Here is a 55,320-nt window from a genome sequence, read left to right as displayed (position 1 = left end):
CGACTAGCTTCCGGTGGGCGGCCTCGTCGAGATGTCAGCTCGAATAGGTCTGGCAGGCGGCTCTCTTCTGTTCGTAACTGCTCACCGCGTTTGAATCGCAGCCTCAGCCCGGCGTACGTCTGGATACGCGCCGGGTCGACGGACTTCTCGGTCTCGTACTGTGACTCGCTCATGGCGCCTCCTTCAGCGTCGGGGCGCCAGTTTACGGCGTAAGTGCGAGTCCGCTACAGTGCTGCCATGCCGGAGAGACTGCTGTGCTTTTCCAGCTGGTGGCGCTTCCGATGCCAGCTTGTGCGAGGGCACCAGGGGTTGCACACGTCGACGCAGGGCCAGGACCAGGCGACGTTGGAAGATGCGGCTTCCGGCCCATACTTTTTCGACTCGGCCTTCAGTTCGGCGAACGATCTGCGCACGTGTCTTCCACGCAAATCGACCGTGAACTGTGCTGCTGCCAGTCCGGTTTGAGCTTGCTCCTGAGCGTCGGGTTCACACGCACGTGAACTCAGCGCGGGTGGTGCTGCAGGTCCCGTCGACAGCGCCACCCGCGCCTCAGAGTCCTGCAGAACGGCGCACCTCGTCAGAGCGCGCCACTCGTTCGTGGACAACGTCGGACGGGACATCAGTATCCGGCAGGAACACACCGCCGGAGGCAGCTCCGGTTCCAGGCGCAGAAGCACCGACCGCTTCCGCCGCAGCCGGGGGTCAGCTTGTCCGGATCGAGTCCGCTTCGTCGGGATCGGGCGTCTCGATAGCCGATCGACTTCCGGACGGATTTGGTCAGGGGTCTTGGAACAGCGCGGTCGCGGTGCGTGTCAGGTGGTTGGTGAGGAGTGATGCCGCTCGATCGGCGTTCCGCTCGAGGCATGCCTGTTCGAGGTCGAGGTGCTCCTGCGCACCGTTGCGTCCTGGCTCCACCTCGCCTGACCATCGACGGATCACTTCGCTCGAGTCCCATAGTCGCTCGAACGTCTCGAGCAGGATCGTATTGCCGCATCCGGACAGCAGCGTCGCGTGGAAGCCGTGATGCGCATCAGCCCAGGCGTCTGACACTCGGCCTGTCACCTCGTCCATGACTGGGGTCCGCGACAGTGCATGGTGGCTCGCGCGCACACTTGCTTCCCATCGGAGGTCGCCTCGCTCGATCGCGAGCCGCAGCGCCTGAGGCTCGAGGACGAGCCGGGACTCGACGACATCCCGCCACCGCTGCGCGTTCGCAGCAGGAACGGTAAAGCCCCGGTTCGGGAGCCGATCGACCAGACCTTCACCGACGAGACGCAGAAGCGCTTCCCGTACGACCGCGAGGCTCACGGTGAACGACGCCGCCAGCTCCGCGGGACGCAGCGGCTGCGTCGGCCGGTAGTTCCCCTGGAGGATGCCGGTCCGGAGCGCGGCATACACCTGCTGCGAGCGAGACGTCACGGGTGGCTGGAACGAGTACATACTATGAGCATACCTGTCGATAATCGATTATGTGTATTGTGATCGATCGCACGCACCACGCCTCGCTGATTGGACCCTCATGCACACCAACGACCCGTTCGCCCGACTGCCCGAAGCCGCGACCTTCACGGTCACTAGCCCGTCCGTTGGAGACGGCCAGGAGCTGCCGTCGATGCACCTTTCGGCAGGACTGCCCGGAGGCCGAGACAGGTCTCCGGAGCTGACGTGGTCAGGTGCGCCCACGGGGACGCAGAGCTATGCGGTGACGATGTACGACCCTGATGCTCCGACCGGATCAGGGTTCTGGCACTGGGCAGTCGCCAACATCCCTGCCGACACCAACCACCTGCCAGAAGGGGCGGGTTCCGTCGACAGTGCGGCTCTCCCGAGCGCTTCGTACCAGATGCCGAACGACGCACGAGTGCCGGGATTCCTCGGAGCCGCTCCGCCCGCCGGACACGGCCCGCACCGCTACTTCATCACCGTCCACGCTCTGGACATCGCGGACATCGCGGTCCCAGTCGACGGCACTCCCGCCTACCTCGGCTTCGTGATGTCGGGCCACACTCTCGGCCGCGCAACACTCATCGCCACCGCAGAAACCCCGGCCGGGAACTGATGATTCCAAGGGGAGCGTCTAGCCAGACTCGGCGCTCCCCTGCAGGGCTGTCGAGCGTCCGATAGCGGATGGCCTACCGGACGGCGTGACGCAGAGCGGGAGCATCACTGAGAGTGCCGGTGGGGCCGCGGGCCTCGGATGGTCAGTGGCGGCGGGCTCCGTCGAGATCTGCACGAACGTTGGCTGGCTCTGCGGAGAGCGGCAAGTTCGCCGTGTCCCCGGCGCCGTCGAGAGTGTCGTCGGGGTCGGCCGGGATGGCGTCGAACACCGGCGCGAGGTCGTCCTGCTCGGGTCCATGGTCGGCGACAAGCTCGAACGTCTTCCGCAGGGCGGTGGGGGTGGTGAGGCTTTCGACGAGGACGCGGGCGATCTCGTGTCGGGCGATGACACCGCCTGCAGGCGTGCCGCTTTGGTGAGTGTCGCCCTGGCGGGGCGCGATTTGGAGTTGGTCGTCGTCGTTGTAGTCGAACCAGCCGGGTCGGACGATCGTGTAGTCGTTGCCGCTGGCGCGGACGAGTCGCTCACCGCGCCGCTTCCACTGGGAGCTGTCGCGGAGAGCGGTGACTCCGATGGTGGTCATCAACGCGATGCGGACGGGCCGGCCATCGAGGGCGTCGAGGACGTTCCACACGGCGCCGTAGTTGACGGCTTCGGCGTTGCTGTTGTCGCCGTGCGTGAAGATCACCGCGTCGATCTCGGCGACGGCGTCGCGGAGGGTGGATGCGTCGGTGAGGTCGCCGAGGACGATCTCAGCACCTTGGGCGAGGCCCTGCGCACGGTGCTTCTTCCGTGCGAGAGCGCGGGTTCGGTGGCCGGCGTCGATGGCGGTCTGGACGACGTGGCGTCCGACGCCGCCAGTGGCGCCGACGACGAGGACAGTGAGCTGGTCGGTCATGGCGGTGCCTTTCAGGCCAAGCCGGCGGCGCGGAGCCATCGGTCAACGTCGGAGCCGGCGGAGGTGTCGCGGACCTCTTCACCGCGGACGGCGAGACCGTCGTGGAACCGGGCTCCGGTGTTCAGCTCGCGGTAGAACGATGCGGTACTCCCGAGGCCGCTGACGGCGTAGGTGACGAACGGGTACACGTCCTTGCCGCGGAGGCCGGCGTTCTCCGCGAAGGTCGCCATGATCATCGGCGGCTGCACGTTCCAGATGGGACTGCCCAGCAGGACCCGCCCGTACTGGCTGAGGTCGGGGAGGGGCCTTGCGATCGCGGGGCGAGCGTCGCTGTTCTGCTCGTCGACGTTCCGCGAGACGGTGGGATCGTACCGGTCCGAGTACGCCTCGGCGGCTTCGATCCGGTACACGTCGCAGTCGATGCCGTCGCGGATCAAGTTCGCGAGGACCTCGGTGTTACCGACGTCGAGGGTGCGGCGGCCGCCGTTCCAGTAGTTCTCCCCCGCGCGGGAGAAGTACACCAGCAGCGTCGCGGCGGAGGCACTTCGTGCGGGGGTGCTGGGTGTGATCATGGTGCGGCTCTCACGGTCGGGGGTGGTGCAGGCGGCCAGCAGCCCCGCCGCGGCTGCGCTGATCGCACCGGCCGCGGCGGTCCGCAGGAGCTGCCTGCGGGTGGGCTGCTGGCTAGTCATGACGGCTTACGCCTCGGCGCGACCGGTGAGCCAGCGCACCATGTCGGGGTCGACGTGGGAGAAGAACTGGGACTCGCCGGCTTCGAGCTCGGCGATCTTCGCCATCTGCTCGTCGGTGAGCTCGAAGTCGACGACGTCGAGGTTCTGCTGCATCCGCTCGGGCTTGACGGACTTCGACACGACCACGACGCCGCGCTGGACGAGCCAGCGGAGCACGACCTGCGCGACGGACTTGCCGTGCGCGTCACCGATCTCGGACAACACCGGGTTGGAGAAGAGGTCGTTCTTGCCTTCCGCGAACGGTGCCCAGGCCTCGAGCTGAACGCCCTCGCCCTGGAGCAGTTCCTGGTAGTCGGCCTGCTGGTGGAAGGGGTTGGTCTCCATCTGGTTCACCGCGGGCACGACGTCAGCGAACGCGATGAGGTCCACGATGCGGTCCGGGCCGAAGTTCGAGACACCGATGGCGCTGGCCCGACCGTCCTTGTGGGCCTGCTCCAGAGCGCGCCACTCGCCGTAGATGTCACCGAGTGGCTGGTGGATCAGGAACAGGTCCACGGAGTCCAGGCCGAGCTTCTGCAGCGACGTCGTGATCGCCTCGCGGGCGCCTTCCTCGCCGCGCCGCTGGATCCACAGCTTCGTGGTGATGAACAGTTCCTCGCGGGCAACGCCGCTCGCGGCGATGCCGCGGCCGACTGCTTCCTCGTTGCCGTAGGAGGCGGCGGTGTCGATGAGGCGGTAGCCAGCCGTGATCGCGTCGACGACGGCCTGCTCGGTGTCCTCGGCGGGGATCTGGAAGACGCCGAAGCCGAGCTGCGGCATCGCCGCGCCGGTGTTCAAGGTGACAGTGGGGATCGTGCTCATGAGGGGTTCCCTTTCTCGAAGCGGAGTCAGTGCTGCGCCGACGGGCTGTCGGTGCGGCGGAGGACGAAGACGGCGCCGATCGCGGTGATGACCACGAGGGCGGCGATGACGAGGTAGTCGACGCGCAACCCGGTGAGGAACACGGCGCTGGCGTTGACGATGGAGCCGAACACGGCGACGCCGAGTGAACCACCGAGCTGGCGGGACGTGTTCAGCACGCCGCTGGCGGTGCCGGCGAGGTGTGCAGGGGCGACGTCGAGCACCAACGCCGCGATCGGGGGGACGGTGAACCCGCCGCCGACACCGACGACCGCCATCAGCGCGGCGACAGCCCACACGGGTGCATCGCCGGGCAGGAGGACCAGTCCGACCAGGCCGGCGGCCATGCCGATCAGGCCGATGACGACGGGGAAGACGTGCCCGAACCGGGCGGCGATCTTCGACACCTGCGAGTTCGTGATCGCGGTGATCCCCGTCATCGGCAGGAACAGCAGCCCGGCCATCAGCGCGGATGCGCCACGGAACTGCTGGAAGTAGAGGCTCTGCAGGAACACCAACGCGTAGAAACCGGCCATCGAGATGAACGCGACACCGAGCGCGACGCTGAGGCTGCGGGATCGGAACAGCGCCAGCGGCACCATCGGGTGGGTGCTCCGCGACTGCACCCACACGAACGCCGCCAGCGCGACGACGGCGAAGGTGAAGCCACCGAGGACGAGGGGCTGGGTGAAGCCGATGTCGCCGCCCTCGATGCACGCGAACGTCAGTGCGGCGAGGCCGATGATCGCGGTGACCTGCCCCGGCACGTCGAACCGGGCGCGGCGGCGAGGGGACGGTGCCACCACCCGGAGCGCCAGGAGCGCGGCGACTCCCACGGGGATGTTGAGGAAGAAGATGATCCGCCAGTCGACCGCGGCGAGCAGGCCCCCGACGATCGGGCCGGCGGCCGCGGCGACGGACCCGCCGACAGCCCACATGCCGATCGCGTGAGCACGCTGCCGGGCGTCGTGGAACGCTTCCCGGATCAGGGACAGCGACGTGGGGGTGACCATCGCTGCGCCGACGCCCTGCACGAGGCGGGCGATGATGAGCACCGGCAGGGACGGTGCGAACCCGCACGCCACCGACGCGGCGACGAAGAGGACCATGCCCCACCCGTAGGTGGCGCGGCTGCCGATCCGGTCGGCGACGGTGCCGCCGAAGAGCAGCAGCGCGGAGAACATCAGCGTGTAGCCGCTGACGATCCACTGCAGATCCGACAGGGTGCCGCCGAGGGCTCCACGGATCGCGGGGAGGGCGACGTTGGTGACCTGCGCGTCGAGGGTGACGACCGCGAAGCCGAGCATCGCGGCGATCAGCGCCGCACGCTTCACAGCCGGCGTCAGTTCCACCGGAACGATCGGCGTGGAATCGGTGTGCACCGTGGTCATGGCTTCTTCCGAGGTGTCGTGTCCGCAGCGGTCGCTGCCGGTGAACCCATGCAACAGCGGTCCCGGAGCGGGGACCAGGCAGCGCCGTACGGTGTACTGGCAGTGTCTGTCTCCTCCGCGAGGCCCCGGCCTACGCTGACCGGCATGGACACCGGGACAGAAGCCAGCGACTTCCTCCGCACCCGCCGTGCCCGGATCACTCCCGAGGCCGTCGGGCTCACCGCATCCGCGACCGGGCGCCGCGTGAAGGGGCTGCGCCGGGAAGAGGTCGCGATCCTCGCCGGGGTCAGCGCCGAGTACTACAACCGGATGGAACGCGGCAAGCTCGCCGGCGTCTCCGAGTCCGTCCTCTACGCAGTCGCCCGCGCCCTCCAGCTCGACGAGTCCGAAGAGCAGCACCTGTTCGACCTCGCCCGCGCCGCGAACGCCGAGAACGCCCTCACCCGTCCCGCCCCGAAGCGCACCCCCGCCAAGTACCGAGCCAGCGTTCGCGCGCAGCGGCTCCTCGACGGAATGAGCGACCTGCCCGCCTACGCCCGGAACGGCCGCACCGACATCATCGCGATGAACCAGCTCGGCGCCGCCCTCATGCCGGGGCTGCGCCCGACAGGGAAGGAGCCGGCGAACATCGCCCGGTACATCTTCCTCGACCCCTCGTCGCAGGAGTTCTACGCCGACTGGGAACGCGTCGCCCGGGACATGGTCGCCGCGTTCCGCATCGAAGCCGGCCGCACCCCCTTCGACCGGGCCCTCACCGACCTCATCGGCGAGCTGACCACCCGCAGCACCCCGTTCCGCACCTGGTGGGCGTCGCACAACGTCCGCTTGCACACCAGCTCCACCAAGAGGCTGCACAACCCCACGGTCGGCGAGGTCGAAGTCACCGGCGAAGCGCTCACGCTCGCCAGCGAACCGGACATCACGATCATCACCTACGTCACCGAACCGGCCTCCGTGTCCGAGGAACGCCTCCGCGTCCTCGCGAGCTGGGCTGCCAGCAACACCACGACCGCAGTGACCACCAAGACCGAGTGACAGCGGTGGGCTCGCCCACCGCTCGCCGCATCCGCTCGACGGCCCGGCAGGACCTGCCGCTCATCGACGCGTCCATCGAAAGGACCCACCCGTGAAGTACACCCGCCTCGGCAACTCCGGACTGCAGGTCAGCAGCATCGCGCTCGGCTGCATGAGCTTCGGCGACCCCGCCAGCGGCCACCTACAGTGGTCCCTCCCCGAGGACGACGCGCTGCCCTACTTCCGGCAGGCACTCGACCTCGGCATCACCTTCTGGGACACCGCCAACGTCTACTCCTACGGCGACTCCGAGCGGATCGTCGGTGAAGCGATCCGACAGTTCACCAACCGCGACGAGATCGTCCTCGCCACCAAGGCGCACTTCTCCGACAAGCCCGGCACCGGGCCGGGCCTGCACGTCGCCGGCCTGTCGCGGAAGGCGATCATGCAGCAGATCGACGCATCTCTGACGCGGCTCGGCACCGACTACGTCGACCTGTACCAGATCCACCGCTTCGACCCGGAGACCCCGATCGAGGAGACGATGGAAGCCCTGCACGACGTCGTCAGGGCCGGCAAGGCCCGCTACCTCGGCGCGTCCGCGATGTGGACGTGGCAGTTCGCCAACATGCAGCACGCCGCGGACCTGCACGGCTGGACCCGGTTCGTGTCGATGCAGGACCAGTACTCCCTGCTGTACCGGGAGGAAGAGCGTGAGATGTTCGGTCTCCTCGCCGACCAGGGCGTCGGCAGCATCCCCTACAGCCCCCTCGCGAAGGGCCGCGTAGCCCGCCCCGCTGGCGAGCAGACCAAGCGCTCCTCCGACGACCCGGTCGGGAACGGCTTCTTCGCCGACACCGAACGCGACCGTCCGGTCATCGACGCCGTGCAGAAGATCGCTGAGGCCCGGAACGTGCCGATGGCGCAGATCGCGATGGCATGGGTCCTCAACAACCCGGTCGTGAGCGCACCCATCATCGGCGCCACCAAGCCCCACCACCTCGACGACGCGGCCGCGGCGGTCGACATTGACCTCACTACGGACGAGGTCACCGCCCTGGAGGAGCACTACACGGTCCGTCCCGCCGGCGGGTTCTGACCCATACCCGCTAGGTACGACCTGAAGGAGTAACCGTATGTCCAACATACCGTTCGATCAGCCCTTCCCCCTCGGGAAACCCAATGAGGCTCTCGCCGAGTACTTCACCGCCCGGAGCTGGGTCGCGCCCCTGACCGACGGACCGCTTACCGTCTCCAACGTCTCATTCGAGCCGGGCTGTCGCAACAACTGGCACATCCACCACGGCGGCGATGGTGGTGGTGACCAGATCCTGCTGTGCACCGCCGGATCCGGCTGGTATCAGGCAGACGGATCCGAACCGGTCAGCATGACCCCGGGTACCACCGTCCGCGTCCCGGCCGGCACGAAGCACTGGCACGGTGCGAAGGCGCACTCCTGGTTCTCCCACCTCGCCTTCATCACCCCCGGACCCGACGTCAGCAACGAATGGCTCGAACCCGTCGCCGATGACACTTACAACGCCCTGCCACTAGGAGACGACGCCCGCTAATGCGCGTAGCGGTCCACTGGCCGTGATGAGAGCGGCCCCGAACCTGCGGGGCCGCTCTTGGTCATCGGATCGGGTCAGCGGGCGTTGAGGACGTCCTGGAGCACGGTGGCGGCGGTCATCCCCGCGGGCCATCCGGCGTAGAACGCAAGGTGAGTGGCAACTTCCGCGAGTTCCTCCGCGGTCAAGCCGTTGTCCAGAGCGAGTTCAAGGTGCGACCGGAGCTGATCGGTTCGCCCGGAAGTCGTCAGCGCAGCGACCGTGATCAGGCTCCGGTCGCGGGGCGATAGACCTGGTCGGGTCCAGACATCTCCGAATAGCACCTCGTCCGTGAGTTCAGCCAGCTTCGGTGCGACCTCCCCCACTAGCTGCTGCGCTCTGCTTTTCTCCTGGGCCATGCGGATGCTCCTGTTCCCACCCGTGTTGGGCGCTCGTTCCGGACGCTACCCACTGGTGAGGAGCCGAAGAAGGCACAAGCAGTACACGTCTCGGCGACGCAGCGATCAAGCTCGGCACGGATTTGTCGCCGTGACCGCCGCTACGCTGCGGCGCGGAATCGGCGGCTGAAGTGTTGGCCGGACAGCACTGTGTCGCGCGCGGCCATCAGTCGTTGTTGCGCGTAAGAGTCCAGAGCTCTGGGGGCGTCCAACCAGCCGTCGTTCAGTGTGGGGTCAGCGACGATGGCCGCGGCGAGGGTCTCGGCGTCGTGGAGGGCCTCGGTGAATCCACTCCCGGTCATGGGAGTTGCAACGTGGGCGGCGTCGCCCACGATCGCGAGGCGGCCGTGGGAGAGCACGTCGGGGACGTACTCGCTGATGGGGGTCCCGATCACTCGGCCCGCGTCGAGGCTCGCCTGCATGAGGTCGGTCCAGGTCGAGGACCAGCGTCCCCGGCCGAGTCGGGCAAGGGACTGGCCAAGGTCGGCCGGGACTTCGCTTACGGCCACGGAGTGGTGCACGATGCCATCGCGGACGTGACCGCCACGGGTGAGGAGGTCGTTGTGGGTGTTGTCGTACACGGCCCATCCGACGGTCCGGTGCCGCCGGCGGCGGTCACCATCTTCGCCGGGGAAGCTGCCGCCGAGGAGCATGGCGGTGTCGTCGCCGAGGAAGGCATTGCGGTCGAAGGTGCGGTGTCCACGAAGCTGGTCGGGGAGGTTGCGTTCTTCGATGGTCGCGATCCACACGAGGTAGCCGGCGAATGCGGCGTGTCGGTGGTGGGGGGCGACCGCGGCGCGCACGACGCTTCTGTGCCCGTCCGCGCCGATGACGATATCGGCCCGGTACACGGCCCCGCTGTCGGTCACTACCCACGAGGACGTGTTGTCCTGGTCGGCTGTGATGGCGCGCGCCTGGTGGATGACAGTGACCCCTGGGTCGTGGTGGACGGCGGCGTAGAGAGCGGTGAAGATCGTGTGCCAGGAGTGCATGCCACCGGACAAAGTCGTCGGTACCCGCGGTGTCCCGGGGGCGAGGCCCCAACCGGTGACGCGCTCCACGAGCCCGTCGGAGACGAAGATCCCGCCGCCTCTGCTGCGGTCGGGGCCGCTGCGTTCGAGGAGGGTGACGTGAACACCGACGCGGGAGAGCGTCAGCGCTGTCATGAGGCCTGCGAGGGAGCCGCCGACCACGATTGCAGTCGGGGCATTAATGGGGGACGTGGTCGTGACCTTCCTCAGGGGCGGTGTCGGGGTTCAATGCTCAGCGGCGGCGTCGAGATCATGGCGGATGTGCTGGGGTTCGTCCGTGAAGGGCATCGTGTCTCGGTCGTGGACGCCATCGATAGCGCCGGGCTGGTCGGGGTCCAGGGCGGCGAACACGGAGCCGAGGTCGTCTTGCTCGGGGCCGTGCTCGGCGACGAGTTCGAGGGTTCGATCGCGAGCCTCAACGTTTGTGAGGCTGTCGATGAGGACGCGGGCGATCTGCCGGCGGGCGATCGCACCGTCATCCGGTGACCCGGTCCACCGGGTATCGCCCTGGCGCATGACGATGCACAGCTGGTCGGCATCGTTGTAGTCGAACCAGCCAGGTCGGACGATCGTGTACTCGTTGCCGCTGGCACGGACGAGGCGTTCACCGCGTCGCTTCCAGTCGGTCATGTCATTGCGGACCGTGACACCGATCGACGTCATCAACGCGATCCGGACGGCTTTGCCGTCGAGGGCGGCGAGGACGTTGCGGACCGCGCCGTAGTTCACGGCCTCACCATCGGAGCTGCCGTGAGTAAACACCACCGCGTCGATACCGGCGACCGCGTCGCGGAGGGAGGACGCATCGGTCAGGTCACCAATGACGACCTCGGCAGCAGGGTCGAGGCGGCGGGCGCGACGAGCGGACCGGGCAAGGGCACGGGTGGTGTGGCCGGCGGCAACGGAGTACGCCACGACGTGCTGACCGACGCTCCCGGTGGAGCCGACGACGAGGACGGTGAGGGGTGCGTTGGTCATAGGGATTCCTGTTCAGGGGTGAGGCCAGCGGCACGGAGCCGCCAGCCTCACGGGTGGGATGGTGCCTGCTCGATCGATCAGAAGAAGGTCGGTTCGCGGGGCGTGTAGGGCCCCTCGAGCGCCGAAATCTCGTCATCGGTGAGCGTCACCTCGAGCGCTGCGACGGCGTCGGTGAGGTGCTTATCCTTCGTTGCTCCGATGATCGGGGAAGTGATCACGGGGTTCTTCATGACCCACGCCAGAGCGACCGTCGCCATGGACACACCACGGTCAGTAGCGATGGCCTCGACGGCGTCGACGATGGCCTTGTCGGACTCGAGGAACAGGGGCCGGCCGAACTGGTCGACGGTCGGGTACGACTTGGCGCGGGTGGTGCTCTTATCACCCCAAGGCCGGGCGACGATGCCCCCGCCGAGGGGGCTCCACGTCAAGCTCCCCACGCCCTGGTCGGCGAGCAGACCCTGCATCTCGCGCTCCTCTTCGCGCTGGACGAGGTTGTACTGGTCCTGCATCGACACGAACGGCGTCCACCCGTTCAGCTGCGCGGCGGTCTGCATCTTGGCGAACTGCCATGCCCACATGCTCGACGCGCCCAGGTAGCGGACCTTCCCCGCCTTGACGACGTCATGGAGGGCTTCCATCGTCTCCTCGACGGGAACCTCGGGGTCGAAGCGGTGGATCTGCATCAGGTCGACGTAGTCGGTGCCGAGCCGGGTGAGCGATGCGTCGACTTGCTCGATGATCGCCTTGCGGGACAGGCCGCCGCCGCCGGGGTTCTGTGACATGGGCCAGTAGATCTTGGTGGCCAAGACGATCTCATCCCGGTTGGAGTACTGGCGGATGGCGCGGCCGACTATCTCCTCGGAGGTGCCCATGCCGTAGACGTTGGCGGTATCCCAGGTGGTGATGCCGAGTTCGACGGCCTTGCGGAACAGCGGGGCGGCGCCGTCTTCGCCAAGGGACCAGTCGGCCATCGGGTTCGGGTCACTGAAGCTCATGCAGCCGAGCGTGATGCGGCTGACCTTCAGGCCGGAGGTGCCGAGGCGGGTGTATTCCATTGCGGTTGTCCTGTCAGACGGTGAAGCGGAAAGGGATGCGGGCCGGTGGGGCGGCTGTGGGCCGCCCCACCGGGGAAGGTCAGGCCTCGGGGATCTCGAAGGCGTAGGCCTCGCGGGTGATCGACTCGACCGGCGGGCCGCTGCGGACACCAGTGTCGAGGGCGTCGATTGCGGCGAGCTCGTCGGCGCTGAGTTCGAAGTCGAAGACGTCGAAGTTCTCGGCGATGCGGGCGGCCTTGGTCGACTTCGGGATCGCGGAGCGACCCTCCTGGACGTGCCAGCGGAGCATGACCTGCGCCGGCGACTTGGCGTGCTCGGCCGCGATCTCGCCGAGGGTGGTGTTCTCGAGGGCACTGTTCTGGCCGGGCACGTAGGTGGTGATCCCGCCGATGGGCGACCACGCCTGCGTCAGGATGCCGTGCTGGGCGTGGAGGGCCTGGAGGTCCTTCTGCTGGAAGTAGGGGTGCAGTTCGATCTGGTTCACGGCCGGGACGACGGTCGTCTCGGCCAGAAGCTTCTCGAGCAGCTCGGTGGTGAAGTTGCTGACGCCGATCGCGCGGATCTTCCCATCAGCGAGCAGCTGCTCGAGGGCCTTGTAGGCGGCGATGGTGAGGTCGAACTCGGACGGGAGCGGCTGATGCAGGATGACGAGGTCGATGGTGTCGACGCCGAGCTTCGCGGCGCTCTTCTCGAACGCGTGCAGCGTGGCGTCGTAGCCGTAGTCGCTGATCCAGATCTTCGTCTCGATGAACACCTCCTCGCGGGGCACGCCGGAGGTGCGGATGCCCTTGCCGACCTGGGCCTCGTTGCCGTACGCGGCGGCGGTGTCGATGTGGCGGTAGCCGATGCGAAGCGCCTCCGCGACGGCTGTGACGGTGTCCTCGGGCGGGGTCTGGAAGACGCCGAGACCGATCGCGGGGATCTCGACGCCGTTGTTCAGGGTGATGGTCGTGTTGGTCATACTTCGACGGTACGAGCCGAACCCGTTGAGGTGAGAGTCACCAGCATTCGCCCCCAGTCTCCGCGGTTTGGGGGCGAACAGCAGTGACTCCCAGCGGGCGATGTTGCTCGGCTAACGTCGGCTGCATGGACAGCCAGAACGACGTGCAGCAGTTCCTCACCGCCCTGCGCGCACGCCTCACCCCGGAAAAGGCTGGACTCACCGTCTTCGGCGGCGAACGCCGCGTCCCCGGGCTCCGCCGGGAAGAAGTTGCCCAGCTCGCCGGGGTCAGCACCGCGTACTACACGCGCATGGAGCGCGGAGATCTCAGTGGCGTGTCCGAAAGTGTTCTGTTCGCCCTCGTCCGTGCCCTGCAACTTGACGAGGCTGAGACGGCGCACCTGTTCGACCTCGCCCATGCCACGACCGGCGTCCGACGCCAGGGCCGCGCCAAGCCGCCCGCCCGGGTGTCTCCCCTCGTCGCGCAGCTACTTGACACCATGGGCGACGTCCCCGCAGTCGCCATGAATCGGATCACGAGCCCCGCCGGGTCCAACGCCCTCGGACGCGCCCTGCTGCCCGATCTGTTCCCCACAGACGGAACACCGTTGAACAGCGCCCGCTACCTGTTCCTCGATGAACGGGCGCAGGACTTCTACATCGACTGGGAGAACAGCGCGCGCGAAGCCGTCTCCGCGTTACGTCTACTCGCCGGCCAAGACCCCACCGACAAGGCCCTGATGGGACTCGTCGGCGAGCTCGCCACCCGCAGCTCCGACTTCCGCACCTGGTGGGGCGGACACACCGTCCGCACCCACGCCACCGGCACCAAGCGGATCAACCACCCCGTCGTCGGCGAGATGACACTCTCCTACGAAACACTGACCCTGCCATCAAGCGACGGAGTCGTCATCGCCGCCTACCTCGCCGAACCAGGCTCATCCTCCGCCGACGCGTTGAACATGCTCCGCAGCTGGGCCGCCCAACCCGCACAAGCTACAGACGCCGCCGGCCGCACACCGTCTCGGTAGACGATCGGCTATCGGACAGCGTCTCGGCTCCTGTGGGATCCTGCCGATATGCGCTACCGGCTGATGAACGAGTACAGCGTCGACTGGCCGCTGTGGGACGACGATGGCCCTTGCAACGCCGGAACACCGTCCTTCTCGCCACAGCTTGAGCACGAGATCCTCGAGTGGGCCCGCGACTTCACCGAGAACTACGGCATCGAAAGCGGCTGGCCCACTGAAGCGGCTGCCCGCTCCCATGAACGCCAAGGACGTCGTCTGCTGCTGCTCGTCGAACGAGAGCTACCGGAGGGAGACGACGTGGTGCTCGGCTACTGGGAGACCAACAAGCGCAAGGGGTTGTAGACCCCGGAGCCGTCCGGTCAGGCATCCTCGACCGGGCGTATTCAGGATGCAGTCGCTCATACACTCGCACGATGACCCCTTTGCTTGATGAGCCGACCTGGCACCAGCCGTCGACGAAGCCTGCCAGCGACGTCAATAGATCGGCTGTGCAGCGGTGGCTCGATGCCTACGTCGCCGCGTGGAAGTCGTACGACCCTGACGACATCGCCGAGCTATGGTCCGAGGACGCTGTGTGGCACTACCCGTTCGAGATCCGCGCGACGGGCCGGGACGCGATCGTTGCGGAGTGGATGGCGGAACGTGACGCCTTCGTCGGGGAACGGTTCGATGCCCGCTACCGCCCGGTGAGCCTTGACGGGGACACCGCTGTCACGCACGGACGCACCGTCTTCTACGCGGACGAGGGTGACGAAGTGGCGACTGCCTACGACAACATCTGGTTCCTCCGCTTTGGCAGGGACGGTCGATGCTCCGAGTTCCACGAGTGGTACGCGGGCCGCCCAGAGGACGAACCCGATCGAGCCGTCCCCCAGCGTTAGGCCGGACCACTCAAACGCGAGGTATCGAAGGCAGCCGTCTCGATAGCCGATGGTCAACCGGACGCACGGCTAGAGCGAGCCCGACCCAGCGCACGCACGAGACGACGAAGCTCTGGTCGGACGGCAGGGGTCGCCGGATGAGGAACAGGTTCGGAGAGTGCTTGCTCGTAGGCGGCAAGCCACACGACTGCTCGCAACTGGTTCCGGTTCCCGAGCACGGCATGCCGCACCGAAGGCATGATCAGCAGGATCGCGAAGGCCGCCAAGACAAGAGCTGCAATCGCGAACGCGACTGTCCCCGCCCATCCACTCGAACTAAGTGCTGCGGATCCCACAGGGATCCGGGCCAGCATCACGGCGAGGATCGTGACCGTCGCTGCTTGCAGCGTAAGGACGAGCGTTGTCTCTTGGTCGGCAGCGCGAGAGCGGAGCTCTGCGAGGACCAGCAGCTGGACGGCATCGCCATCACGCACGAACGCGTCGAGCTTCTCGCGAGTGACAACGGTGTCGTCGTGAAGGTGCCGAGCAACCTCAGGCCGGTCGCTCAGTTCAGGTCGCTTCTTCACGACGCCTCACCCGACTTCCGACGCCGCCCTGCGAGAGGTTCGCTGTCTCGGCGAAGCGCTCGATACACAGTGGTGCGACTGACGCCGAGGACGTCACCGATTTGCGCCACGGTCATGTCTTGCTGCTCGTAGAGGCGACGCGCGGTGCGGACCTGGTCCGGCGAGAGACGCGGAGGGCGACCACCAGTGCGTCCTCGAGCACGGGCCGCGGCGAGGCCGGCATGCGTGCGCTCACGGATCAGGTCCCGTTCAAACTCAGCCAGTGCGGCGAAGACGTGGAACACGAGTCGACCGCCAGGCGAGGTGGTGTCGATGGTCTCCTGCAGTGACCGGAAACCGACACCCCGCTCCCCCAGCGCCTGGAGCTGGTCAATGAGGTGCCGGATCGAGCGGCCCAGGCGATCAAGACGCCAGACGACCAGCGTGTCGCCCGGGCGGAGCTGATCGAGGAGCTTTGTCAGCTCGGGACGGTGCTCGAGAGAGCCGGACATCGTGTCAACCCACACCCGATAACAACCAGCCGCGTTCAACGCATCAAGTTGCAGCGATGCATCTTGATCGGTCGTCGACACTCGCGCATACCCAAGGAGCTCTCCCATGCTCAAGAACGTAACGGAACTCGTCACGCATGCACGGTAGCGACTCATAGAAACCGGCACTGAGTATCGCTACAAGAATCGCCGGTCGAGCACCCTTCGCTGACCCGGCCTCGCCTCGTGTGCCACAAACGGTCGTATTCGTACAGTCCCTATTTGTCGGCGACACGCGGTATCTTCCTGAGCATTGCCCACGTCAGGAGCTTCTGTGTCAGAGTCGACCGCCGCGCCCATCGGTGCCCACTGGATCCGCGCCGCGCTCCAGGTCAACCCCTTCTCCTATGACGGGCGCAACGCTCCTTCGAACTTCTTCGACAGCGAAGCCGACTACAACGAAGCCCTTCTCGCTGAGTGTGTGTCGCTCGGCATATCGCTCATCGCAGTCACTGACCACTGGAAGGTGGACTCCGCCGCGGGCCTCATCGATGCAGCGAAGGAGAAGGGCATCGTTGCGCTTCCTGGGTTTGAAGCCAACTCCTCCGAGGGCGTCCACATCCTGGTGATCTTCGATGCCGACGCAGACTTCTCCTCCATCAACGCTTCCATCGGGCGATGCGGCGTCATGCCGGGTTGCGCAAACGGAACCCCCGGGGACCCGTACGCACAGATCATGCAGAAGATGAGCGAAGACGATGCGCTCGTCATCCCGGCGCATGCCAATGTGAAGCCCGCCGGACTCCTCACCACTCGCTCGGGCCAGCCCCTTGCGGCGATGATCCAAGCACCCGACCTCCACGCGATCGGCATCACACCGACCGCCGAGCACACACGCGACCAGACTGCGGTGATCGACGGAACTGGGATCTTTGCGCGCCCCCATCCTCTCGCCGTCATTCACGCGGACGATGTCATGGGTCCCCGCCAGCTTCGAACCGAAGGGGCGAGCTCCTGGTTCAAGGTCAGCGCACCCACGCTCCGCAGTCTCAAGCTCGCGGTGCGAACCCCCGCCACAAGAATCTCAGTGACCGATCCCACGATTCAGCCGCGCACGAGAATCAAGAGCGTCTCGTGGACTGGCGGCTACCTCGGCGGCGTAACCGTGCCGATCTCTGAGGACCTGACCGCACTCATCGGAGGTCGCGGCGCCGGCAAGTCAACGATCATCGAGAGCATCCGTCACGCGCTTGCACTCGAGCCGATCACCCCTCAGGTGAAGGCGGATCACAAGAGCATCGTCTCATCGGTTCTCCACGGAGGCACGATCATCCGAGTCGAGATTGAAGCGGTCAACCCGCTCCCGAAGCGTTTCACGATCGAACGCGAGATCCCCCACCCGCCTGTTGTCCTCGACGCTGCGGGAACGCGGACCAACCTGTCACCCGTTGAAGTCCTCGGACCGGTGGAGATTTTCGGCCAGCACGAGCTTGCGGAGTTGTCGGGCAGCACCGAACGCGTCGCCGAGTTGGTTCGCAGGTTCAACGGAGAACTCGGCGACGACGCCGACATGCTACGCACGCTCCAGTCGTTGCGGACGAACCGCGAGGACCTTATTCGTGCCCAAGACGCTCTCGACGCTCTCGACGCTGAGCTGGCCCGCACACCCGGGCTGAGCGAACAGGTGGCCCACTACGAAACGACAGACGTGCCAACGAAGCTCGCTGGCCAACAACGACTCGGACAAGACGCAGCCCTGTTCTCGGAAGGTGCCCGCCGAGTCGACGCAGTCGACGTGGCCCGCAGCGGCTTGACCCAAGCGCACGCACTGCGGGACCTTGCCGCGCCCCTTGCCGACGTCGAAGACGCACCCCAACGTCAGCATTTGAACCGTGTGGTGCAAGCAGTCACCCAGTTGCAGGTCCGCATGGACGAGTTGCTCAACGAGATGTCAGCCGCCGTGTCGACGTCACGTGATGAGATCGCAGCCGCCCGTCTCGCTTGGGAAACGGTCACGGAGGATGAGAAGGCGTCGTACGGCGAAGTCATGCGTGAACTACACGAGCGCAACCTCGACCCCGACACCTTCGTCACTATCAAGGACGAGCTCGACAAGCTACTGACGGCCGAACCACGCCGGGCCGCTCAGCAGAAGGACCTCGAGAAGCTCCTGTCCACGCGTGAAGCTCTGCTTGTCGAACTTCGCAGCCATGAGACACAACGAACCGAGCGACTCCACGCCGCGATCGGCGCCGCGAACGCAGCCACCGGCGGCGTCGTGGTGGCGCGTCCCACGGCTACGACCGAACGCAGCCACGTTCTCAACGTCATCAAGCCCTACATCGCCACACAGCGCACGCAGATCTCTGCTGCCATCAACGCCGACTCCTTCTCACCGCGAGCCCTCGCAGCAGCCATCCGCGGTGGGACCGAGGCGCTCAACGCGCTCGACATTCGCGGAGCTCAAGCAGCCGCACTCGTCGCCGCAGGCGAACGGCTTGCCCGCGAGCTCGACGAGCTACGCATTGAACTGGCCGTCGAAGTGCTGCTCCAAGTCAACGGCACCGGGCTCCGATCGATGGACCAGCTCTCAAAGGGACAGCGGGCCACCGCACTGCTCCTCCTGCTGCTCGCCGCATCCAACGCTCCCCTGATCATCGACCAGCCGGAAGATGACCTGGACAACAATTTCGTCTACCGAGGCGTGGTCACCAAGCTGCGCGCGCTCAAGGGCAAGCGCCAGATCATCGCCAGCACCCACAATGCGAACGTCCCCGTCCTCGGTGACGCCGAACTCATCGTCGCCCTCGAGAGCGACGGCACTCACGGTCGCCCCTCGACCGGCGGCATCGGCTCACTTGACGACGCGGCCATCCGCGGACTTGCCGAGAACATCCTCGAGGGTGGTCCAGCCGCTTTCAACGCTCGTCAGCACCTCTATGGCTTCTGACTGGGGCGGGCTGGCAGCACAAGGTCTGGGGTCAAGAAGTGGCGGGTGTACTCGCTGAATCCGACCCGTCGGCCTGTGCCGGTTCGGCCGGCAGCTTGTATACCGCCTGGAGCAGCTCGATCTCCCCGGCCTCGATCATCACGTAGTCGGTCTCAGTGAGGGCGACGGGATGCTCGATGCCGGCAGGGCGGTACTGCGGACGGGTCAACGTCAAGGTTCGATGAGGGTGCGGGTCCGGATCGTTGTCAAACGTGTGCAGGGTCCCGCTCACCCAACCACCGCTCTTGAGGACCACCGCGACTTCGACGAAGACCGTCTGGTCCCCCGGCTTGGCGTCGAAGAGAGCCTTCCATCCGGACGTGTCTCGAGGAACGGGCGAGTTCCACAGGAACTTCAGGCCGTGTTCGTGCGCCCACTGGGTCCCCGCCGCGTACCCGAAGGCAGTTGCAACGCCGGCCACCACGACGAGAGCCACGATGCTTAAGAGCAGATTCTGCCGGGCCCAAGTGAAGTCCCCATCGAGCGTCTCGTGGATCCGGGTTCCGAGATCCGTCCACCAACGAGCAGCGATCACGACCAACAAGGCGGTCACCGCGTCGCAAATCGCGCTGACGAACACGAGCGACGCCGTCTCACGAAGCACCGACCGCTTCACCGCTGGTTGGTGGCCTTCGCGGGCGAAAATGAACGCGATCCCGGGGAACAGGGCGAACACGTAGAACGCGATCCCGAGCAGGCTTGTAGGCAAGATGACCCTCCGCGAGCAATAATGCTGCAAGGAGGTGGCACATGGCGAAAGCGACCAACGGCAGGTCGAGCATGACCAACAAGCCGTCCAGGACCGGTGCGGCGAATGACCGACGCATCATCGAGCATGGCATCCAGCCTGCTCAGATGCAGTACCACCCGGCCCTGCGACCGGCGACAGCCCAGATTCAGGCGCCTCCAGCTCCGGCGCCGAAGAACGGCTGATCAATCACAAGCCGAACCGCAGTCAGTGACCTACAGAACGCCCACCCGACCTACGCCGGGTGGGCGTTCTGTCTGAGCCATCGTCATCCGGGACCGGTCGACGCCAGCAACGGGCCCGCGCAAGCACTGAGCACTACGCGTCTCATATAGGTAGTCCGAAATAGGTTCCGGTGACGGTGCCCTATGCGAGACTCCTCGCTATGAACGATGGATGGGTGCTCGGCTACGCCCGCGTCTCGACCGACAAGCAGGATCTCAGCGCTCAGACCGACGCCCTCGCGGCGCTCGGCGTGCCAGAGGATCGCGTGTTCAGCGACAAGGGCATGACCGGCACCAAGCGCGACCGCCCCGGCCTCAGGTCCGCATTGGCCGCCTGCAGGCCGGGAGACACCCTCGTCGTCACGAAGCTCGACCGGCTCGCGCGATCCCTCCGAGACGCGACGGACATCGCCTCGGAGCTCACGAGCAAGGGCGTCCGCCTCAACCTCGGCGGCTCCGTGTACGACCCCACCGATCCCGTCGGACGGTTGCTCTTCAACGTGCTCGGGATGGTCGCGGAGTTCGAGTCCGATCTCATCCGGGCTCGGACACGCGAGGGGATGGCCACGGCGAAGGTGCGGGGCAAGCTCAAGGGGCGCAAGCCGAAGCTCTCCCCCGCGCAGGAACGCCACCTCGTCGCGCTACACCGCGCCGGCGACCACTCGATCGCCGAACTTGTCGAGCTGTTCGGCATCGGCCGCGCCACGGTCTATCGAGCCCTCGACCGTCATCCCGTCGAGACAGCCCCTGATCTCGCTCTCCCCCGTGTCGACAAGTAGCAAGCAATAGCATTTACTATCACCTGCTAGCAACAGCTAGCCGCTCACAACGGAGGCCTGGCGATGGTGCGAATAGTCGGGCCGAGCGGCAACGAGGCCGATGCCAACGAACGACTGAACTGGCAGATGCAGGTCCTCCGGTCGATGGTCGCGCACGATGACCGGACGGGTACCCCCGATATCGCTCGTCCGGGTTCAGAGCTGGCCGAGGATGACCGAAGCACGGCGCCCTTCCATACGTCTCACTTGGTGCACTACGCCCTCAACGTCGCTAGCGACGCACTCCGGACGACCCTGATTCTCATGGACGATGGCGCGGGTATTCGAATGCCGATCATCGGTCTCTACCCACTCCTCCGCACCGTCATCGAAGGATCCGCGCTTGCGACCTGGCTCGTCGCCCCTCCCGATCGGTTCGAGCGGGTGAGACGCACCCTCGACACTCGCCTCTCCGACGTCCTCCACGATGACAAAGCCGTCATCGTCGCGGCAACGATCGAACCGTCCGATGGTGCGCGCGATCGATCCGACAAGTCAAAGACTCTCCGCGGTAACGCCAGTCACGTCCGCCTGCAGAAGCGGCGTCTTCGTGAACATGCTGCCCGCGTGGGAGTGCCGCTCGATCCGTCCGGTCGGCCGGGGTTCGGCCCCATGCTGGAAGCGATCGCCCCAGTGATCGGCATGAGCGTCGGAGAAGTCCGAGGCGTCTGGCACTTCGTTTCAGGACTCACGCACCCGTCGCTATCGCGTGCTATCAGCATGGCGGACGTCGAGCTCAGGGGGCCGCGACTTGACGACGGAACCACGCCGGCGACCATGTCAGCGAATCTCACCACGGTGAATATGGCGATCGACGCAGCACTGCTCGGCTACAAGACGGCGCTCGAGGTGGTCGGTCACCGTGGGGGCCGAAGGGATCTCACGTGGGCAGACACCGCCCTACCCGCGCCGCCGGCTTTCCGTCGAGTGTGGAACGACCGATGAAGAGTGGTGCCCCCGGATTGGGCCGGGGGCACCGGGCTGGCGGGCACGAGGGACGCCAGCAGCAAAACGATACCGACACCACCCGGACAGCCAATAGCCCCTGGTATCGCGTGATATCAGGGGCTATCGGAGGATTGCTAGCAATAGCATCGACTAGCAGCAGCTATCTCCTGCTACTCCATGCCGTCCTTCTCGATCGCGTCCATGCCGATCTCCATCGCTCGCAGCATGATCGCGTGGTTCGGGTACCTGGTCGCCTTGTTGTAGTCAGCGATGCGATCCCGAAGTGCTTCGTGGCCACGCCAACGGACCAGCGCCGTCAACGGTGCGGCGCCCACACCCGGCGCCGCCACTCTTGTCGGCGACGCCGGCTGAGGTGGCTTCGGCGCGTCAGAAGGCAGAGCATCGGCCGCGGCCCCGAACGCGGCGATCGCGTCGGGATCCGCCGTCGTCTTCTTGTTCCGTGCGATCGGCATCAGCCGTACACCTCCGCGGTGAGCTCTTCGATCTCAGCGCGCGCCTGCTTCGCCTTCGACGCCGGGAGCTCGACCACTCCAAGACCGGGCGCGGCGGCGTCGCGGTAGGCCTTGCGCGAGTACAGCACGGTTTCGAGGGGCTTGACCTGGGGGTACTCCACGATGAACTCGGAGACGTCCTCCGTCTCCGTCTCGTTGTAGTTGGTGGGCGCCTGACTGAGCAGGCTGCGGACCTCCAGATCCGGGTTGAAGTCCCGGGCCGTCGAGATCACCTCGTCGAACTCCTCGAGCGTCTCGACGTCGAACTGGCTGGCACGAAGGACAACGATCATGAGATCCGCAGCGGTCATCGCTGTTCGCATCTCCTGGTTGTCGTCACCAGCGACGTCGACGATCACGTGGTCGTAGAGCTTGTCGAGATCGCGCAGGGCGGCGTGGACGTTGCCCCGCTTCTCGACGAGCGTCATCGCAGGTTCAACGCCGGCGTCCACTCGACGCGCATGCCACTTGGCGAGCGAACGCTGCTTATCCGCGTCAACGAGGATCACGCTCTTGCCCTGATGAGCGAGCGCCGCCCCGATGTTGGTGGCCACGGTGCTCTTGCCCGGGCCTCCCTTGGTTCCTCCTACGAGGGTGATCATCGCAACCCCTTTCGCGTGCCGTTGCTATCACGCACTATCAGTCGCTAGCCCAATACAGCAGGCGATAGTGCCTGATAGCAGGCTAGCACATGCAAGCATGTTGATATCACTAGCCGATGCTATCAACTGCTAGCAGATGCCTACGCGGCCAACTCGAGATCCCGAAGCTGCTGGAGAAGTCCCCGTCGGACGAACCGCATGGCTTCTTCGTGGTCGGCTCGGCCGTCGGTGGAACATGGGTATGCCGGGTATGCCTCCGGGCCGCCGTGGTCGTCTGCGGATCGGAACATGACGACCTGGCTGGTGGGCGTGCGGTCGCGGCCGCGTCGGCCGGCCTTCCGGATGAGGTGGTTCTGCCACCAGGCCCAAAGGTCACGCTCGTCGACGTACTGCTGTTCCCGGCGTTGCAAGATCCCGTCGACACCGAGCTGCTTGGCCACGTGTGTGCGGAAGTCCTGGAATCGCCGGCGCCAACCGGTGGGGGTGGCGATCGCGAGGGTCCAGCGACGCATGCGGGCGAGGGCTGCTCGTGCGCGGCCGCGGGGGAGTCCTGCACGCTCAGCGACGACCTCGGACGCGTGCTCGTCGGTCGTCAGGCTCTCGTAGACACGGCGGGCGGTGGGTCCGAGTCCCGCGCGGGTGAAGACGTCGTGTCGCCCGGCGTCCAGTCGGTCTTCCAGAGCATCGAGGAGGGTGACTCTCACGTCGAAGAGCTCGGCCGGGGGGCGGGCGGTCACGTCGTGAAGTGGCCCGACGTGTACAGAAGGTGTGGAAAACCGGTCTGTGAGTCGCCAGACGGCGGCGTTGGGGCCGTCTGCCTGTCGTCGGCGGGTGATCCATCCGGCGCCGTGGAGGCGGCGGAGTGAGCGGTCGACGGTGCTCGAGGGGATCCCGGTGGCGATCGCTACGGATCGGAGTGCGGCGCCGACGTCGCGAGAGCCGGAACGCAGGGAGAGCCAGGCGAGGTAGGTCAGGACGGTGCTGTCGTGCAGGTCCGCCTCGGTGCGGGTCCAGCGGCCGGGGGAGGCGGTGAACGCCTGCTGAACGCCTGCAGCATGGCCTCGACGACGTCGACGATCCCGGTCAGCTGCGTGAGGTCGCGCTGAGCGCGTTCCTCGGGCGCGTACCGGTACAGCACGGCACGCTCCTGCGCCTTCGCCCACTGCCGCTCGAGGCGCGCAGCCGCCTCGGCCGCGGTGCGGGGTTCGCGGCCGCCGGTGGGCCGGTTGCGGGTGCGGTAGTGCTCCATGCCGGGTGCGGTCTTCGCGGCGTGCTCGACGTCGGCGAGGGTCCACCCGGACACCGCGGCCGCGAGCAGGCAGAGGTAGCCGGTACGGGACGGGTCACGCCCGCCGGCGACGGTGGCCATGTGCGCCTCACCCCACGTCGGAAGGGTCCGGTGCGCGTGGTGCCGAGCGTCGACGGGTCCGGTGGGGGAGGAGTCCGCAGGGTCGACGGTCGGTCGGAGCTCACGGAACGCCGCGATGACGCGGAGCAGGTCGCCGGCGGTCACGGTCGGGGTGCGGAGCACGTCGACGTCGGCGGCGCCGGCCATCACCTCGGACGCACCGCCGCGTGCATGCGGAGTCAGTGGGGGCCGGACGGCGCCGGTGCGGTCGTTGCAGAGAAGACCGTGGTCAAGAGAGGGCAGGACAGCGCGGGCGGCGCTGGCGAGCTGCACCATCGTGGCCTTGTCGATACCGGCGAGGGGTACCCAGACGTGGAAGCCGCCTGCGGGGCTCGAGCGGCACACCACGTGGGGCACCTGCGCGTCGCGGAGGATCCGCACCAGCACGCCGAGGTCCTCGGCCGCCTGGTCGAAGTCCTCAGGGGTCTTCGCATCGAGGTCGAACGCGGCGAACCAGAACCGCCCGTCAAGGTCGGTGAGATCGATCGTCCACGGTGTCGACGGGGGAGTGTGCCCTGCAGTCGGGAACTTCGACGGGTAGCTGTTCGACCGGATCGTCCCGTCAGCCTCCGCGATCATGCGGTTCACGTACCGGCGAGGCGCGATCGAGCGAGTCAGTGCCCAGGCGGTATCCGGAGTGGACACGCGGGCAGATTCGTACGTGCTGGGCGCAGCAATGTGCGTTACGATGACGACACCTCCTCCTCTCGGGGTGGTGGTACGACGAAGGCTCCCGGCTCCAACCGGGCTTCTTCTTCGGAACTCTCACGACCTGATCTGCTTGCCGGCTACCACAGGTTGTGAACATGACTTGGGGCTTGGCCCCGGACCCCCGCCTCGTGCGGGGGTTCTGTCGTTTAGGCGGCTGTGTGGGCGGCCTCCCGAGGGTCGTCAAGGATCGGCAGGGCGCCGTACTCAGCGATGAGCTGAGCGTGCAGGCGCTCGAGGTAGAGCGAGATGCTCAGGTTCCCCGATGCGCGGGCGGCGTCGTGGTAGTCCTGCCCCGTATCCGGGTGCAGTGCGACGTCTCGGATTCGCGCGGCGTCAACACCGCGGGGAAGGCGATTGCGCTTCACACCTGCGTTCGATCCGGTCATAGGCACGAGTGTGGCGTTAACACGCGGTCTATCAACGGAGGCCGACGCGGTGTGTCGGATACCGAGGGCTCTCACGTCATCCGGTGAGCTCTCGGCCCGGATGCAGCCGGAAAGCGCAAGACTGGTCGCTGTGCAGACCGACCGTTCCACGCTGACCGTGGAATCAACCCAACCCAACGCCCCAGAGTCACCAGCGAGAGCGCGCCGCGGACGGACGTGGGTCTGGGTGATCTTCGCCGGGGCGGTGGCGGTTGGAGTCATCAACGTCGTTGCCATCGCTCTCGTGGGGTAGGTGGTGGAGCAGTCGGCACGGTTGCAAATTAGCAACCCTGCTGTATCTTTGCAAGAAGCGTACTGAACCGTCGGCTGCTAGCGTTTTTGAGTGGAACCAATGAGCGAATCCTCCGCACAAGCTCTGCACGGAGCGCTTGCAGCTGAGCTGCGCGCTGCGCAGGGCGTCGCGCACGTCAACGTGCGTGCGTGGGCCGAGCGGTCTGAGATCACGCACGACACCATCTACCGCGTCCTCAACGGGAAGCGGCCCGTGACCGTCGTGGAGTTGGTCAACCTCTGCCGAGCGATCGGGGACGACCCGCTCGAGCTGGTGGCCCGTGCGGCAAAGCGCGCTGGTCTTGATCTGGGTGACGGCGTCGACGAGATCGTCCGTTCAGACCGCGCCCGGCTCGCGCTCGAGGCGTCCGGGCTCGGGGACAACCTGGACGCGGCGTACACAAAGGCGCGGTCGGCACTCAGTAAGACCGGACACTTGCTGTCGCTTCGGGAGTGGCGCGCGTTCATCGACGGTGCTGGTTCGCACTCGTTGGTAATCGCTCTGGCTGACTTCCTCGAGGTGCCGGCGGACTACCTCCTGGGAAAGACGCCGGAAGATGAAGCGCAGCGGATCGACGCCCAGCTTGGCCTCGCTCGCTCGATGCGCTCGCTCGGCGTGACGAAGATCGCTGCGCGGTCGCTCGACGAACTCGAACCCGAGGAAATGGCCACGGTGGAGTCCGCCATTCGTGCGCTGATCGACAAAGAAGAGGGTCCCCGATCCTAGGGAAGTGAGTGCTCTCCGAAGGGGGAGCGCTGGACGGGAGACATCATGCGAGGACGCCGCCAAGGCCAGGCCGCTCACGAGCCTGTCGCGGCGATCGCCGCTGAGCTCGTTTGGAGGACGCCGCTGCCTGACGTGGCGGAGTTCGAGGACCTGTGCAGCGCAGTGTCGGCTCTCTATGGCCGACGGCTGGTCTTCGACGAGATCAAGGACGCCTCGCTCCGCGCAACCACTGGGATCCTGTTCGAGGCGGAGACGTTCACCGGGATTCTCGTGCCGGCGGACGACAGCAACTACTACAGCTTCTTGAGCCGGACGCATGAGCTTTGCCATCTGATCGTGCGGAGTGCGCCCGATGACTGGTTCCCTCCGGGTACCGCGCGGCCGCATCAGCCGGCCCCCGACTCGCGTCTGTTCCTTCGCCTCTGTCCTCGGAACAGCTCCGAGTCGAACGACGCGGAGTCGGTGCGGGAAGAGCTGATCGTGGAAGAGATGGCGCGCATGTTCACCCGTCGGCTTTCGGCCTATGCCGACACGACGGAAGAGGAGCACTTCGGGTGATCCAGAGCGCATGCCTTCTGATCGTCATCGTCGCTGTCGCGTTCCGTGCCCGGAGGTCGTACCGCAAGCCTGCCTGGTGGGCGACCGTGTTCTGCATGGTGTCCCTGGCGACGTACGGCGTGATCGGGGCCCCTCCCGCCGTTCTCGACGGGCTTCTAGGCGACCGGAACCTGCTCACGCTCGTACGCGATGCGTCCGCTGTTGCGGCGTTGTGGTCGTTCCACAACGCCGTGGCCACCGAGCGGGGGTTCGAACGTCGGCGACTGCCGTGGTGGTCGGTCGTCGCCGCCATCATCGCGTTCACGATCCCGTTCCTGCTCATCACGGACCCAGGACACACGTCCTCGCGGTTCGTGCTCGATCGCCTCGATCAGACGGCGGTCTGGCTGTTCGCGACCCTCTACACGGCAGTCGTGGGGCTCATCAGCGCGCTCACCATCCGAATGCTGGCCGAGCGGCGCACGATGCCGACGATGTTCTGGGTGACAGGGCTGTCCCTGATGCTCGTCAGCGACGTCGTCGAGGTGCTCTACCTCTTCGTCGCTCACTTCGGACCAGTCTCAGCGGCGTTCCGAGAGCACTACTACTACGTGGCCGAGGTGCCCTTCTTCTCGGGCCTCTTCATCGCTGCCGCCGGGTTCATCTGGATCCTCGGCGCACGTGCGTTCTGGTGGGCTGCCGCCCGCTGGACCGTCAGCGTCGACGCCCGCGGTCACGGCCCCAGCTACCGAGCGAACCGCCTTGCCTTGGCGACAGCGCGCCGCTGGTCGAACCGGCAGCTCGCGTTCGACTCGGCGGCAAACATCCGCGACCGTGTCAAGGTCGGGCTGCAGGAGCTCTCCACCGTCGAACGAATCACGTTCGCGGTCGTTGAACACACGCTGTCCAACAAGCTCGGAGAGGTCATCCCCTGATGCTCGCGCTCATCATCGTGGCCATCGCAGCGGTCGTGCTCGCCGCTGCCTACTGCGCCGCCGTGCTCCTGCTCGCGCGCGCCGTGGTGTTCCCACAGCGCGCCCGGCCCACCAAGATCGTCCAGGTCAGCCCCGACGGGGACGTGGAACTCTCCAGCAACCCGCTGACGCGTTTCGGCGGGATCCTCGGGCTCCTCTACGACGACGAGACGAAGCTAGCCGTGCTCACTCCGGCGGTCGACGCCTCAGAGGGGGGCAGCACCGTCAGGCGTCACCTCGCGGAGCCCGCGACGCTGGAGGCTGACACCGATGGGCGAGCGGCGGGGAACGTGTTCACTCCGACGAACGTCACAACGACGCCGCCGGCAAGCGTCGAGATCCACACCGACCACGCGTCGCAGCCCGCATGGCTGTATGCCGGCACCGGCGCCGAGTCAGCCACTTGGGTCATCCACGTGCACGGGATGCTCGCCGGCCGCGACTCAGCTCTACGGAGCGTCCAAGCAGTAGCCGGCGCGGGATATACGTCGCTGGTGATCTCCTACCGAGGCGACCGCGAGGCCGCCGGCGAGACACGGGAGCCTTCCGCACTCGGGCAAGCAGAGTGGCAAGACCTCGACGCGGCAATCGCGTACGCCCGGTCGCAGGATGCAGCTCGCATCGTCGTGGTCGGCTGGTCGCTGGGCGCGACCGTGGCACTCGAGGAGACAGCGCGGGGGCAGCAGGGCGCGTCGATCGACGCTCTGGTGCTCGTGTCTCCCGTCGTGAGCTGGGCTCGCACCATCCACTACGGGATGGCCCGGCAGCGCGTACCGCGCTGGCTCGCGTCGTCGGCCATCGCCCTGTTGTCGTCACGCCTTGGTGCGCGTGTGCTGGGCCTGCCCGTCACGCTGCACCTGACGGAGACACTGCCGACGGTCTCCGTGCCCACCTTGGTCATCCACTCGGAGGGTGATCTGACCACGCCGTTTGCCGCGTCCGAAGCATTCGCCGCGAGCTCAGCCTCCGTCGCTCTTGAACAGTTCCCGGCAAGCCCGCACGCGATGGAGTGGAACGCCGCATCCAAGCTCTTCGCCGCCCACGTCAATGACTGGATCGTTGCGAATTTGCGCCGACTTGGCACGGAGGATGCCCGGTAACCCGAACTAGGGCCACGCCGTTGCGCTGATCTTGCAAATCTGCAACACTCATAGACATGAGTGTTGCAGTGGAGTCGCGTTCGAGCCAAGGCTCGCCCGATGCTCCGCGCGCGTGCCTGGTCTGCGGTAGCCACAAGCTCGGCCCTCGGTTCTGCACCGAGTGCGGTACCGAGCTCGTCCCGCAGGTGACCGTCACGCACGCGGTCGGCCCGATGTGGGCAGCAAACGGCCACGTCCTCACAATCTCGCCGGGGGAGGACCTGCGGCGAACAGTTCTCGACACCGCCGCGGGCATCGCCCAGGCGACCGCACCGGTTCGCGTTGTCGTCACTGACGGGCCACGAGTCACCCGGGTCGTTCTTCGGCTCGATGGCAGCTCGGTGGCCGAGGGCGACGACGCTGCGGCCTGGGCGGGCCCGGGCGTGCAGCCGGTGGCTCCGCCGCGGTCGCGGCCGTCGCTGGTCGGCGTGCACGCCGGCGCGGGGGCGAGCACGTGGGCCCTCCTGCTCGACCTCCCGGAAGCGCAGCTCACCGATGAGCCCACCGGGCCGGTCGTGCTCGTCTGCCGATCGACACCCGCGGGGATCAACGCGACCAAGGCCGCGGTCCACGCGCTCGGCTCTGACGCTGTCGACGCCGTTCTGATCGTCGCTGACGCACCTGGCAAGCCCGTCCCGGCCGCCGTACGCGAGCAGCGCGTGCTGGCCGGTGCCGTGTCGGTCGTACCGGTGCCGTGGCTTCCCCGTCTCCGGGCGGTGGCAGAAATCTCCCCTGCGTTGGTCGGGCAGCTTGCCCGTCCCGTTCAGCGGGTCACCAAGGCGCTCCTGGGGGCGCAGTCGAACAAGGAGAAGGCCGAATGATCAGCAACGCCATCTACGCCGTCGTAGCGAAGTCACCCAAGCTCGTCGACGCCAGTAGCCGTGCAGGCATGGTCGTCGCGCAGGCGTACTGCCTGCCCGGGAAGGCGCAGGACGCCCTCGACACCGCGACGCTCTGGACCCGCATCGTCGCGATCGCGCTCGGGGTCATCGCGCTCATCATCCTCGGCATCGGCATGTTCTTCTCCGGCAAGCGCCACGATGGCGGGGAGACCCTCAAGGGTCTCGGCTGGTGGATCGGCGGTGCAGCCCTGATCGGCGCGGCCGCGGGGGTGGCTTCGATCTTCCTCGGGTCGGTGTCGGCGAACTGCAAGCAGATCCCCGGCGCGTAACCGACACCAACCCGGGAGGCCGTCATGGCACAACGCAACCGCAACACCAAGGGCATCGGCGACACCGTCAAGCGCGGGTGGAACTCCAAGCCCGCAGCCATCGGCGCAATCGTCGTTCTCGTACTGGTCGTCGTCGTGGTGCTGCTTTCGACTCTGCTCGGCGTGTTCGCTCCGGCGAAGAACGGCGAGCAGGGCACGGCGAGTAAGCCCGCGCCGACGTCGACCTCGTCGGCTGCGGAGGGTCCCTGCAATGTGAGGGTCACCGACTCGTCGTCGACGCCGAAGATCCCGGCAGACCTCACTTGGAAGACGGGGGAAGAGGGTCTGACGTGGCCGGTCTCCAAGTCGGTCGGACCGACCAAGACCGTCGACGGGTTCGACGCCTGCTTTGCCAGGTCGCCTCTCGGAGCCGCCCTCGCAGCGCAGACGGCCAACTACTCGGTGTTCGACGGGTCGCACACGCCGAAGTCAGCGCTCGAGTTCTACCTCGCCGATTCGCCCGGTAAGTCGAAGGCTGTCGCCCTTGGGGCACAGCAGGACACGGCCGCGCAGACGCGTTCGTCTGGCCTCAACCCGGCTGGGTTCACCGTCGACTCATTCACGAAGAACACCGCGGTCGTGACGCTCGTCCACTCCTACCCATCGTCGGCAACGGGGTACTTCGGCACCCCGATCACGATGGTGTGGACCGACGGCGACTGGAAGGCGCAGGTGCTCGACAACGGCGGCGCGTTCGCCGGGAAGCCCACGACTCCGAGCGAAGGCGACTTCATCGCCTGGGGAGGTAGCAGCCAATGAATCCCGACGACGTCCTCAACCCGACGTGCCTCATCGGCGGGCCCGTCGTGTGTGCGGCCAAGAACGGTGTGGACAGCGCTGTCTCGTCGGCCGCCTCGAACGGCTTCAAGCAGGCCGCGGAGACGATGTTCACCGCCTACGACGACATCATGAAGCAGTTCCTGACGAGCTGGACAGGCTCGGGGTTCCTGGTGTCGCTGGACAACAAGGCCACGGCGTGGTTCCAGGACACGTCCCTGCCGATCACGATCGCGCTACTCACCCTCGGCCTCATCGTCGCCGGTGCTCGAGTCATGTACTCGCGTCGCGGCGAACCGTTCCAGGAGGTGATGGGTGCGCTCGGTCGGGCCGTTGCGGTCATCACGCTTGGGACAGCCGCAATCCAGATTTTCGTCTGGGGCGGTGATGCGTACGCGCAGTGGATCCTGAAGGTGTCTGGCGTCAGCGCGACCGGTGGATACACCGCCGCCGGCTTCGCGGCAGCCTCGCCCGGGCTGGCGCTGATCTTTGGGCTCCTCGGCGTGATCGCGGTCGGGCTGCAGTGGGTCATCATGTTCGTCCGGCAGTCACTGCTGCTGCTCCTGAGCGCGTTCTGGCAGATCTCGGCTTCCTACGCGCTGCTCAAGCGGGGTGAGCAGGCGTTCGAGAAGATCACCGCCTGGATCATCGCGTTCATCATCTACACACCGCTCGCGGCGTCGATCTACGCGTTCGCGTGGCGACTCAAAGACGGCCAGGACGGCGTCGGCGGGGTCCTCTACGGACTGATGCTCATCGTCCTCGCCGTTGTGGCGCTGCCGGCGATCATGCGACTCCTCATCCCCGCATCCGGTGCCCTCGGGGGCGCGATCGGCGGAGCGATGGCGCTGGGTGTCGGCGCTGCAGCGCTGCAGGCCGGTGTCGCCGTCGGCGCGGCGGTCGCAACCGGCGGCGCGTCCGCCGGCGCCGGAGCTGGCGCAGGCACTGCGGCGACGACGTCGACGACCAGCACCGGCGTTGCCGAGGGTGGCGAAATGGCCTCTGCGGGTGGCCAGGCCGGTGGTTTCGGATCGGACAGCACACCGACCGCCGGTGGCAGTGACGGCGACGCGTCCAGCGCCGGCAGCTCTGGCAGCGATGGCGCCGCAGGCATGGTCGGCGGGGAATCAGCGTCGGGTGCTGGCGGCAGCGACGGCGCGAGCGGCAGCGACGCCGGCGCCGGGACGCCTGCCGCGGGCGGGGCATCGGATTCCGGCTCTGGACCGTCGTCCGGCAGCCGCGCGGGATGGGCTGCGGCCGGAGCCGCGGCGGACAGCTCAGAGGGTGCAGCGAACACAGCGGAAGGAATGATCGGTGAGTGACGCAACAGCAGGAAAGCGGATCCGGTTCGGCAACTGGTTGCCGACCACGAAGGGCACCCTCGGCGGGCTGACGCTCATCGGTTGGGCGATGCTCCTGACCGGCGTGATGGTCATGGTCGTCTGCCTCGTCGTCGGCTGGTGGCTCGCAGGCATCCTCGCCGTCCTCGCCGGCGTCGTCGGCAACGCCTTGTTCATCGTCCGCTGGGGCGACCCGACAGCCGGTCGCACGGTCGCGGCCCGCGTCTGGGACCGCTCCGTGGACCGCAAGCGCCAGCGCGCGGGAACGAACCACTACCGCACCGGGCTCTTCACCGAGCTGCCCGACGACGCGCTGACAGCGCTTCCCGGGATGCTCTCCGACCTCGAGGAGATCACCGGCGTCGACGGTGAGGGTGAGGAGTACGTGCTCCTGCATCACCGGAAGGACTCCCGGAACCCGCTGCTTGCCGCGACGTTCACCTGCCACCCCGACGGCACCGCACTGCTCCCGCAGGACCGCATCAACGCGCAGGTGTCCGAGTTCGGTGGGTGGATCGCCTCCCTGTCACGGGACACCGCGATCGAGGGCGCCGTGATCGTGGTCGACTCCGCCCAGGAATCCGTCGACCCCCTGATCGCGAAGATCGACGGCGAAGTCTCCCCTCACGCCCCGGCCGCCGCGCAGCGACAGCTCCGCGAGGGAGCACGGGCCCTGCCGCCGGCATACGCCGACGTCGAGGTGTTCACCTCCGTCGTGTGGAGCGTGCACGAGCTCGCCGAGAACGTCGACGAGGCCGCGGCTGACATCGCGGCGAAACTGCCGAACCACCGCGCGCTCCTCGCCGGCGCCGGCGCGGGGAGCCCCGCGGTGGCCACCAGCCAGGACCTCGCCCGTGCCGTGCGCGTCGCGTACCAGCCGGAACGATCGCGGGAGTTCGGCTCCGACGACCTCGCGGGGCTGCCGTTCCGGATGAAGGTCACCCAGGCAGGCCCGGACGAATTTCACGACGACCAGCGGCGGATCTGCTACCACGATGGGGTCGCGTCGATGACGGCGATGATGGTCGCTCCGCCGCAGATGCACATCACCGAGGACTTCCTCGAGGTGCTGTTCCGGCCGAACGGGAAGTTCCTTCGGAAGCGCACTGCCGTGTTCTACCGGCCGCTCAGCCCGGGGGCTGCGATCAAGGCGGCGAAGAAGCTCGGTGCGAACGCCCGCCGCAACTCGACGACCGCGACCGGCCAGGACGACGAGATGGCGAAGTATCGGCGGCAGCTCGCGAAGAAGACGGAGCTGGACCTGATGACCGGTGCGTCGATGACGGCGTTCGCGATCGAGGTCACCGTGACGTTCGAGCCGTCCAAGCGCGGCATCCGGAACGCGACCACGGAGTTGAAGAACATCCTCGACGGCACAGGGATCGCGTATCGGTTCGTGGAGACCGACGCGGCCGCCGGCTTCCACTCCACGCTCCCGCTCGGTGTCCTGCCGTGGGCGTACGCGACGGCGATCCAGGGCGTCACGGATCGGACCGACTGATGCGGCTGCAGGACGTCGGCTCCGTGGAGACCGTCGTGCCGAAGCGCGATGACCTCGCTGACGCCCGGAAGGGCAAGCTCGCCGACCGGCTCCACGAGCTCGAGGCCGCCACGAGCCATGGCTTCGTCCTGGTCCACACCGTCGTCCTCGATGGCGAGCAGTACGCCACCTTCGTCGACACCCTCATCCAAGACAGGAGCGCAGCCTGATGGCGCAAAGCATGACCAAGCGGCTCACCCGCACCCCGTCGGGGTTCTTCGCCCCGAACGGTGGCGGGTGGGAGCAGATGCCGCAGCCGCCCAGGTGGTACGCCACCAGCGTGCAGGTATGCGGGATCTACCCGTTCGGCGCCGGCACCGGCCGCCCGATCGACGGGTCCCCGCTCGGCGAGGACATGATGACCCACACCGCCGTGTGCACCGACCACGACGCCCTCTACCGGGCCAACATCATCTCCTCACCCTCGGCGTTCCTGTTCGGGCTGAACGGCAACGGGAAGTCCAGCACCGCGCAGACCCTCATCGGCGGGCAGGTCGGCCGCGGGCTCACGCCGGCAATCTTCGACCCGATCAAGGGCGAGCACGTGCCGTGGATCCAGGAGCTCGGCGGGACGGTGTTCTCCATCGGCCCGCAGGCCCGCCACCAACTGAACTTGCTCTCGCCGGGCCCCCTCGGCTACGCCGCTCGCCGCATCGGCGGGAAAGTGGGCGCCGAGCTGCTGCAGCTGGCACGAGCGAAGTCGATCGACCTGGTGAAGCTGTGCGTGAAGATCAGCCGCGGCAGCCGCGAACCGCTCAGCGATATCGAGGAGACGGCCGTCGAGGCGATCGTCGACACGATCCTGAACCACGTCGGCCCGAACGAGACCGCGGTCACCGCCGACCTGGTGCGCGCGTTCGCGGAAGTTTCCCCGCTCATGCTCGAGCGGACCGGCCTGTCGAGCCCGGAGGCGTTCCACACCCGGTTCGCGCGGCTCGGGGAGTCGCTGAGATCGCTGATGACCGGGCAGATGGGGCAGATGCTCTCCGGCACGAACTCGATCGAGTTCGAACCGGGCAACCCAGGCGGGTTCTGCTTCGACACGTCTTCGATCGGGCAGGGGAACACGAAGCTGCTCTCCGCCGCGATGCTGTCGACCTGGTCGCTCGGCATGGACGCGATCGACGCGCACTGGGAACTCGCGCAGCACGAGCTCGCGAAGGAAGCCGAGGCGTACGCCAACGGCGACCGGTACAAAGCGCAGGTCACGTGGGGCGGCTACACGTCCCTGATGGATGAGTTCTGGTACCCGATCCGCGCGTGCGAGGGCATGGTCGACCTCGTCGACGGCCTGTCCCGCACCAACCGCAGCGTCGGTGCCGCGGAGTTGAAGGTGTCGCACTCCCCGAAGGACCTGCTGTCGCTGCCGAACGCGGACGACCGGGAGAAGGCGAAGGGGTTCATCGAACGGTCCGGGCTGCTGATGCTCATGGCGCTCAGCCGCGACGACCTCAACGAGCTCAGCAAGGTCCGGTCCCTGACGCCGAAGGAGATCGACCTCGTCGCGAAGTTCAACTCCTCGAAGACGTGGCGGTCGCCGCGGCGGCAGAGGGGCACCAAGGGTGCCCCTCCCGGCGCCGGGAAGGTGCTGCTGAAGATCTCCGAGCGCGTCGGGATCCCCGTGCAGATGCTCCGCACCCAGACGCAGATGGCCCTCCACGACACCGACGAGCGTTACCAGTGACGACGAACCCAGATACGACAAGCCGAGAGACAGGACGAACGATCATGCCGAACAGCACCGTGCACGTCGACTACGACCTGGTCGCGAACGGCGACCACATCACCATCGGGGATGCCACGTTCACCGGGGACAGCGCCTACCCCGACGCCATCGGGTGGCTCACCGCGCGAGCGGCGAGCACCGGCGCGGCCGTCGTGGTCCGCAGCTACGACGCCGGCACGGGCGCCGACACGCTGTTCAGCATCGACGGGGCCGGCACCATCGAGGCCGTCACTGGTGCCGTCTCCGACAGCGCCGCCGGATCCCCGTGGGAAGCACAACCCACAGCACCGGCGATCCCGGCAGCACCTCGCGGTGAGTACGCCGACGTAGCGCGTGAACTCGGCGGGGAGCCAGTCAGCCTCGCCCCCGCCGGCGCTCCTGCCCTCGACCCGCTCCGCGTCGCACCGGCAGCGCCGGCGGGGGCCGACGCTGGTCCGTCGACGCGTCGCGAAGCTCGGCAGTCGTTCCTCACGCGCGAAGAGGTCGAGGAACCCGCCACGCAGGGCCTCCGCGGGATCCTCGCCCGGATGGGCCTGCGGGTCTCACCGTCGGCCGCGGAGCGCGCAGAGCGCGACTGGACGCGCCTGGTGAGCCAGCACTGGCCCGGCCCGCGGACGATCGCGATCGTCAACGGCAAGGGCGGCGTCGGGAAGACCATGACGACCATCAGCCTGTCGAGCGTGTTCGCCCGCCACGGCGGTGCCGGCGTCCTGGCGTGGGACAACAACCAGACCCGCGGGACGCTCGGCTGGTCCACCGAGCAGGGCCCGCACGATGCGAGCATCCTCGACCTGCTGCCGCAGGTCTCGCGGCTCCTCGGCACCGGTGCGCAGTCCGCGGATCTCGCGCACTACGTGCACCACCAGACCCGAGACCGGTACGACGTCCTCCGCTCCAAGCCCGAGGTCCTCGCCACCGAGCAGCGCTTCGACGCGACGACCGTGGACTCCATCCACAACGTCGCCGCGAAGTTTTACCGGCTCGTGTTCATCGACTCCGGCAACGACGAGACGGACCCGATGTGGGTCCGCGCGCTCGAGCGGGCGGACCAGATCGTCGTGCCGACGATCGGGGAAGCGAAAGCGGCCGAGTCCGCAGCGCTCCTCCTCGAAGGGCTCCACGCCCGCGGCGGTCACTTCGCTGACCTCGCGGACACGGCCGTCGTCGTGGTCAGCAAGCACAAGCACGACCTGCCCGACGCGGAGCTGACGAAGATGGCGTCCGGGTTCGCAGGTCTCGCCCGCGACGTCGTCACGATCCCCTACGACAAGGGGCTCGGTGCCGACGTCATCAACTACGGCGGTCTCCGACCGGAGACGCAGCGCGCCTGGCTCGCCGCGGGCGCTGCCGTCGCGAAGGGGCTCTGATCCGCCCATGACCAAGAAGAACCTCGCGATCGCGATTGCACTGCTGGGCGTCATTGCGATCGCGCTCATTCTTCTCGCGGTCAGGGCACACCTTCCGCACCGCGGCGAGGACGCCCGCTCGACGTCGTCACCCATTCCCTCGGCTTCCGCAGCGCCGGCCTCGGAAGACGTCGCTCACGCGGTCGCTGAGCGGTTCTGCGAGCCCGATGCGACGAAGAACAACTGGCAGCGGTCACTCACGCCGTACCTGACGCCCGACGCGTGGCAGCTCTACTCGGCGGTCCGGCCAGCGAACGTCCCGTGCGCCGGCGTCCACGACGACGGGAAGCCCGTCGGTGACCAGCAGACGTCGACGGACCGGGCGTACCAGTTCACCGCCTCCACGGGCGGTCCCGTGACGGTGACGCTGCACCGCGACACCAAGCAGGACCCGTGGCTGGCGTCCTACATCAACGCCGGACAGGAGTAGCTCGTGGGCGGCAAGGGGAGCATGATCGCGATCGTTGCGCTCGCGCCGATCCTCGGCGTGGTCCTGGTCGTCGTGGTGCTGTTCACGATCATCACCGGCGCCGGCGACGAGGACGCCGCGGCCGCGACCTGCGGGGCGACAGGCACTGTGTCCGGTACTGCCGTGGCGGTGCAGGAGGGGAACCTCCCCGCGAAGGTCGGCCCCTACTCCGGCGACCAGGTGAAGAACGCCGCGGCAATCGTCTCGATCGGCAAGCAGCGCGGGCTCACCCAGCACGCCCAGCACACCGCGCTCATGGCCGCGATGACCGAGTCCACGCTCAACAACCTGCAGGGCGGTGACCGCGACTCCGCTGGCCTGTTCCAGATGCGCCCCTCCCAGGGTTGGGGAACACACGCGCAGATCACCGACATCAGCTACGCAATCAACCTGTTCTACGAACGCCTGGTGAAGGTGCCCGGCTGGGACACCATGAACCCGGGCGAGGCAGCTCAGGCCGTCGAGGGATCGGCGTTCCCGGATGCGTACGCTACGAAGTCGGCGTACGCGGTCGAGATGATGAACGCCCTGTCCGGGGTGACGGTGTCGACGGTTTCGCAGACTACCGAGGGCGCTACCTGCACCGCAGGAGCGGCCTCAGGTGCCGCCGCTGGCGGCACGAACAACGCTTTGGTCGGTGGCGAGCAGCCCGCGACGGGGCCGCACGCGGCGCAGATCAACCAGGTAATCGGGTTCGCGAAGCAGCAGCTCGGCAAGGACTACGTCCTCGGCGGTGCCGGCCCGAACGTGTGGGACTGCTCCGGGCTGACGAAGGTCGCCTACGCGCAGATCGGTATCAACATCGACGCGGGCCACTCCGCGACCACGCAGTGGCGCAACGGCGTCGCCCGCGGGCAGAGGCACCCCCTGTCCGAAGCGCAACCCGGGGACCTCATCTTCTGGGGCGGCAACGACGCCTGGCACGTCGGCATCAGCCTCGGCGGCGACATGATGATCGCCGCTCCCAAGGTCGGCGACGTCGTGAAGATCCAAAAGGTGTGGGGCACGCCCAACGGCCAGGTCTGGCGACCCGTCGACGGCCTCTGAGCGTCGTCGCCGGCGGTACACGAACGAAGCGAGGAGCACACCATGACAGCACTCACGCACCGCGTCGACGCGGCCACGGTGACACTCGAGGACCTCGCCGCGCTCGAGGGGACGACGCTCGTATGGCGGGGGCGGACCGGGTCGATCGGCGCGTTGTTCTCCCCGCTCGAGGGGGAGATGCCTCCGGACCTGCTCGCGCTCACCGCTCCCGAGCGCATGGTCGAGCTGCTGGAGTACCAGCCCGACCACCGGTACCGACGTGTGGACGCATTCACCGATGATCTCGGGAGCGTTGCCGCGGTCCTCGATCGACTGGCGGCCCACGCGCCGGCTGAGCCGATCGTGCGGTTCGGCGGCGGGCTGGAGCTCGACGGGCCCGGGCTGCGGGATGTGCCGGCGGTGGCGCTCTGGACCGGACGGACGTGGTGAGCATGACCGGGATCGGCCACACCATGACCGGCGTCGCGGACGCACTGCACGACGTCGTCGACGCGTACAAGAAGGCCCGCCGGCAGCGGGACGAGATGATCGTCGCCGCCGTCCCGGTGCTCGGCCAGCACGGCGTCGCGGAAGCATCCGGGCTGTCCCGGCGCCGCGTCCGCCAGTTGCTTGCCGAGGCGGAAGCGGCTGACCGGCAAAGAGACCCCCGATGAGACGCCGCATGAAGCAGCACCTCCTCACCGCGGCGGTCCTGGTCGCGGCCGCTGGCCTCGGCGCGATCGCCGCGCCCTACGTGCATCCGGGCACGGCGACTGGTGACAGCCTGCCGGCGTCGACGGCCGCTCCGTCCGCCTCGAGCACGGCGTCGTCGGCCACGGCGTCGGATGCGCTGCACGACCTCCACGCACTGGCGGTGTCAGATGCCTACGTGCCCGGGTACGACCGGGCCGCGTTCGGGCAGGCGTGGGCCGACGTCGACCACAACGGCTGCGACACCCGCAACGACGTGCTGCGCCGAGACCTCACGGGCGTTCTTACCCGCGCCGGCACCCGCGGGTGCTTGGTGCTCTCCGGGACGCTGCACGACCCGTACACGGGCCGCTCCATCGCCTTCCACCGTGGCGAGACGTCGAGCATGGCCGTGCAGATCGACCACCGATACCCGCTCGGGCTGGCATGGCGGCATGGCGCGGCGTCCTGGACGCCGACGCAGCGGCAAGAGTTCGCCAACGACCCGGTGAACCTCGCCGCGGTCGACGGGCCCGCGAACGAGGAGAAGTCCGACTCCGGGCCCGGGGAGTGGATGCCGGCGAACACCGGCGACGCGTGCACCTACGCCACGACGTTGGTGGCCGTGGCCACGAAGTGGCGGCTGTCGCTCGGGACTGCAGACGAACACGCACTGGACCGCACCCTCACCGGATGCGCTGAGCAGGGGAGCAACTGATGAAGACGACGACACCGGACCCGTTCCAGACGGCGCTCGAGCAGTTCCAATGGCCGTGGTGGGGTGTGCCGCTGATTGTCGCCGTGGTGGTGCTCGTTCTCGCCGGCGGGGTGCTGTTCCTGGTCCGCACGCGCGGCGGCAATCCGGTGGACCGGATGCAACGGCACCTGCGCGCCGGGAACAAGCTGGCACCGGTGCTGTACCCGGCCCGGCGGAAGGAAGCCAACCGGCTGCACCCGAACGCCGTGGACCTGCCGCCAGGGCAGAAGATCGGGACGCTCGTCGGATCCAGTGCAGCGTGGGTGTGGCAGGGCTGGCGCGACGTCGCGGTCTACATCTTCGGCACGGGCCGGGGGAAGACCAGCGCGCTCGTCGTGCGGCACATGCTCGAAGCTGTCGGTGCCGCGGTGATGACCACGAACAAGGTCGATGGTGTCCGCGAGGTCCTCGCCGGCAGGAAGCGTGCCGGCGAGCAGTGGGTGTACGACCCGACGCAGGTGTACCGACACGACAAGCGCCCTGACTTCGTCTACGACCCGCTGACGGCGATCGAGGACCTGGTCGACGCGCAGGAGCTCGCCGCGATCTTCGAGGCCAGCACCAAGGACGCCGACAGCAAGAAGGACGCCCAGTTCGACTCCCAGGGCCTCGACCTGTTCGCGTACGCGCTTCTCACGGCGAAGCTCGAGGGGGAGTCGCTGCGGAAGGTCTACGACTGGGTGATTCACCAGAACCACATGGAGCTCAGCGAGCTGCTCGAGCGACACGGCCAGATCGGCCCGTCGATGGCGCTCGAGGGGCTGCAGTCGCAGCCGGAGAAGACCCGCGGCAGCGTCTACGCCACAGCGCAGCGCATGGCCTCGGCTCTGGCGAACGACAAGCTGCTCGCGTGGACGTCGGCTCCGGGAGTGCGGAAGTTCAACCCGGAAGCGTTCGTCCGCAGTAACGACACCGCGATCTTGATCTCACGGAACGGCCCAGGCTCAGGGTCGGCGTTCGTCGCGTCGCTCGTGCGCGCGATCGCGAAGGCAGGCGAGCGGGCGGCGGCCGCGGACGGCGGCCGCATCACGACCCCGGTGGTGTTCGAACTCGACGAAGCCGCGAACGTGGTGCGGTGGCCGGAACTGCCGGACTTGGTTTCGTTCTATGGCTCCCTGGGGCTGATCCTCGGGATCTACTTCCAGGGCTGGGACCAGATGGTGCGGGTGTTTGGCACCGCCGGCGCCGGCGCACTCTGGACGACGTCGCCCATCCGTGTCTACGGCGGTGGTGAGTCGACACAGTCGCCGTTCCTCGAGCGGTTCAGCAAGGGCATCGGCACCTATGACGAGTGGACCACCAACCACTCCTCTGGCCGGAACGGGTCGACCAGGTCGCGATCATCGCGGAAGGTGCCGATCCTCCCGGCGGATGCGCTGGCACACCTGCCGGAGTGGCGAGCCGTGGTCGACCCGGCGGCGGCGAAGCCGGTGCTGATCGAGACCCGCCCGTGGTTCCGCGACAAGGTCCTGACGGCGATGGTCGAGGGCCGGGAAGTAAGGAACGGGAAGATCGTCAAGGAGAAGAAGACGTCGACGGGGCGGCCGTCGGCCGCGGAGGGGACGCCTCGTGTCGACCCCGTTTGATACCGACTCGTGGCCGGTCGGGTACGGGCCGCGCGACGCCGACGCTCCGTACGACGACGAGACGCCGCCCCCACCTGCCGATTCGCAGACCGGTGAGGTTGCGCCCTCGCCGGCGGATCTCAACGTGGACGAGTTCCTGGGGTGGGTGAAGCTGCAGCTTGGCCGCGTCGAGGCGTACGGCGGCGCGCAGGCGAAGGACAAGCCCGCGTGGTGCCCGGAGTGGTGGAAGCACCCGGAGGTCGTGGAACGGCTCATCGTCGCCTACCAGGCGTACGTGAAGGCGTCCGCAAGCCAGCACGAGGGCGACATGCTCGCCCTGTCGGCCTGGTGGGTCCAGCACTGGGACCACCACGCGGCGATCATTTTCAACCCCGCGACGGGACCATTCCGTGCCTGCAACTACAAGGGGCACCTGAACCTCGTCGACCGCGACAGCCTCACGATCACGGTCGAGGACCCACCCACGGGGTGGGAACCGTAGGCGAGCGGCGCGGACAGAGCGAGGGCGGGCACCGATCGGTGCCCGCCCTCGCTTTGTCCGGCGTCAGCGTTCCAGGCCCTCGTCGCCGCGGGTCTGCGTGGTGTCGCGGTGCTCAGCGCGCCGCGTCTGCTCACGCGCCTTGATCTCCTCCGGCGTGGCCCGCTTGTCGGGGTCGAAGCCAGCGCCCTCGAGCAGCCGGCGCTCGCGCTCGGCGCGCGTCGAACCGGCCGCGGGGGTGCCCACTGTGCCGGTCTCGGAGGTGGCCGCCGCGTCGGCCTCGGCGGGTGCGGCTCCTGCCATGGTCGGCAGCGCGACTGTGGGGGTCTCCGGGGTCGCCGCGACGTTCGGCGTTCCGTAACGGGCGGCGAGCCGGTCGTTGCGCTCCTGCTCGCTGGCGGCCTTCTGTGCTGCCTGCTCGCGGTCACGGTCGGCCTTGCGCTGGGCCTCACGGGCCGCGTACTCGCGATCGCGCTCGGCCTTCCGCTGGGCGTCCTGCAGCTGCCGGCGACGCTCGTCGTTAGCGCGCTGCATCTGTCGGCTGACTTCCGAGGCGATGGTCTGCCCTGCCCGGCCTGCCTGGCGGCCAACGTGCTCGAGTGTCTCGTCGATGGGGTCGCTCATGATGGTTCCTTCCTGTGCGGTGGTGGGCGACGCCGCGGCCGCCGGAGCGGTCTCGGTGCCAGTCTCGGCCGCGGGCGCGGTCGGGGCGGTGGATGCCGGCGAAGCGGACTCCGCAGCTGTCTCGGTGCTGGTCTCGGCGACGACGTCGGGGACGGTGGCCACCGCCGTCGACGTCGCCTGCTGCACACGCTCCGCGGCCGCGAGGAGCGCCGTGCGCGCCGCGGCGCTCTGCTCGGCAGCATGGGTGGCGTAGTGCTCACGCGTCGAGACGGTGACCTCGGGTGCTGTCGACAGCGCGGCCGCCTTGTGGAGCGCGGTCACGCGCTCCTGCAGCCGGTCCGCGACGGGGTTGCCGCGGAGCTTGTCGGGGATCGCCTCCGGTTCGGACGGGTCGATGCGGTACTTGGTGCGGAGGACGTCGACCTCGGCCGCGGTGCGGTGCCAGTCGAACATGCGCCTCGGCTCCGACGGCAGCCGCCCGAGATCCTTTGACCACGCCGGCTGCTCGAGCGCGAGCGCGGCGCCACGCTCGCGGAGGCGAACGCCGATGTAGTGGTGCCGCTCCTCGAGGTGCTCACGCCACTCGACAGGCAGGATCTCGTCCTGGTGGCGGCGGCCGTCCGCGATCCACGCGGGGACACCGTCTACGGCGGGACGGTCGATGGTGAGGACAGCGGGCTGGTCGATGCCCTCGAGTGCCTTCTCGATGCGCCAGTGCAGCACGGCGGGCACGTCGTCGGCGCTGCCAAGCTCACGCTGCTTGTACGCGGCCTGCAGGGTGGCTACGGGGTCATGGCCGTAGTCCTCCGCGTGCCGGAGCGACGCGGCGAGGGCGCCCCACGACTCCTGCCCCTCGAGCGACGTCGTCAGCTCCTCGCCGAGGGCGAGGGTGACGATCGCGCCGGCGCGGAGCTCGTCGGCGCGGGTGGCGACGTCGGCGTGCTGGTCGATGAGGGCCACCAGGTCCTCGACGCGCTCCTGCTCGGCACGGATCGTCTCGTGCGCGGACAGCAGCCGCTCCGACCGGGTAGCGATCTGCTCGAGGGCGTCGGGGACGGTCGCGGCGTCGTCGAGAGCGAGGTAGAGCCGGTTGCTCTCCTTGCCGCGGGAGAGGGCGGTGTAGGCGTCCTCGCGGCTCATGGTGGCGTCACCGAGGACGTGGGCGTGCTCGGTGGTGAGGCCCTGGGAGCGGCTGATGGTGCGGGCGTAGCCGACTTCGACGTGCTGTGCTACGTAGCCGGCGGGGAGGGTGATCGTCGCGCCGTGCTCGGCGTGCTCGACGTCGAGGGAACCGTCGCCGCGCATTCCGGTGACGGTCCACAGGTCACCGTTCTTCACCCGGTCGCGGCCGCCCTGAATGCGTAGGTCCGACTCGTTGCGGCGAGTGACGACGGTGTCGCCCACGTGCGCAGCGAGCCCGTCGCGGAGGTTGACGGAGCGGGAGGTGTCGACGTCGCCGGTCGAGATCCGGAACGCCTGGGCGCGGGCGTTGAGGTCGGTGACGGCCGCCGCGGTGGGGGCGAGCATGAGGGAACGGACGCCGGCGAGGGTGTCCTGCTGCCACCCCTCGAACACCGCGGCGGTCATCCGTTCGCTGTCTCCGCCGACGACGCGACCGTGGTCCTGGTACCAGGAGAAGGGGTCCCCGGCTCGCATCGGGTCGCGCAGCCGGAGGGAAGCTTCTGCTTCGCCCGAGTCGCGGAAGCGGTGCACGTGCTCGAGCTGTACGGACCCGACCTCGCGGTCGATGAGGCGCAGCGCGCCGCCGGCTTCGACGGCGGAGAGCTGGCGGTCGTCACCGATGAGTCGGACGAACGCGCCGTGCTCCTGGGCGAGCTTCGTCACGTCGCGGAGGCGCTTCGTACCGGCCATGCCGGCTTCGTCGACCACGATCACGTCACCGGGCTCGAGGGCGCACTTCGCGAACACCTCGTCCTGCTGGTGTGCGGCGAGGAACCCGTGGATGGTGGTCGCCTGGATGCCGACGGCCTCGGACAGCACGGCGGCCGCGGGAGCGGACGGGGCGAGGCCGATCATGCGGGTACCGCCGGCGTTCAGGGCTTCGTTCGCGAGCTTGAGTGCGGTGGTCTTCCCGGCGCCGGCGGGGCCGATGCCGGCGACGAGCTCGACGTCGGACGTGGCGAACGTGCGGGCAAGATCGCGCTGTCCGTCGTCGAGCGGACCGTTGTGGGTGGCGGCGACGCGCTCGAACACGTCCCGGGAGACGGGCGCCATCTTCCGGTAGCGGGCGGCCTCGAGCAGCTCGTCCTCTGCTGCGAGGATGCCGCCGGAGGTGTAGACGGTCTTGGCCTTGTGGTCGAACACGGACTCGCCGTCGGAGCGAGTGAGGGGCTTGAACGCGCCGTGCGCGGGCGGCGGGGTGAGCGACACGGACGCCTGCAGGGCGGTCTTCGCGACCTGCTGTACGAGCGGTTCGGCGACGTCCTGGTCCGGGATGATCTGCGCGAGCTGCCGGCGGGCTTCGGCTTCAACCACACCGGCACCCCACACGGCGTAGTGCTCTTCCACGGTGGCGAGGACGAGGGCTGCGCGTTCGTCGACGTCGACGGTCGGCGTGCTGACACTGTCTTCCGCACGGGCCTCTGCGATGCGCTGTGCGGCGGGCAGGACCTGGGCGGCGCGCTCCTGCCCAACACGGGCTACAGCGTCGTCGTGGGTGGCCTGCGGGGAGCGTCCGTGCTCCTTCTGCGGCCGCGTCTCCAACGTCGCCTGCTGCGCGATCTTGATCTGCGCCTTCTGGTCAGGGGCGCGTCCGTGGTCACGCTGGTACTCCGAGGTGAGGCGCTCGACCTGCTCGCGGATCGACGCTGACCGGGAGGAGAACGTCTCCAACAGGTCGGTGTCGACGCCGGCGATCTCCATCACCGGACGCTTCCCGGCAGCCACGGTGCGGGCCTCGGTGGTGACGTCGAGGGCCTTGGTGACCTCGGACATGATGGCGGCGTTGTAGAACTCCGAGATGGGCACGTTCATGCGGTGGAGCAGCTTGGAGTCGATGGTGCGCCACTTGCCATCGGAGCCCTGCACCTTGTTCGCGACCACGAGGTGGTCGTGCAACTGGGGGTCGCCGTTGCGGGACTCGAAGTGCCGGAACGCGGTGACCGCGACGCCGCCCTCGACCTCGATCTGCTCGACACCATTGGTGCCGGCGCGGGTGGCCAACGCTTCCCGCTCGAGGTACGCGATGGTCGATGCGACGGCGCGGTCCTGGGCCTGCTCGATGGCCTTCCGGGTGTCGTCGTCGCTGAGCGCCCAGAGCACGGAGACGCTCTTGGCAGGTGAGCAGACCAGGTCGAACCCGGCGACGGCCTGCTGGTCGGGACGGGTCGCGGCGGTGATGTACCGCCCGAGCTCTTCCTTGTCGGCGGGCTCGCGGCCCTTCGCGTCACGGAACGCCTGCGCCCCCTCACGGGAGCGGATCAAGCGGCGCTCTTCGGTGTTCGGCTCGTGGCCCTGGATGCGCTGGAAGGTGGCGTAGCCGGCCTGGATGCGGCCCTGCAGCGAGTCCGCGTCGGCCTTGTAGACGTAGTAGGACCGGCCGAGCTTCGCAGCCTCCTGCGCCTGCTTACCGGTCTTCCCCTCGGCCAGTGCGTCGGCGATGATGCGGTCGGCATCGGGGTCCAGCCCTTCGCCGAACAGCGCCTTCATCTGCTCCTCGGTGACGGTCCCGGAGACGCCGAGAAGCTCGGCACCGCCGCCCATCCACCGGCCGGGAGGGTTGCCGTCGGCGGTGTAGTAGTCGCCGAGCTCGCGGTCGTGGTCGCGGCGAGCGTCCCCGGTGGCGACCTCGGACGTGTAGTAGGTGTACCCGTCGCCGGCGGACAGGACGTGCATCGTCATCATGCGCGACCACCGCCTGGGTGACGTGTCACCGAGCGGCGCTCATCCCAGCCACAGTGCGGGCTGGTGAGGGTCGGCATGGGGCGACTGTACCTCATTCGTTCGTAATGCCTGAGGTGTGACGCTCAAGGAGTGGCCGACTAGGTCGGACAGCGTCGGAGGAACGGAGACGATGGCTGGGCTAGTCGCGGTAGACAGACGGAGACCGGGAGCCGCAGCCAGCGACGGAGGAACGGAGTCGCGTCTGGCTGTCGGCATCCGGGTCGAGGGCTGTCACCGGCCGCGCCGCAGGTGCGAGCTACACTGGGCGACAACAGGAGCGCCGCTGGGCACCGCCGCTAGGCAGGTGCCGCCCGAATCAGGCGGGTGGTGGCCGTTAGGAATTGGGGAACGACATGGCGAACGTCCGAACGTCGGGGAAGCAGGCCGCCGCGCGCAAGGTTGCACGTGAGCGAGCAGTCGAGCGGGCGGCGGACTTCCGCCGTCGGCAGGAGCAGCTCGAAGAGCTCGCCGTCGAATACTTCGTCGCGGCCGACGCCGTTGACGGGATCAACGAGGACGCGGAAGCGCGCATCCAGAAGATTCGCGACGAGCAGGCGGCCGCGATCGCTGAGGCGGAAGCCGAAGCGCAGGCGATCATCGGACGCATGCTCGACACCAAGGTCACCCGCGACGAGGTCGCGGAACGACTCGGCATCCCCGTGCGCGACGTGAAGCGGTCCAAGGCGAAGGCTGAGACCGACGCACCGAACGGCGGCGGCGAGGCCGTGACGGCGGCCGAAAACGACGACGAGAGCGGCGAGCAGAGCGACGCACACGAGTCGTACGCGGCGTAGGAGAACCACCTCCGCAGCGAACGCGGTACCGTCCCTTACACGTGACGCGGCCCCCGACCACCTGTGTGTGGTCGGGGGCCGCGTCACGTGCTGTGACCGCTAGGCGAGGTTGACGTGCATCGACCAGATGCACACGGCGATGAAGCCGCCCCAGAACGTCAGACCAGACCAGCCGAAGACGATGCCGACGACGGCGCGACCCGGGAGGTCCGTGCCGCGGCAGAGGCCGACGATGCCGAAGACGATCGCGAGTATCGGGATCGGCAGCAGCGCCCCGAGAAGCACGGACTGGATGCCGAGGAACACGCTCCACCGTGACAGCTTCGTGCCCCGGCGAGGACCGGGCAGCGTCGGTGCCGGCGATACGGGCGACCGCTGGGGCGGCGCGTAGTTCGTCATGTTCCTGTCCCCTCGTCGGTTGTGCGCGACGGTACCGCCGGCGGCTGACACACTCGCGTCACCAGAGCGTCGGAGTGTTCGCCGCGATCCCTGTCCGACACGTGCGAACGGCATCAGCGTCCCACCCGTGCTCGCGGAACGCTTCGCGGAGCTCACGGGAGAGACGCACGCGCTCCGAGCGAGGAAAGCTGATCGTGCGGAGCGCGGTCGCGCCGTTGCGGTGTCGGCCGCGCTGCGTCCGCTCGAGCATGTTCCCGCGGTGCGTTCCCGGCGCCAGGTGCGATCGTGCCGGCTCGACGTCGACGTGCACGCAGAGTGGCACGTCGCACGCGTGCAGGAGAAGCGTCGACGGATGCAGAGCGGCGCCGGTGAGGTGCTCGTAGAGCCACCGCTGCGGGCGCATAGCGCGTTGCCCGCCGTCCGGCTGCGGCACCCAGAACCGGCCGTACCCGTCGTCACCGACGGCGCCCGTCCAGATCCAACAATCGGACGGCGCCGGCCCCTGCACTACGTGGGACCAGAACCGGTCCGCGGCCGGCGCGGGACGCGGCCCGCGAGTCATCGGCGGAGCAGTGCCCGGATCGCGGCAGCGTCCGGGCGCCCGTTCAGGTGCGTGATCGCAGGTGCGACGACCTCGTCGGGATCGGCCGCCGATGCCAGCGTGTGCGCCGTCTGCGCAAGCGTGGCAGCGAGGGTCCGCTCCCACTGGGCGTCACCCGCGAGCCGCGCTTCGCGCAGCGTGGTTGCGAGAGCAACCGCGAGGTCGTAGTCGTCCTGCACGACCAGGTCGACGGTGTGTTCGCTCATGGGTGCTCCCTCGTTACCGTTCGATGCCGTCGCTGCCACGGGACTGTTCTGGTGCGCGGGGCTCCTGCCGACGCTGCAGCTCCCGCCGTCGGTTTTCGTCCTCGTGACCGGCCGACGTCAACCGGTGAACGTCGTAGCCGGCGCCGCGGAGCGTGCGTCGGTCCTGTTCCGCGCGACGCGACGCGATCCGCGGGCCGGGGACCTGCGGGCCCGCCTCGGCCTCGCGGTCGTCCGTGCGCAGGTGCGTCTTGATGTACTCGGCGAGGGGACGGTCGTTGCCGGCGACTGCGTGGAGGCGAGCGGTGCGAAGCTCGTCCACGTCGACGCGTTCCCAGTCGATCGGGTGGCCTGCCCGTTCCGCGATCGCGGACACGTAGGTGCTTTGGGATCTGGTGTTGCCGTCACGGTAGGGATGGATCGCCGAAAGCTCCCCCCACCGGTCGGCGAGCCGGTCGGCGAACGTGTCGGCGTCGAGGCCGGTGAGGTAGTCCTCCCGCTCGAGCTTGCCGAACAACGTCGAGAGGTTGGCGTCGATGTACTCCGGGCGGCAGTACGGGATCCCCGTCCCGCTGGCCTGCACGTCGACGTCACGGATGCGGCCGGCGATGCCGGGCACCAGGTCGCCGAACATGCGCTCGTGGATGCTCTGCAGGTAGTCGTAGCCGGGGCGGTCGGGCACGCGCTCGGCGCGGACCTCGGCCATTGTGATCGACGCGACGTCGTTCATCGCCTCGTCGAGCTCACGGTGCGTCCGGTAGTTGGCGGCGTTGATGAGGACCCCGCCGCTACCCGGGTAGGTGTACTTGTCGTCGACGCTCATCCGCTCCCCCGCAGGACGCCGGCGCTCAGCGCTGGCGGAGCGGAAACCCGTGCTTCGCCGCGACCTCCGCGCGTGCATCCTCCGGCGACAGCGTTCCCTCGAGGATGCGACGGGCACGGCCAAGCGCTTCCGCGTTCGGGAAGTGGCCGGCGAGCTGCTGGCCCTTCTCGACCAGCGCCATCTCCTGCTCGACGTCGATCGCCCGCGTGGTGTCGTGCTCGGTCTTGATGCTCATGGGGACTCCCCTGCTCGTAGGTCGATTCTACCAACCGGGTCGATCGCGGAACCGGTGGATCTCGTGGTGACGGCGAGGACCACTCAGGCGCGGGTGCCGGCGTACGGGGGAACATGCGGTCGATCGCCGCTTCGTGGCGGTCGGCGCGCTCATCTTCACCGCGGGCCCGAGAGAGCTCCGCGAACGTCGGACGCTCCGGCTCGGCGGGTGCGGGTCGGCGGCACATCTCGGCGTAGTACCGGTCTGCGTCACGCTCCGACTGCTCGAGGCGGGCCCGCAGTTCGAGGACCTCGGTCATGAGTTCCGGGGCGGCCATCTGGAACCCGACCATGTAGCCGGCCTCCCAGACCTTCCGCTGCTCCGCGGTCAGTTCCCACTCGCGAACGTTCTCGGTCGGGTCGGCGGTGGCAGCGTCGATCGCGCGGAACGCGGCCACGGTGTCGCCGGCGTAGAGCTCGTCGACGGCGTCGCGGGTGGACTGCTGGACGACGTCGGGACGGACAGGGGTCGGACGTTCGAGCGTCATCGTCATCACGCGGCCGTGACCGTCGAGGTGGCGGTCTTGGTGGCGGTCTTGAGCTGGTCGATCTTGTCGGGTCGGAAACCGCTCCAGGAGCCGGTCTCGGTGTCGGTGATGACGATGGGTGCGTTCATGCCGACGGTGGTCTTCCACTCCTCGATCTGCGCCTGGTCGACGTCTTCGAGGTGAACCTCGTTGAACTCGATGCCGGCGGAGACGAGAGCGCGCTCGGTGGCCATGCACATGCCGCAGAAACCGGACTTGCTGTAAACCGTGATGCTCATCGAAATCACCTTCCGAAAGATTGTGATGCGGTGGGGGCCCCTCCCCCGCTGCATGCTTCTATTCTACCGCCGAATTGCTGACTTGACCAGCATTTTCCTGCATTGTTTGACTCTTTTCCAGCCGGTCGGCACACCGCTTGGCAGGCCGTCCGCCTACATTCTCCGGCACCACCGCAGGGCGTTTAGGAAGGCCACTTCGGGGAGTGAATGACAGCGGGAGGATCGGAAATCCCGGGCGCATTAGCCCTGTTCTGTCATTCACGGAACCGAATAGGAATGCCTGGTTACGCCTCTCGCGTCGCCGCTGTCCCGGCCTCCTGCGGAGCGGCCTCCCCAGTCGCGACGGCAACCGCCGAAGTCACACGATCGCTGAGGGCGCGCGCATCGGCGAGGCCGCACCGTCGTGCTTCGATCCACTCGAGGTCGGGGCCTTCGTCCTCGTCCCACTCGTAGGCATCGTCGAGGCTTTGCGACGTTGCCGGTACGACCCGCTGCACGAGTCGGACGATGTGCTCCCAGTCCTCGCGGTTCAAGGTGACCTGCACTGTGTCATTCATGGTGTTTCCTCTCCCTCTCGTTTTTTTGCCGTGAAGGCGACTTGTCGCCGCTAGGACGAGCGCCCGGAATGCAACCGGTCGTGGAATATATGGAGGGGACCCGCTTGCGGGGAGGGGCCGTTTATGCCGCGAAAGCCGGTTGCATTCCGGGTGATCGTCCGTATGCTGCCGAAGGCTTCACGGCAAAAGAACGGGCCGCAGGCCCCGCAGACCGGCGCTCCGTCGCCGGTTCTACCAGCACCGCAGGTGCGCCGGGGGTGTGGGGGCGGGCCGCCTCCACGGGCGACCGAAGGTCGGCCACGCCCCCGGGCTCCCGTGGGCCCATCACTCGGCCGCGGTGTCGAGGTCCCGGAGTCGGTGCAGCTCCGTGGCGATCGCGTCGAATCGGTCGGCTTCCCGCGCGTGCTGGCGGTGCTTCCGGCTGCCCTCAACCCAATGCGCTGCGCTGGCGCGTGCGACGTCGGCGCGGAGTTCGGTCCACGTGATCGTCTGGGCGAGGGTGAACGGCGGCTGCGTGCCGGTGTCGCGGAGCCCGCTCCGCGGTGCGACGGGGGCCGGGCTGGGGTCGTAGAACTCATCGCGCCAGGCGTAGCCGACGGCACCGGCGGGGCCGTCGCCGCCGCGGTCGAACGCGGCGCGGTGCTCGTTGTCGAGGTGGTGGGGGCGTCGGGTGCAGAACCACTCTTCGCCCATCTCGGCGGTTTCTGCGCCGCACGTGGCGCCGGTCGAGTCGAGGTCCGCGGCCGGGGCGGCCGGGTCGGTCGTGCGGGGGTCGAGGTCGTCGGGGCGGCGGTAGGTGACGGCGTCCATCGGTGGTGCTCCTTCCGGGGGCGGGGGCCGCTCGGCGGCCCCCGCGGTGACTACTGGTCGGTGGGCTCCGCGTCGTCGCCGTCTTCGGCGTCGACGTCGGCAGGGGTGAGGATCGCGGCCACCTGGTGCGCCGCCATGAGGACGCGGGCGGCGGTTGAGCGAATCAGGTCGGCGTTCGCGTCCGACCATCCGGCGACGTAGCCGATCGAGTAGGCGGCAGTGTCGAACCCGACCAGTCCAGCGACGACGTAGGCGACGCTCTCGGCCTCGGTTTCCATGAGGCCGCGGTGCTCGGCGTACTCGGTCAGGTCGTCGGTGTGGCCGAGGAGGATGTGCGCGAGCTCGTGAATGAGCGTCTTCGCGGAGTGCTCCGGGGCCAGGTGCGACCCGATTACGACGCGGCGGGCGGCGGGGTCGGTGAAGCCGTTGCGGCCTTCTCCCGGCTCGGTGTGCTCGACGCTCCATCCGTCCGCGACCAGGTGGGCGGTCAGGGTGCCGATGACGCCGTGGTCATCGGTTCCGGTCAGGGGCGCGGTGAGGGTCGACGGGTCGGCGGCATCCGGGTCGATCGGGTCGGTCTGGGCGATGTCGAACACGGGCAGGATCGGGAACCGGGGGTAACGCTTCTCGACGTCGTCGCCGTTCTCGTCCTGCTCGGTCACCTTCTTGGTGCTGTAGCCGAAGATGCGGAGCGACTTCTCTCCCTTGCGGACCTGGCGGCCGAGGGCCTGCCACTTCCGGAACCCCGCCACCCGCTCGGCGTCGGGGCGCTGAGCGAGGATCAACAACACGTTGTTGAGGCTGTACGTGTGGAACGCGCCCGCGAACTGCAGGAAGGCCGTCCACCGGTCCGAGTCGCGCAGCTGCTCGACCTGCGTCGCGATCGACTCGTGCAACGCGGCCGCCTGCTCCTTCCGCTGCTCGGGGGTGACGGACGGGCGGCGGGTGTTGGTGGTGCGCTTCTTGGTGGCGGTGGTGGTGCTCATGGTCTGTACCTCCGGGGTCTCGATCGGTGAGGATGGGAGGCGGGAGGGGGCAATTACGAGTTGTCCCCTCCCGCCTTGGTTCACTCCGCGGGCGGCGTGAAGGTGATCGTGTCGACGAACGTGGCGACCTCGACCCCTTCGAGAACGAACGTGCTCGCGAGGGTCCAACCCAGCGACGCGGCGGTCTTGAGTTCCGCGGCCCGCTCTCGCAGTGCCGCCGTCCTCGCCTCGGCTGCGTCGTCGGCCTTGCTGACAACCCGGGTCAGCGTCTCGATCTGGTAGCGCATGTGCTCTTCCTCTCCCTCTCGTTTTTTTGCCGTGAAGGCGACTTGTCGCCGCTAGGACGGGAGGGTGGAGTGCAACCCGAAGGGCGGTGGGGGAGAGAATTTCGGCGCGAAATAAGGGAGCGAAGCGACCGCGTGCCGAAAATCTCGGAGGAGCCGGCGGCTTGCCGCTTGCGCGGAACCCGGACGTCCGTACGCTGCCGAAGGCTTCACGGCAAAGAAACGGGCCGGAGGCCCAAACTGTGCCGGCGAAGCCGGTTCCACTGGGAGCGAAGCGACTCCCGGCCGGGGCCGGAAGCCCTGGGCTGGAGCGCCACGCTCGACTAATCGTCTGGAGACGTAGTGGATTTCGACACGTTGCTGGTCTGGCGTTGGTTCGGTGGCTATCGGGGCACGTTCACCAACACCCGGATCGCAGGCCCGAGTAGTCCTGTTGTCTCGGCCCCCACGGCGAACCTCGACGCCCTACTCGCGTGGTCACAGGAGCAAGTTGAGTTGGGGATCGTCCGTCCGACGCCCACGTTCACTGTCAAATGCGATGGAGTCCCCATCAACCGATTCCTCTGGGCGAGAACTATGCAGGTGGCGCGGCTTTCCTGGGAGGAGATCTAGGGCACGCGGGACCTGCGCCGCCATCCTGGACCTGCCGCAGGCGGTGACAGCCGAGAGCTCCGTCGAGCGGCTCCGGGGTCTGGGAGGGGGCGGAGCCCCTTGCCGTTGCGGCGGAGCCGCGACGCGGCGGAGCCGCGACGCGGCACACGGACGCTGAGACGGCCCGATGGGACCGGTGCCGGGTGTGCGTGGGGGCCGCTGGCTGCGACCCCCACGCTGGTTCACCTACTCGGCTGCGGTGTCCGCGTCCTCGGCCTGGTCGACCGGCTCGGGCTGGATGCCCGCGGCGATCTTCTCGACGTCGGTCAGGCGGTGGCCCCATGCGGCCAACTGGTTGAGGTACGCCGCACCCTCGGTGGTGGGGCGTCGCCACCACTCGCGGTTCGCCGCGTTCTCGAACGCGGACAGCACCACGGCGAGGGCGACGTGCGGTGCCTTCGCGGGGTGCTGCTCGACCCACGTCGCGACCGTGTCAGCGCCGTAGCCGGTCCCCGACTCGATGCTGAGCAGATCGCGGACACCGCCGCTGTTGTCGGCGCGCATGGTCCACCCGTGGCGGGTGCCCGCGACGGCGGCGAACATGGTCCAGTCCTTCGGCAGCGTCTTGCGCTGCAGGAGCGACTTCACGAACTCGGTCCGGAGCGTGTCGGCCGCGTCCCACGCCTTGTTGTTGACGATCAGTTCCCGGCGCGCAGCCTTCTCGGCCTCCTTCTGCTCGGCGGCTTCTTCCTCTGTCAGTTCCGCCGCCGGGGCGGTGCTGAATGAGTACCGGGGGTACTTCACGTGGTGCGCCTCCGGGGTGGTGCACACCGCGACCGCGGTGTGCTCACCCCATGCCTGCAGGAACAGAGCGTGACCGGCGCAGCCGGTCGCGTGCGCTTCCGGGTCAAGGATGGGCCGGTCCTCGGCGTCGTCCTCGGCGTCGGTCAGGTTCGTCAGGGCCGTGTAGTCGTCCTCGGTCGTGACGACGCGGACGCCCTTGGCTTCCCACTCCCCCGTGATCCGGGCCATGTCGGCCTTGCCCTGCCGGTCCTGCCGGATGCGCTCGGCGGTGAACGGCAGTTCTTCGGCGTAGCCCTCGTCCACGCAGCCCTGCAATTCCGCGATGGCCTCCGGGTCGTCCTGGAACTCCGCGAACAGCAGTGCATCGTCCAGGGTGAGCGCGGAGTCGGTCACGGCCTTCGTCGCGGCCTCCGACTTCGCGACGGCGAGGGTCGCCTTCACGGTGTCCCGCTTCGTGCCGGTCTCCTTGGCGATCGCGGTCGCGGACAGGCCCTCCAACTCCAACTGCCGGTACGCCTGCAAGCGGTCCGCGTCGGTGAGACCGACGCGGCGCTCGTTGGCGACCAACTGCTCCGCGATCCGGGCCGCGGTGCTGTCGCCGCGCTCGGTGATGAACACCGGGACGGTGGTCCCGGCCTCGCGGGCAGCGAGGACGCGCATCTGTCCGTCGCGGACGACCACGGCCCCGTCGGCGTTGCGGTAGCCGATGGTCGGCAGGAGGACCCCGTGGCGCTTCACGGACGCCAGGAACGCGGGGTCGAGGTCGGCCGCGGTGCGGACGTTGTCCTCGATCATCACGTCCGCGGCGGGGACGTGCACCAGGTCGACGCCGGTCGCGGCGGGAGCCGCGTCGACCGGGGTCTCGATGGTGCTGTCCTCGGGCTGCGGCTGGTCCGTCAGGTGAGTAACGGCGATGTGTTCGGTGATGCTCAT

General features: G+C 68.0%; 60 protein-coding genes. 32 read left to right on the top strand and 28 right to left on the bottom strand.

Translation table 11 applies throughout. The annotated features are described in order from the left end of the window. Positions 1-777: 777 nt before the first annotated feature. Complete coding sequence (locus ACY3FI_RS16960) at positions 778-1,440, bottom strand: GntR family transcriptional regulator (protein WP_462550459.1); 663 nt, start codon at positions 1,438-1,440, stop codon at positions 778-780. A gap of 79 nt (positions 1,441-1,519) precedes the next feature. Here ACY3FI_RS16960 and ACY3FI_RS16955 point away from each other — a divergent pair, with 79 nt between their 5' ends. Continuing rightward, positions 1,520-2,059, top strand: a complete 540-nt coding sequence (locus ACY3FI_RS16955; RefSeq protein ID WP_462550458.1) for a YbhB/YbcL family Raf kinase inhibitor-like protein — start codon at positions 1,520-1,522, stop codon at positions 2,057-2,059. 142 nt (positions 2,060-2,201) lie between these two features. On the opposite strand, the gene ACY3FI_RS16950 is transcribed toward ACY3FI_RS16955, so the two are convergent. From ACY3FI_RS16950 to ACY3FI_RS16935, 4 genes are read right to left on the bottom strand one after another with little or no spacing between them, the layout of a single operon-like run. Next, the gene (locus ACY3FI_RS16950) at positions 2,202-2,954 is read right to left on the bottom strand and encodes an SDR family oxidoreductase (RefSeq protein ID WP_462550457.1); all 753 of its coding nucleotides are present in this window, start codon (positions 2,952-2,954) and stop codon (positions 2,202-2,204) included. An 11-nt stretch (positions 2,955-2,965) separates the two neighbouring features. Continuing rightward, positions 2,966-3,646 carry a flavodoxin gene (locus ACY3FI_RS16945; protein WP_462550456.1) on the bottom strand — a complete coding sequence of 227 codons (681 nt, stop codon included), beginning with the start codon at positions 3,644-3,646 and terminating at the stop codon, positions 2,966-2,968. 6 nt (positions 3,647-3,652) lie between these two features. Next, complete coding sequence (locus tag ACY3FI_RS16940) at positions 3,653-4,498, bottom strand: aldo/keto reductase (RefSeq protein WP_462550469.1); 846 nt, start codon at positions 4,496-4,498, stop codon at positions 3,653-3,655. A gap of 35 nt (positions 4,499-4,533) precedes the next feature. Next, the gene (locus ACY3FI_RS16935; RefSeq protein WP_462550455.1) at positions 4,534-5,937 is read right to left on the bottom strand and encodes an MFS transporter; all 1,404 of its coding nucleotides are present in this window, start codon (positions 5,935-5,937) and stop codon (positions 4,534-4,536) included. Between the two features lie 144 nt (positions 5,938-6,081). Between ACY3FI_RS16935 and ACY3FI_RS16930 the strand changes: the two genes are divergently transcribed. From ACY3FI_RS16930 to ACY3FI_RS16920, 3 genes are all read left to right on the top strand, one after another. After that, positions 6,082-6,972 (top strand): helix-turn-helix domain-containing protein, encoded by an 891-nt coding sequence (locus ACY3FI_RS16930; RefSeq protein WP_462550454.1) that lies wholly within the window; start codon positions 6,082-6,084, stop codon positions 6,970-6,972. A gap of 91 nt (positions 6,973-7,063) precedes the next feature. Beyond that, positions 7,064-8,050 carry an aldo/keto reductase gene (locus tag ACY3FI_RS16925; RefSeq protein WP_462550453.1) on the top strand — a complete coding sequence of 329 codons (987 nt, stop codon included), beginning with the start codon at positions 7,064-7,066 and terminating at the stop codon, positions 8,048-8,050. Positions 8,051-8,087: 37 nt separating this feature from the next. Continuing rightward, a complete protein-coding gene (locus tag ACY3FI_RS16920) occupies positions 8,088-8,522 on the top strand; it encodes a cupin domain-containing protein (protein WP_462550452.1) in 435 nt (144 codons plus the stop codon). Between the two features lie 74 nt (positions 8,523-8,596). On the opposite strand, the gene ACY3FI_RS16915 is transcribed toward ACY3FI_RS16920, so the two are convergent. From ACY3FI_RS16915 to ACY3FI_RS16895, 5 genes are all read right to left on the bottom strand, one after another. Further along, complete coding sequence (locus ACY3FI_RS16915) at positions 8,597-8,917, bottom strand: carboxymuconolactone decarboxylase family protein (protein WP_462550451.1); 321 nt, start codon at positions 8,915-8,917, stop codon at positions 8,597-8,599. Between the two features lie 140 nt (positions 8,918-9,057). Next, on the bottom strand, positions 9,058-10,149 hold the full coding sequence (locus ACY3FI_RS16910) for an FAD-dependent monooxygenase (protein ID WP_462550450.1): 1,092 nt from the start codon (positions 10,147-10,149) through the stop codon (positions 9,058-9,060). 63 nt (positions 10,150-10,212) lie between these two features. Continuing rightward, positions 10,213-10,965 carry an SDR family oxidoreductase gene (locus ACY3FI_RS16905; RefSeq protein WP_462550449.1) on the bottom strand — a complete coding sequence of 251 codons (753 nt, stop codon included), beginning with the start codon at positions 10,963-10,965 and terminating at the stop codon, positions 10,213-10,215. 77 nt (positions 10,966-11,042) lie between these two features. Next, complete coding sequence (locus ACY3FI_RS16900; RefSeq protein WP_462550448.1) at positions 11,043-12,023, bottom strand: aldo/keto reductase; 981 nt, start codon at positions 12,021-12,023, stop codon at positions 11,043-11,045. Between the two features lie 79 nt (positions 12,024-12,102). After that, positions 12,103-12,984, bottom strand: coding sequence for an aldo/keto reductase (locus ACY3FI_RS16895; RefSeq protein ID WP_462550447.1), 882 nt, complete (start codon positions 12,982-12,984; stop codon positions 12,103-12,105). A 125-nt stretch (positions 12,985-13,109) separates the two neighbouring features. Here ACY3FI_RS16895 and ACY3FI_RS16890 point away from each other — a divergent pair, with 125 nt between their 5' ends. The 3 genes from ACY3FI_RS16890 (at position 13,110) to ACY3FI_RS16880 (ending at position 14,875) form a co-directional block, all read left to right on the top strand. Further along, the gene (locus tag ACY3FI_RS16890; protein ID WP_462550446.1) at positions 13,110-13,994 is read left to right on the top strand and encodes a helix-turn-helix transcriptional regulator; all 885 of its coding nucleotides are present in this window, start codon (positions 13,110-13,112) and stop codon (positions 13,992-13,994) included. A gap of 48 nt (positions 13,995-14,042) precedes the next feature. Then, positions 14,043-14,336, top strand: a complete 294-nt coding sequence (locus ACY3FI_RS16885; protein ID WP_462550445.1) for an immunity protein CdiI family protein — start codon at positions 14,043-14,045, stop codon at positions 14,334-14,336. A 71-nt stretch (positions 14,337-14,407) separates the two neighbouring features. Next, entirely contained in the window at positions 14,408-14,875 is a 468-nt protein-coding gene (locus ACY3FI_RS16880) for a YybH family protein (protein ID WP_462550444.1), read from the top strand. Positions 14,876-14,928: 53 nt separating this feature from the next. On the opposite strand, the gene ACY3FI_RS16875 is transcribed toward ACY3FI_RS16880, so the two are convergent. Beyond that, positions 14,929-15,441 (bottom strand): hypothetical protein, encoded by a 513-nt coding sequence (locus tag ACY3FI_RS16875; protein WP_462550443.1) that lies wholly within the window; start codon positions 15,439-15,441, stop codon positions 14,929-14,931. Beyond that, complete coding sequence (locus ACY3FI_RS16870) at positions 15,438-16,040, bottom strand: recombinase family protein (RefSeq protein WP_462550468.1); 603 nt, start codon at positions 16,038-16,040, stop codon at positions 15,438-15,440. The genes ACY3FI_RS16875 and ACY3FI_RS16870 overlap by 4 nt, the downstream gene beginning before the upstream one ends. Positions 16,041-16,245: 205 nt before the next feature. Between ACY3FI_RS16870 and ACY3FI_RS16865 the strand changes: the two genes are divergently transcribed. Continuing rightward, positions 16,246-18,861 (top strand): TrlF family AAA-like ATPase, encoded by a 2,616-nt coding sequence (locus ACY3FI_RS16865; RefSeq protein WP_462550442.1) that lies wholly within the window; start codon positions 16,246-16,248, stop codon positions 18,859-18,861. Positions 18,862-18,892: 31 nt separating this feature from the next. Here the strand turns inward: ACY3FI_RS16865 and ACY3FI_RS16860 are convergent, their stop codons facing one another. After that, positions 18,893-19,609, bottom strand: coding sequence for a DUF6338 family protein (locus ACY3FI_RS16860; RefSeq protein ID WP_462550441.1), 717 nt, complete (start codon positions 19,607-19,609; stop codon positions 18,893-18,895). Between the two features lie 41 nt (positions 19,610-19,650). Between ACY3FI_RS16860 and ACY3FI_RS16855 the strand changes: the two genes are divergently transcribed. The 3 genes from ACY3FI_RS16855 (at position 19,651) to ACY3FI_RS16845 (ending at position 21,635) form a co-directional block, all read left to right on the top strand. Then, positions 19,651-19,833: a hypothetical protein gene (locus ACY3FI_RS16855; RefSeq protein WP_462550440.1), complete on the top strand. Its 183-nt coding sequence runs from the start codon at positions 19,651-19,653 to the stop codon at positions 19,831-19,833. A 200-nt stretch (positions 19,834-20,033) separates the two neighbouring features. Continuing rightward, a complete protein-coding gene (locus tag ACY3FI_RS16850) occupies positions 20,034-20,651 on the top strand; it encodes a recombinase family protein (protein ID WP_462550439.1) in 618 nt (205 codons plus the stop codon). Positions 20,652-20,714: 63 nt separating this feature from the next. Next, positions 20,715-21,635 carry a hypothetical protein gene (locus tag ACY3FI_RS16845; protein WP_462550438.1) on the top strand — a complete coding sequence of 307 codons (921 nt, stop codon included), beginning with the start codon at positions 20,715-20,717 and terminating at the stop codon, positions 21,633-21,635. Between the two features lie 173 nt (positions 21,636-21,808). Here ACY3FI_RS16845 and ACY3FI_RS16840 read toward each other — a convergent pair whose 3' ends face one another. Beyond that, entirely contained in the window at positions 21,809-22,111 is a 303-nt protein-coding gene (locus ACY3FI_RS16840; protein WP_462550437.1) for a hypothetical protein, read from the bottom strand. Next, a complete protein-coding gene (locus tag ACY3FI_RS16835; RefSeq protein ID WP_462550436.1) occupies positions 22,111-22,752 on the bottom strand; it encodes an AAA family ATPase in 642 nt (213 codons plus the stop codon). The genes ACY3FI_RS16840 and ACY3FI_RS16835 overlap by 1 nt, the downstream gene beginning before the upstream one ends. Positions 22,753-22,868: 116 nt before the next feature. Between ACY3FI_RS16835 and ACY3FI_RS16830 the strand changes: the two genes are divergently transcribed. Beyond that, entirely contained in the window at positions 22,869-23,618 is a 750-nt protein-coding gene (locus ACY3FI_RS16830; RefSeq protein WP_462550435.1) for a hypothetical protein, read from the top strand. 104 nt (positions 23,619-23,722) lie between these two features. On the opposite strand, the gene ACY3FI_RS16825 is transcribed toward ACY3FI_RS16830, so the two are convergent. Together ACY3FI_RS16825 and ACY3FI_RS16820 are read right to left on the bottom strand one after the other, a co-directional pair. Continuing rightward, positions 23,723-24,739 (bottom strand): bifunctional DNA primase/polymerase, encoded by a 1,017-nt coding sequence (locus ACY3FI_RS16825; protein WP_462550434.1) that lies wholly within the window; start codon positions 24,737-24,739, stop codon positions 23,723-23,725. 278 nt (positions 24,740-25,017) lie between these two features. Then, entirely contained in the window at positions 25,018-25,257 is a 240-nt protein-coding gene (locus tag ACY3FI_RS16820) for a hypothetical protein (protein WP_462550433.1), read from the bottom strand. A 391-nt stretch (positions 25,258-25,648) separates the two neighbouring features. On the opposite strand from ACY3FI_RS16820, the gene ACY3FI_RS16815 reads away from it, so the two are divergent. The 19 genes from ACY3FI_RS16815 to ACY3FI_RS16725 all read left to right on the top strand — a co-directional run bounded on the left by ACY3FI_RS16815 (position 25,649) and on the right by ACY3FI_RS16725 (position 41,972). Then, positions 25,649-26,314: a helix-turn-helix domain-containing protein gene (locus ACY3FI_RS16815; protein WP_462550432.1), complete on the top strand. Its 666-nt coding sequence runs from the start codon at positions 25,649-25,651 to the stop codon at positions 26,312-26,314. A 132-nt stretch (positions 26,315-26,446) separates the two neighbouring features. Further along, the gene (locus ACY3FI_RS16810) at positions 26,447-26,872 is read left to right on the top strand and encodes a hypothetical protein (protein WP_462550431.1); all 426 of its coding nucleotides are present in this window, start codon (positions 26,447-26,449) and stop codon (positions 26,870-26,872) included. After that, a complete protein-coding gene (locus ACY3FI_RS16805; protein WP_462550430.1) occupies positions 26,869-27,786 on the top strand; it encodes a hypothetical protein in 918 nt (305 codons plus the stop codon). The genes ACY3FI_RS16810 and ACY3FI_RS16805 overlap by 4 nt, the downstream gene beginning before the upstream one ends. Further along, positions 27,786-28,925: an alpha/beta hydrolase family protein gene (locus tag ACY3FI_RS16800; protein ID WP_462550429.1), complete on the top strand. Its 1,140-nt coding sequence runs from the start codon at positions 27,786-27,788 to the stop codon at positions 28,923-28,925. The genes ACY3FI_RS16805 and ACY3FI_RS16800 overlap by 1 nt, the downstream gene beginning before the upstream one ends. A gap of 56 nt (positions 28,926-28,981) precedes the next feature. Continuing rightward, the gene (locus ACY3FI_RS16795; protein WP_462550428.1) at positions 28,982-29,785 is read left to right on the top strand and encodes a hypothetical protein; all 804 of its coding nucleotides are present in this window, start codon (positions 28,982-28,984) and stop codon (positions 29,783-29,785) included. Then, a complete protein-coding gene (locus ACY3FI_RS16790) occupies positions 29,782-30,135 on the top strand; it encodes a TrbC/VirB2 family protein (RefSeq protein ID WP_071274595.1) in 354 nt (117 codons plus the stop codon). Before ACY3FI_RS16795 ends, ACY3FI_RS16790 begins: the two co-directional genes overlap by 4 nt. Before the next feature lie 24 nt (positions 30,136-30,159). Further along, positions 30,160-30,933, top strand: a complete 774-nt coding sequence (locus ACY3FI_RS16785; RefSeq protein ID WP_462550427.1) for a DUF8175 domain-containg protein — start codon at positions 30,160-30,162, stop codon at positions 30,931-30,933. Between the two features lie 47 nt (positions 30,934-30,980). Beyond that, the gene (locus ACY3FI_RS16780) at positions 30,981-32,273 is read left to right on the top strand and encodes a hypothetical protein (protein WP_462550426.1); all 1,293 of its coding nucleotides are present in this window, start codon (positions 30,981-30,983) and stop codon (positions 32,271-32,273) included. After that, entirely contained in the window at positions 32,266-33,792 is a 1,527-nt protein-coding gene (locus tag ACY3FI_RS16775) for an SCO6880 family protein (RefSeq protein WP_462550425.1), read from the top strand. Before ACY3FI_RS16780 ends, ACY3FI_RS16775 begins: the two co-directional genes overlap by 8 nt. Further along, positions 33,792-34,001, top strand: coding sequence for a hypothetical protein (locus tag ACY3FI_RS16770; RefSeq protein ID WP_462550424.1), 210 nt, complete (start codon positions 33,792-33,794; stop codon positions 33,999-34,001). The genes ACY3FI_RS16775 and ACY3FI_RS16770 overlap by 1 nt, the downstream gene beginning before the upstream one ends. 11 nt (positions 34,002-34,012) lie before the next feature. Further along, positions 34,013-35,515 (top strand): putative type IV secretion/conjugal transfer ATPase, encoded by a 1,503-nt coding sequence (locus tag ACY3FI_RS16765; RefSeq protein WP_462550423.1) that lies wholly within the window; start codon positions 34,013-34,015, stop codon positions 35,513-35,515. A 44-nt stretch (positions 35,516-35,559) separates the two neighbouring features. After that, entirely contained in the window at positions 35,560-36,924 is a 1,365-nt protein-coding gene (locus ACY3FI_RS16760; RefSeq protein ID WP_462550422.1) for a MinD/ParA family ATP-binding protein, read from the top strand. A gap of 7 nt (positions 36,925-36,931) precedes the next feature. Next, positions 36,932-37,393, top strand: coding sequence for a hypothetical protein (locus ACY3FI_RS16755; RefSeq protein ID WP_462550421.1), 462 nt, complete (start codon positions 36,932-36,934; stop codon positions 37,391-37,393). A 3-nt stretch (positions 37,394-37,396) separates the two neighbouring features. Continuing rightward, positions 37,397-38,479, top strand: a complete 1,083-nt coding sequence (locus ACY3FI_RS16750) for a C40 family peptidase (protein WP_462550420.1) — start codon at positions 37,397-37,399, stop codon at positions 38,477-38,479. Positions 38,480-38,521: 42 nt separating this feature from the next. Further along, the gene (locus tag ACY3FI_RS16745; RefSeq protein WP_462550419.1) at positions 38,522-38,908 is read left to right on the top strand and encodes a hypothetical protein; all 387 of its coding nucleotides are present in this window, start codon (positions 38,522-38,524) and stop codon (positions 38,906-38,908) included. A 2-nt stretch (positions 38,909-38,910) separates the two neighbouring features. Next, the gene (locus tag ACY3FI_RS16740) at positions 38,911-39,132 is read left to right on the top strand and encodes a hypothetical protein (protein WP_462550418.1); all 222 of its coding nucleotides are present in this window, start codon (positions 38,911-38,913) and stop codon (positions 39,130-39,132) included. Positions 39,133-39,140: 8 nt separating this feature from the next. Next, positions 39,141-39,866: an HNH endonuclease family protein gene (locus ACY3FI_RS16735; protein ID WP_462550417.1), complete on the top strand. Its 726-nt coding sequence runs from the start codon at positions 39,141-39,143 to the stop codon at positions 39,864-39,866. Further along, on the top strand, positions 39,866-41,491 hold the full coding sequence (locus ACY3FI_RS16730; protein ID WP_462550416.1) for a type IV secretory system conjugative DNA transfer family protein: 1,626 nt from the start codon (positions 39,866-39,868) through the stop codon (positions 41,489-41,491). The genes ACY3FI_RS16735 and ACY3FI_RS16730 overlap by 1 nt, the downstream gene beginning before the upstream one ends. 124 nt (positions 41,492-41,615) lie before the next feature. Further along, the gene (locus ACY3FI_RS16725) at positions 41,616-41,972 is read left to right on the top strand and encodes a DUF4913 domain-containing protein (protein ID WP_462550415.1); all 357 of its coding nucleotides are present in this window, start codon (positions 41,616-41,618) and stop codon (positions 41,970-41,972) included. A gap of 63 nt (positions 41,973-42,035) precedes the next feature. Here the strand turns inward: ACY3FI_RS16725 and mobF are convergent, their stop codons facing one another. After that, complete coding sequence (gene mobF, locus ACY3FI_RS16720) at positions 42,036-46,457, bottom strand: MobF family relaxase (RefSeq protein ID WP_462550414.1); 4,422 nt, start codon at positions 46,455-46,457, stop codon at positions 42,036-42,038. Between the two features lie 392 nt (positions 46,458-46,849). Between mobF and ACY3FI_RS16715 the strand changes: the two genes are divergently transcribed. Then, positions 46,850-47,290, top strand: coding sequence for a hypothetical protein (locus ACY3FI_RS16715; protein WP_462550413.1), 441 nt, complete (start codon positions 46,850-46,852; stop codon positions 47,288-47,290). Between the two features lie 99 nt (positions 47,291-47,389). On the opposite strand, the gene ACY3FI_RS16710 is transcribed toward ACY3FI_RS16715, so the two are convergent. From ACY3FI_RS16710 to ACY3FI_RS16665, 10 genes are all read right to left on the bottom strand, one after another. Beyond that, a complete protein-coding gene (locus tag ACY3FI_RS16710) occupies positions 47,390-47,689 on the bottom strand; it encodes a hypothetical protein (protein WP_462550412.1) in 300 nt (99 codons plus the stop codon). Between the two features lie 558 nt (positions 47,690-48,247). Next, positions 48,248-48,496, bottom strand: a complete 249-nt coding sequence (locus tag ACY3FI_RS16705; protein WP_462550411.1) for a hypothetical protein — start codon at positions 48,494-48,496, stop codon at positions 48,248-48,250. Positions 48,497-48,509: 13 nt separating this feature from the next. After that, on the bottom strand, positions 48,510-49,316 hold the full coding sequence (locus ACY3FI_RS16700) for a Fic/DOC family protein (RefSeq protein ID WP_462550410.1): 807 nt from the start codon (positions 49,314-49,316) through the stop codon (positions 48,510-48,512). A 25-nt stretch (positions 49,317-49,341) separates the two neighbouring features. Beyond that, positions 49,342-49,551, bottom strand: coding sequence for a hypothetical protein (locus tag ACY3FI_RS16695; RefSeq protein WP_462550409.1), 210 nt, complete (start codon positions 49,549-49,551; stop codon positions 49,342-49,344). A 531-nt stretch (positions 49,552-50,082) separates the two neighbouring features. Then, positions 50,083-50,355: a glutaredoxin domain-containing protein gene (locus ACY3FI_RS16690; protein WP_462550408.1), complete on the bottom strand. Its 273-nt coding sequence runs from the start codon at positions 50,353-50,355 to the stop codon at positions 50,083-50,085. Positions 50,356-50,639: 284 nt separating this feature from the next. Beyond that, positions 50,640-50,912, bottom strand: a complete 273-nt coding sequence (locus tag ACY3FI_RS16685) for a hypothetical protein (RefSeq protein ID WP_462550407.1) — start codon at positions 50,910-50,912, stop codon at positions 50,640-50,642. A 324-nt stretch (positions 50,913-51,236) separates the two neighbouring features. Then, positions 51,237-51,722 carry a hypothetical protein gene (locus ACY3FI_RS16680; RefSeq protein ID WP_462550406.1) on the bottom strand — a complete coding sequence of 162 codons (486 nt, stop codon included), beginning with the start codon at positions 51,720-51,722 and terminating at the stop codon, positions 51,237-51,239. A gap of 50 nt (positions 51,723-51,772) precedes the next feature. Beyond that, complete coding sequence (locus ACY3FI_RS16675; protein ID WP_462550405.1) at positions 51,773-52,708, bottom strand: ArdC-like ssDNA-binding domain-containing protein; 936 nt, start codon at positions 52,706-52,708, stop codon at positions 51,773-51,775. 80 nt (positions 52,709-52,788) lie between these two features. Continuing rightward, positions 52,789-52,995: a hypothetical protein gene (locus tag ACY3FI_RS16670; protein ID WP_071274492.1), complete on the bottom strand. Its 207-nt coding sequence runs from the start codon at positions 52,993-52,995 to the stop codon at positions 52,789-52,791. Positions 52,996-53,829: 834 nt separating this feature from the next. Next, a partial coding sequence (locus tag ACY3FI_RS16665) for a ParB/RepB/Spo0J family partition protein (RefSeq protein ID WP_462550404.1) occupies positions 53,830-55,320 on the bottom strand: 1,491 nt, incomplete at its 5' end.

The organism is Curtobacterium sp. RM9 (genome assembly GCF_054956955.1).
The sequence above is the reverse complement of the archived record's forward strand: the minus strand, read 5'-3'. Positions and strand labels throughout refer to the sequence as shown.

Excerpts from the sequence above, each read along its gene's own strand:
- ACY3FI_RS16960 (WP_462550459.1), bottom strand. The coding sequence starts at position 1,440 with ATGTACTCGTTCCAGCCACCCGTGACGTCTCGCTCGCAGCAGGTGTAT.
- ACY3FI_RS16955 (WP_462550458.1), top strand. The coding sequence starts at position 1,520 with ATGCACACCAACGACCCGTTCGCCCGACTGCCCGAAGCCGCGACCTTC.
- ACY3FI_RS16950 (WP_462550457.1), bottom strand. The coding sequence starts at position 2,954 with ATGACCGACCAGCTCACTGTCCTCGTCGTCGGCGCCACTGGCGGCGTC.
- ACY3FI_RS16945 (WP_462550456.1), bottom strand. The coding sequence starts at position 3,646 with ATGACTAGCCAGCAGCCCACCCGCAGGCAGCTCCTGCGGACCGCCGCG.
- ACY3FI_RS16935 (WP_462550455.1), bottom strand. The coding sequence starts at position 5,937 with ATGACCACGGTGCACACCGATTCCACGCCGATCGTTCCGGTGGAACTG.
- ACY3FI_RS16930 (WP_462550454.1), top strand. The coding sequence starts at position 6,082 with ATGGACACCGGGACAGAAGCCAGCGACTTCCTCCGCACCCGCCGTGCC.
- ACY3FI_RS16920 (WP_462550452.1), top strand. The coding sequence starts at position 8,088 with ATGTCCAACATACCGTTCGATCAGCCCTTCCCCCTCGGGAAACCCAAT.
- ACY3FI_RS16915 (WP_462550451.1), bottom strand. The coding sequence starts at position 8,917 with ATGGCCCAGGAGAAAAGCAGAGCGCAGCAGCTAGTGGGGGAGGTCGCA.
- ACY3FI_RS16905 (WP_462550449.1), bottom strand. The coding sequence starts at position 10,965 with ATGACCAACGCACCCCTCACCGTCCTCGTCGTCGGCTCCACCGGGAGC.
- ACY3FI_RS16900 (WP_462550448.1), bottom strand. The coding sequence starts at position 12,023 with ATGGAATACACCCGCCTCGGCACCTCCGGCCTGAAGGTCAGCCGCATC.
- ACY3FI_RS16895 (WP_462550447.1), bottom strand. The coding sequence starts at position 12,984 with ATGACCAACACGACCATCACCCTGAACAACGGCGTCGAGATCCCCGCG.
- ACY3FI_RS16890 (WP_462550446.1), top strand. The coding sequence starts at position 13,110 with ATGGACAGCCAGAACGACGTGCAGCAGTTCCTCACCGCCCTGCGCGCA.
- ACY3FI_RS16885 (WP_462550445.1), top strand. The coding sequence starts at position 14,043 with ATGCGCTACCGGCTGATGAACGAGTACAGCGTCGACTGGCCGCTGTGG.
- ACY3FI_RS16880 (WP_462550444.1), top strand. The coding sequence starts at position 14,408 with ATGACCCCTTTGCTTGATGAGCCGACCTGGCACCAGCCGTCGACGAAG.
- ACY3FI_RS16870 (WP_462550468.1), bottom strand. The coding sequence starts at position 16,040 with ATGGGAGAGCTCCTTGGGTATGCGCGAGTGTCGACGACCGATCAAGAT.
- ACY3FI_RS16855 (WP_462550440.1), top strand. The coding sequence starts at position 19,651 with ATGGCGAAAGCGACCAACGGCAGGTCGAGCATGACCAACAAGCCGTCC.
- ACY3FI_RS16850 (WP_462550439.1), top strand. The coding sequence starts at position 20,034 with ATGAACGATGGATGGGTGCTCGGCTACGCCCGCGTCTCGACCGACAAG.
- ACY3FI_RS16845 (WP_462550438.1), top strand. The coding sequence starts at position 20,715 with ATGGTGCGAATAGTCGGGCCGAGCGGCAACGAGGCCGATGCCAACGAA.
- ACY3FI_RS16840 (WP_462550437.1), bottom strand. The coding sequence starts at position 22,111 with ATGCCGATCGCACGGAACAAGAAGACGACGGCGGATCCCGACGCGATC.
- ACY3FI_RS16835 (WP_462550436.1), bottom strand. The coding sequence starts at position 22,752 with ATGATCACCCTCGTAGGAGGAACCAAGGGAGGCCCGGGCAAGAGCACC.
- ACY3FI_RS16830 (WP_462550435.1), top strand. The coding sequence starts at position 22,869 with ATGCTATCAACTGCTAGCAGATGCCTACGCGGCCAACTCGAGATCCCG.
- ACY3FI_RS16825 (WP_462550434.1), bottom strand. The coding sequence starts at position 24,739 with ATGATCGCGGAGGCTGACGGGACGATCCGGTCGAACAGCTACCCGTCG.
- ACY3FI_RS16820 (WP_462550433.1), bottom strand. The coding sequence starts at position 25,257 with ATGACCGGATCGAACGCAGGTGTGAAGCGCAATCGCCTTCCCCGCGGT.
- ACY3FI_RS16815 (WP_462550432.1), top strand. The coding sequence starts at position 25,649 with ATGAGCGAATCCTCCGCACAAGCTCTGCACGGAGCGCTTGCAGCTGAG.
- ACY3FI_RS16800 (WP_462550429.1), top strand. The coding sequence starts at position 27,786 with ATGCTCGCGCTCATCATCGTGGCCATCGCAGCGGTCGTGCTCGCCGCT.
- ACY3FI_RS16795 (WP_462550428.1), top strand. The coding sequence starts at position 28,982 with ATGAGTGTTGCAGTGGAGTCGCGTTCGAGCCAAGGCTCGCCCGATGCT.
- ACY3FI_RS16790 (WP_071274595.1), top strand. The coding sequence starts at position 29,782 with ATGATCAGCAACGCCATCTACGCCGTCGTAGCGAAGTCACCCAAGCTC.
- ACY3FI_RS16785 (WP_462550427.1), top strand. The coding sequence starts at position 30,160 with ATGGCACAACGCAACCGCAACACCAAGGGCATCGGCGACACCGTCAAG.
- ACY3FI_RS16770 (WP_462550424.1), top strand. The coding sequence starts at position 33,792 with ATGCGGCTGCAGGACGTCGGCTCCGTGGAGACCGTCGTGCCGAAGCGC.
- ACY3FI_RS16765 (WP_462550423.1), top strand. The coding sequence starts at position 34,013 with ATGACCAAGCGGCTCACCCGCACCCCGTCGGGGTTCTTCGCCCCGAAC.
- ACY3FI_RS16760 (WP_462550422.1), top strand. The coding sequence starts at position 35,560 with ATGCCGAACAGCACCGTGCACGTCGACTACGACCTGGTCGCGAACGGC.
- ACY3FI_RS16755 (WP_462550421.1), top strand. The coding sequence starts at position 36,932 with ATGACCAAGAAGAACCTCGCGATCGCGATTGCACTGCTGGGCGTCATT.
- ACY3FI_RS16745 (WP_462550419.1), top strand. The coding sequence starts at position 38,522 with ATGACAGCACTCACGCACCGCGTCGACGCGGCCACGGTGACACTCGAG.
- ACY3FI_RS16740 (WP_462550418.1), top strand. The coding sequence starts at position 38,911 with ATGACCGGGATCGGCCACACCATGACCGGCGTCGCGGACGCACTGCAC.
- ACY3FI_RS16735 (WP_462550417.1), top strand. The coding sequence starts at position 39,141 with ATGAAGCAGCACCTCCTCACCGCGGCGGTCCTGGTCGCGGCCGCTGGC.
- ACY3FI_RS16730 (WP_462550416.1), top strand. The coding sequence starts at position 39,866 with ATGAAGACGACGACACCGGACCCGTTCCAGACGGCGCTCGAGCAGTTC.
- mobF (WP_462550414.1), bottom strand. The coding sequence starts at position 46,457 with ATGATGACGATGCACGTCCTGTCCGCCGGCGACGGGTACACCTACTAC.
- ACY3FI_RS16715 (WP_462550413.1), top strand. The coding sequence starts at position 46,850 with ATGGCGAACGTCCGAACGTCGGGGAAGCAGGCCGCCGCGCGCAAGGTT.
- ACY3FI_RS16710 (WP_462550412.1), bottom strand. The coding sequence starts at position 47,689 with ATGACGAACTACGCGCCGCCCCAGCGGTCGCCCGTATCGCCGGCACCG.
- ACY3FI_RS16705 (WP_462550411.1), bottom strand. The coding sequence starts at position 48,496 with ATGAGCGAACACACCGTCGACCTGGTCGTGCAGGACGACTACGACCTC.
- ACY3FI_RS16700 (WP_462550410.1), bottom strand. The coding sequence starts at position 49,316 with ATGAGCGTCGACGACAAGTACACCTACCCGGGTAGCGGCGGGGTCCTC.
- ACY3FI_RS16695 (WP_462550409.1), bottom strand. The coding sequence starts at position 49,551 with ATGAGCATCAAGACCGAGCACGACACCACGCGGGCGATCGACGTCGAG.
- ACY3FI_RS16690 (WP_462550408.1), bottom strand. The coding sequence starts at position 50,355 with ATGAGCATCACGGTTTACAGCAAGTCCGGTTTCTGCGGCATGTGCATG.
- ACY3FI_RS16685 (WP_462550407.1), bottom strand. The coding sequence starts at position 50,912 with ATGAATGACACAGTGCAGGTCACCTTGAACCGCGAGGACTGGGAGCAC.
- ACY3FI_RS16680 (WP_462550406.1), bottom strand. The coding sequence starts at position 51,722 with ATGGACGCCGTCACCTACCGCCGCCCCGACGACCTCGACCCCCGCACG.
- ACY3FI_RS16675 (WP_462550405.1), bottom strand. The coding sequence starts at position 52,708 with ATGAGCACCACCACCGCCACCAAGAAGCGCACCACCAACACCCGCCGC.
- ACY3FI_RS16670 (WP_071274492.1), bottom strand. The coding sequence starts at position 52,995 with ATGCGCTACCAGATCGAGACGCTGACCCGGGTTGTCAGCAAGGCCGAC.